The 54756-nt window shown below is 45.5% G+C and carries 67 protein-coding genes (2 of these 67 only partly in view); 35 read left to right on the forward strand and 32 right to left on the reverse strand.

From position 1 onward, the window contains the following. From QMF28_RS03320 to QMF28_RS03335, 4 genes are all read left to right on the forward strand, one after another. Positions 1-455, forward strand: the end of a protein-coding gene (locus QMF28_RS03320; protein ID WP_281743249.1) for a xanthine dehydrogenase family protein molybdopterin-binding subunit. It extends 1942 nt beyond the left edge of the window; only the last 455 of its 2397 coding nucleotides appear in the window; its start codon lies beyond the left edge, outside the window; it ends in the stop codon at positions 453-455. 120 nt (positions 456-575) lie between these two features. Then, entirely contained in the window at positions 576-1352 is a 777-nt protein-coding gene (locus QMF28_RS03325; protein WP_068321670.1) for a 3-hydroxybutyrate dehydrogenase, read from the forward strand. 185 nt (positions 1353-1537) lie between these two features. Beyond that, complete coding sequence (sodB, locus tag QMF28_RS03330; protein ID WP_068321667.1) at positions 1538-2119, forward strand: superoxide dismutase [Fe]; 582 nt, start codon at positions 1538-1540, stop codon at positions 2117-2119. Between the two features lie 23 nt (positions 2120-2142). After that, positions 2143-2736: a urate hydroxylase PuuD gene (locus tag QMF28_RS03335; RefSeq protein WP_281743250.1), complete on the forward strand. Its 594-nt coding sequence runs from the start codon at positions 2143-2145 to the stop codon at positions 2734-2736. 65 nt (positions 2737-2801) lie between these two features. On the opposite strand, the gene QMF28_RS03340 is transcribed toward QMF28_RS03335, so the two are convergent. Then, on the reverse strand, positions 2802-3971 hold the full coding sequence (locus QMF28_RS03340) for an NAD(P)/FAD-dependent oxidoreductase (RefSeq protein WP_281743251.1): 1170 nt from the start codon (positions 3969-3971) through the stop codon (positions 2802-2804). 56 nt (positions 3972-4027) lie between these two features. Beyond that, positions 4028-4195: a rubredoxin gene (locus tag QMF28_RS03345; RefSeq protein WP_068321654.1), complete on the reverse strand. Its 168-nt coding sequence runs from the start codon at positions 4193-4195 to the stop codon at positions 4028-4030. Between the two features lie 237 nt (positions 4196-4432). On the opposite strand from QMF28_RS03345, the gene QMF28_RS03350 reads away from it, so the two are divergent. Beyond that, the gene (locus QMF28_RS03350; protein WP_068321651.1) at positions 4433-5338 is read left to right on the forward strand and encodes a hydrogen peroxide-inducible genes activator; all 906 of its coding nucleotides are present in this window, start codon (positions 4433-4435) and stop codon (positions 5336-5338) included. Positions 5339-5421: 83 nt separating this feature from the next. After that, positions 5422-6522 carry an alkene reductase gene (locus QMF28_RS03355; protein WP_281743252.1) on the forward strand — a complete coding sequence of 367 codons (1101 nt, stop codon included), beginning with the start codon at positions 5422-5424 and terminating at the stop codon, positions 6520-6522. Between the two features lie 56 nt (positions 6523-6578). Here the strand turns inward: QMF28_RS03355 and QMF28_RS03360 are convergent, their stop codons facing one another. The 5 genes from QMF28_RS03360 to QMF28_RS03380 all read right to left on the reverse strand — a co-directional run bounded on the left by QMF28_RS03360 (position 6579) and on the right by QMF28_RS03380 (position 9574). Beyond that, positions 6579-6755, reverse strand: coding sequence for a hypothetical protein (locus QMF28_RS03360; RefSeq protein WP_161484699.1), 177 nt, complete (start codon positions 6753-6755; stop codon positions 6579-6581). Positions 6756-6778: 23 nt separating this feature from the next. Further along, entirely contained in the window at positions 6779-7345 is a 567-nt protein-coding gene (locus tag QMF28_RS03365; protein WP_281743253.1) for a cytochrome b, read from the reverse strand. A gap of 67 nt (positions 7346-7412) precedes the next feature. After that, positions 7413-7604 carry a hypothetical protein gene (locus tag QMF28_RS03370; RefSeq protein WP_068321643.1) on the reverse strand — a complete coding sequence of 64 codons (192 nt, stop codon included), beginning with the start codon at positions 7602-7604 and terminating at the stop codon, positions 7413-7415. 23 nt (positions 7605-7627) lie between these two features. Then, positions 7628-8428 carry a bestrophin-like domain gene (locus QMF28_RS03375; RefSeq protein ID WP_486644327.1) on the reverse strand — a complete coding sequence of 267 codons (801 nt, stop codon included), beginning with the start codon at positions 8426-8428 and terminating at the stop codon, positions 7628-7630. Then, entirely contained in the window at positions 8429-9574 is a 1146-nt protein-coding gene (locus QMF28_RS03380) for an alpha-hydroxy acid oxidase (RefSeq protein WP_216187633.1), read from the reverse strand. 148 nt (positions 9575-9722) lie between these two features. On the opposite strand from QMF28_RS03380, the gene QMF28_RS03385 reads away from it, so the two are divergent. Both QMF28_RS03385 and QMF28_RS03390 read left to right on the forward strand, forming a co-directional pair. Next, positions 9723-10625 (forward strand): DMT family transporter, encoded by a 903-nt coding sequence (locus tag QMF28_RS03385; protein ID WP_281743254.1) that lies wholly within the window; start codon positions 9723-9725, stop codon positions 10623-10625. 116 nt (positions 10626-10741) lie between these two features. Beyond that, entirely contained in the window at positions 10742-11890 is a 1149-nt protein-coding gene (locus tag QMF28_RS03390; RefSeq protein WP_281743255.1) for an aminotransferase class V-fold PLP-dependent enzyme, read from the forward strand. 91 nt (positions 11891-11981) lie between these two features. Here QMF28_RS03390 and QMF28_RS03395 read toward each other — a convergent pair whose 3' ends face one another. After that, positions 11982-12611 (reverse strand): FABP family protein, encoded by a 630-nt coding sequence (locus tag QMF28_RS03395; protein ID WP_281743257.1) that lies wholly within the window; start codon positions 12609-12611, stop codon positions 11982-11984. 81 nt (positions 12612-12692) lie between these two features. On the opposite strand from QMF28_RS03395, the gene QMF28_RS03400 reads away from it, so the two are divergent. Next, positions 12693-12971, forward strand: coding sequence for a protein tyrosine phosphatase (locus tag QMF28_RS03400; protein ID WP_281743258.1), 279 nt, complete (start codon positions 12693-12695; stop codon positions 12969-12971). Positions 12972-12982: 11 nt separating this feature from the next. On the opposite strand, the gene QMF28_RS03405 is transcribed toward QMF28_RS03400, so the two are convergent. Next, complete coding sequence (locus QMF28_RS03405) at positions 12983-13960, reverse strand: DMT family transporter (protein WP_281743259.1); 978 nt, start codon at positions 13958-13960, stop codon at positions 12983-12985. Between the two features lie 6 nt (positions 13961-13966). After that, a complete protein-coding gene (locus QMF28_RS03410; protein WP_281743260.1) occupies positions 13967-14851 on the reverse strand; it encodes an NAD(P)H-hydrate dehydratase in 885 nt (294 codons plus the stop codon). Positions 14852-14915: 64 nt separating this feature from the next. On the opposite strand from QMF28_RS03410, the gene QMF28_RS03415 reads away from it, so the two are divergent. Further along, positions 14916-16331 carry an MBL fold metallo-hydrolase RNA specificity domain-containing protein gene (locus QMF28_RS03415; protein WP_281743262.1) on the forward strand — a complete coding sequence of 472 codons (1416 nt, stop codon included), beginning with the start codon at positions 14916-14918 and terminating at the stop codon, positions 16329-16331. 12 nt (positions 16332-16343) lie between these two features. Here the strand turns inward: QMF28_RS03415 and QMF28_RS03420 are convergent, their stop codons facing one another. Further along, complete coding sequence (locus QMF28_RS03420; protein ID WP_281743263.1) at positions 16344-17081, reverse strand: ABC transporter substrate-binding protein; 738 nt, start codon at positions 17079-17081, stop codon at positions 16344-16346. 62 nt (positions 17082-17143) lie between these two features. Further along, positions 17144-17344: a hypothetical protein gene (locus QMF28_RS03425; RefSeq protein ID WP_068320974.1), complete on the reverse strand. Its 201-nt coding sequence runs from the start codon at positions 17342-17344 to the stop codon at positions 17144-17146. Between the two features lie 166 nt (positions 17345-17510). Here QMF28_RS03425 and QMF28_RS03430 point away from each other — a divergent pair, with 166 nt between their 5' ends. From QMF28_RS03430 to QMF28_RS03440, 3 genes are read left to right on the forward strand one after another with little or no spacing between them, the layout of a single operon-like run. Further along, entirely contained in the window at positions 17511-18368 is an 858-nt protein-coding gene (locus QMF28_RS03430) for an LOG family protein (RefSeq protein ID WP_281743264.1), read from the forward strand. Positions 18369-18391: 23 nt separating this feature from the next. Beyond that, complete coding sequence (locus QMF28_RS03435; protein ID WP_216214348.1) at positions 18392-18904, forward strand: hypothetical protein; 513 nt, start codon at positions 18392-18394, stop codon at positions 18902-18904. A 3-nt stretch (positions 18905-18907) separates the two neighbouring features. Continuing rightward, entirely contained in the window at positions 18908-20125 is a 1218-nt protein-coding gene (locus tag QMF28_RS03440; RefSeq protein ID WP_281743265.1) for a BaiN/RdsA family NAD(P)/FAD-dependent oxidoreductase, read from the forward strand. Between the two features lie 19 nt (positions 20126-20144). On the opposite strand, the gene QMF28_RS03445 is transcribed toward QMF28_RS03440, so the two are convergent. Continuing rightward, a complete protein-coding gene (locus tag QMF28_RS03445; protein ID WP_281743266.1) occupies positions 20145-20906 on the reverse strand; it encodes a TerC family protein in 762 nt (253 codons plus the stop codon). Positions 20907-20982: 76 nt separating this feature from the next. Between QMF28_RS03445 and QMF28_RS03450 the strand changes: the two genes are divergently transcribed. Beyond that, entirely contained in the window at positions 20983-21948 is a 966-nt protein-coding gene (locus QMF28_RS03450) for a Bug family tripartite tricarboxylate transporter substrate binding protein (protein WP_281743267.1), read from the forward strand. Here QMF28_RS03450 and QMF28_RS03455 read toward each other — a convergent pair whose 3' ends face one another. Further along, positions 21949-22338, reverse strand: coding sequence for a group II truncated hemoglobin (locus tag QMF28_RS03455; RefSeq protein ID WP_281743269.1), 390 nt, complete (start codon positions 22336-22338; stop codon positions 21949-21951). Positions 22339-22442: 104 nt separating this feature from the next. On the opposite strand from QMF28_RS03455, the gene QMF28_RS03460 reads away from it, so the two are divergent. Then, positions 22443-22958 carry a hypothetical protein gene (locus tag QMF28_RS03460; RefSeq protein WP_281743270.1) on the forward strand — a complete coding sequence of 172 codons (516 nt, stop codon included), beginning with the start codon at positions 22443-22445 and terminating at the stop codon, positions 22956-22958. 62 nt (positions 22959-23020) lie between these two features. On the opposite strand, the gene QMF28_RS03465 is transcribed toward QMF28_RS03460, so the two are convergent. The 4 genes from QMF28_RS03465 to QMF28_RS03480 form a co-directional block, all read right to left on the reverse strand. Continuing rightward, on the reverse strand, positions 23021-23242 hold the full coding sequence (locus QMF28_RS03465) for a TIGR02450 family Trp-rich protein (RefSeq protein WP_068320981.1): 222 nt from the start codon (positions 23240-23242) through the stop codon (positions 23021-23023). A gap of 23 nt (positions 23243-23265) precedes the next feature. Then, positions 23266-23451, reverse strand: a complete 186-nt coding sequence (locus QMF28_RS03470) for a hypothetical protein (protein ID WP_281743271.1) — start codon at positions 23449-23451, stop codon at positions 23266-23268. Between the two features lie 138 nt (positions 23452-23589). Continuing rightward, positions 23590-25179, reverse strand: a complete 1590-nt coding sequence (locus tag QMF28_RS03475; protein ID WP_281743273.1) for a rhodanese homology domain-containing protein — start codon at positions 25177-25179, stop codon at positions 23590-23592. A 30-nt stretch (positions 25180-25209) separates the two neighbouring features. After that, the gene (locus tag QMF28_RS03480) at positions 25210-26184 is read right to left on the reverse strand and encodes a Bug family tripartite tricarboxylate transporter substrate binding protein (RefSeq protein ID WP_281743274.1); all 975 of its coding nucleotides are present in this window, start codon (positions 26182-26184) and stop codon (positions 25210-25212) included. Positions 26185-26343: 159 nt separating this feature from the next. On the opposite strand from QMF28_RS03480, the gene QMF28_RS03485 reads away from it, so the two are divergent. Further along, the gene (locus QMF28_RS03485; protein WP_028819023.1) at positions 26344-26532 is read left to right on the forward strand and encodes a hypothetical protein; all 189 of its coding nucleotides are present in this window, start codon (positions 26344-26346) and stop codon (positions 26530-26532) included. Positions 26533-26620: 88 nt separating this feature from the next. Here the strand turns inward: QMF28_RS03485 and QMF28_RS03490 are convergent, their stop codons facing one another. Continuing rightward, positions 26621-26914, reverse strand: a complete 294-nt coding sequence (locus QMF28_RS03490) for a DUF1330 domain-containing protein (RefSeq protein WP_281743276.1) — start codon at positions 26912-26914, stop codon at positions 26621-26623. A 59-nt stretch (positions 26915-26973) separates the two neighbouring features. Here QMF28_RS03490 and QMF28_RS03495 point away from each other — a divergent pair, with 59 nt between their 5' ends. Both QMF28_RS03495 and mmsB read left to right on the forward strand, forming a co-directional pair. After that, positions 26974-27243 carry a cupin domain-containing protein gene (locus QMF28_RS03495; protein ID WP_281743277.1) on the forward strand — a complete coding sequence of 90 codons (270 nt, stop codon included), beginning with the start codon at positions 26974-26976 and terminating at the stop codon, positions 27241-27243. A 10-nt stretch (positions 27244-27253) separates the two neighbouring features. Then, positions 27254-28135, forward strand: coding sequence for a 3-hydroxyisobutyrate dehydrogenase (mmsB, locus tag QMF28_RS03500; RefSeq protein WP_281743608.1), 882 nt, complete (start codon positions 27254-27256; stop codon positions 28133-28135). On the opposite strand, the gene selD is transcribed toward mmsB, so the two are convergent. The 5 genes from selD to QMF28_RS03525 form a co-directional block, all read right to left on the reverse strand. Beyond that, on the reverse strand, positions 28125-29192 hold the full coding sequence (gene selD / locus QMF28_RS03505) for a selenide, water dikinase SelD (RefSeq protein WP_281743278.1): 1068 nt from the start codon (positions 29190-29192) through the stop codon (positions 28125-28127). The two genes, mmsB and selD, sit on opposite strands and share 11 nt — an antisense overlap. A 26-nt stretch (positions 29193-29218) precedes the next feature. Further along, positions 29219-30499: a DEAD/DEAH box helicase gene (locus tag QMF28_RS03510; RefSeq protein ID WP_068321007.1), complete on the reverse strand. Its 1281-nt coding sequence runs from the start codon at positions 30497-30499 to the stop codon at positions 29219-29221. A 142-nt stretch (positions 30500-30641) separates the two neighbouring features. Continuing rightward, positions 30642-31232 carry a cysteine dioxygenase family protein gene (locus QMF28_RS03515; protein ID WP_425594909.1) on the reverse strand — a complete coding sequence of 197 codons (591 nt, stop codon included), beginning with the start codon at positions 31230-31232 and terminating at the stop codon, positions 30642-30644. Between the two features lie 8 nt (positions 31233-31240). Next, a complete protein-coding gene (locus QMF28_RS03520; RefSeq protein ID WP_216214374.1) occupies positions 31241-31675 on the reverse strand; it encodes a YbgC/FadM family acyl-CoA thioesterase in 435 nt (144 codons plus the stop codon). Between the two features lie 6 nt (positions 31676-31681). Further along, entirely contained in the window at positions 31682-32119 is a 438-nt protein-coding gene (locus QMF28_RS03525; protein ID WP_281743281.1) for a GNAT family N-acetyltransferase, read from the reverse strand. A 160-nt stretch (positions 32120-32279) separates the two neighbouring features. Here QMF28_RS03525 and QMF28_RS03530 point away from each other — a divergent pair, with 160 nt between their 5' ends. After that, entirely contained in the window at positions 32280-32861 is a 582-nt protein-coding gene (locus QMF28_RS03530; RefSeq protein WP_281743282.1) for a hypothetical protein, read from the forward strand. Positions 32862-32928: 67 nt separating this feature from the next. Here QMF28_RS03530 and QMF28_RS03535 read toward each other — a convergent pair whose 3' ends face one another. Continuing rightward, the gene (locus QMF28_RS03535) at positions 32929-33744 is read right to left on the reverse strand and encodes an ABC transporter substrate-binding protein (RefSeq protein WP_281743612.1); all 816 of its coding nucleotides are present in this window, start codon (positions 33742-33744) and stop codon (positions 32929-32931) included. 85 nt (positions 33745-33829) lie between these two features. On the opposite strand from QMF28_RS03535, the gene QMF28_RS03540 reads away from it, so the two are divergent. The 5 genes from QMF28_RS03540 (at position 33830) to QMF28_RS03560 (ending at position 38430) form a co-directional block, all read left to right on the forward strand. Next, positions 33830-34852, forward strand: coding sequence for a substrate-binding domain-containing protein (locus QMF28_RS03540; protein WP_281743284.1), 1023 nt, complete (start codon positions 33830-33832; stop codon positions 34850-34852). Between the two features lie 39 nt (positions 34853-34891). Then, positions 34892-35647, forward strand: a complete 756-nt coding sequence (gene modA / locus QMF28_RS03545; RefSeq protein ID WP_281743286.1) for a molybdate ABC transporter substrate-binding protein — start codon at positions 34892-34894, stop codon at positions 35645-35647. A gap of 158 nt (positions 35648-35805) precedes the next feature. Then, positions 35806-36051, forward strand: coding sequence for a FeoA family protein (locus tag QMF28_RS03550; protein WP_068321020.1), 246 nt, complete (start codon positions 35806-35808; stop codon positions 36049-36051). After that, positions 36044-37957, forward strand: a complete 1914-nt coding sequence (gene feoB, locus QMF28_RS03555; protein WP_281743289.1) for a ferrous iron transport protein B — start codon at positions 36044-36046, stop codon at positions 37955-37957. The genes QMF28_RS03550 and feoB overlap by 8 nt, the downstream gene beginning before the upstream one ends. A gap of 77 nt (positions 37958-38034) precedes the next feature. Next, positions 38035-38430 (forward strand): c-type cytochrome, encoded by a 396-nt coding sequence (locus tag QMF28_RS03560; RefSeq protein WP_281743292.1) that lies wholly within the window; start codon positions 38035-38037, stop codon positions 38428-38430. Between the two features lie 46 nt (positions 38431-38476). Here the strand turns inward: QMF28_RS03560 and QMF28_RS03565 are convergent, their stop codons facing one another. Further along, positions 38477-39478, reverse strand: a complete 1002-nt coding sequence (locus QMF28_RS03565) for a Bug family tripartite tricarboxylate transporter substrate binding protein (protein ID WP_281743294.1) — start codon at positions 39476-39478, stop codon at positions 38477-38479. Between the two features lie 106 nt (positions 39479-39584). Between QMF28_RS03565 and QMF28_RS03570 the strand changes: the two genes are divergently transcribed. Genes QMF28_RS03570 through QMF28_RS03580 form a run of 3 tightly spaced genes read left to right on the forward strand, consistent with a single transcriptional unit; the run spans position 39585 to position 41667 of the window. Then, a complete protein-coding gene (locus QMF28_RS03570; protein ID WP_068321027.1) occupies positions 39585-39866 on the forward strand; it encodes a SemiSWEET transporter in 282 nt (93 codons plus the stop codon). Positions 39867-39901: 35 nt separating this feature from the next. Beyond that, positions 39902-40594, forward strand: coding sequence for a fumarylacetoacetate hydrolase family protein (locus QMF28_RS03575; protein ID WP_068321029.1), 693 nt, complete (start codon positions 39902-39904; stop codon positions 40592-40594). 20 nt (positions 40595-40614) lie between these two features. Further along, positions 40615-41667, forward strand: coding sequence for an alpha/beta fold hydrolase (locus tag QMF28_RS03580; RefSeq protein WP_281743298.1), 1053 nt, complete (start codon positions 40615-40617; stop codon positions 41665-41667). Positions 41668-41686: 19 nt separating this feature from the next. Here QMF28_RS03580 and QMF28_RS03585 read toward each other — a convergent pair whose 3' ends face one another. Further along, positions 41687-42466: an enoyl-CoA hydratase/isomerase family protein gene (locus tag QMF28_RS03585; RefSeq protein WP_281743300.1), complete on the reverse strand. Its 780-nt coding sequence runs from the start codon at positions 42464-42466 to the stop codon at positions 41687-41689. Positions 42467-42582: 116 nt separating this feature from the next. Here QMF28_RS03585 and QMF28_RS03590 point away from each other — a divergent pair, with 116 nt between their 5' ends. From QMF28_RS03590 to QMF28_RS03620, 7 genes are all read left to right on the forward strand, one after another. Further along, positions 42583-42735 (forward strand): DUF5993 family protein, encoded by a 153-nt coding sequence (locus QMF28_RS03590; RefSeq protein ID WP_281743614.1) that lies wholly within the window; start codon positions 42583-42585, stop codon positions 42733-42735. A 6-nt stretch (positions 42736-42741) separates the two neighbouring features. Next, entirely contained in the window at positions 42742-43305 is a 564-nt protein-coding gene (locus tag QMF28_RS03595; RefSeq protein WP_281743302.1) for a disulfide bond formation protein B, read from the forward strand. A gap of 36 nt (positions 43306-43341) precedes the next feature. Beyond that, positions 43342-44340 carry a Bug family tripartite tricarboxylate transporter substrate binding protein gene (locus QMF28_RS03600; RefSeq protein WP_281743303.1) on the forward strand — a complete coding sequence of 333 codons (999 nt, stop codon included), beginning with the start codon at positions 43342-43344 and terminating at the stop codon, positions 44338-44340. A gap of 145 nt (positions 44341-44485) precedes the next feature. Next, complete coding sequence (locus QMF28_RS03605; protein ID WP_281743304.1) at positions 44486-46303, forward strand: COG3014 family protein; 1818 nt, start codon at positions 44486-44488, stop codon at positions 46301-46303. Positions 46304-46314: 11 nt separating this feature from the next. Next, the gene (locus tag QMF28_RS03610) at positions 46315-46671 is read left to right on the forward strand and encodes a YcfL family putative periplasmic lipoprotein (RefSeq protein WP_281743306.1); all 357 of its coding nucleotides are present in this window, start codon (positions 46315-46317) and stop codon (positions 46669-46671) included. A gap of 34 nt (positions 46672-46705) precedes the next feature. After that, a complete protein-coding gene (gene lpoB, locus QMF28_RS03615; RefSeq protein WP_068321042.1) occupies positions 46706-47296 on the forward strand; it encodes a penicillin-binding protein activator LpoB in 591 nt (196 codons plus the stop codon). Positions 47297-47324: 28 nt separating this feature from the next. Beyond that, on the forward strand, positions 47325-48380 hold the full coding sequence (locus QMF28_RS03620; RefSeq protein ID WP_281743308.1) for a hypothetical protein: 1056 nt from the start codon (positions 47325-47327) through the stop codon (positions 48378-48380). A 33-nt stretch (positions 48381-48413) separates the two neighbouring features. Here QMF28_RS03620 and QMF28_RS03625 read toward each other — a convergent pair whose 3' ends face one another. From QMF28_RS03625 to trxA, 5 genes are all read right to left on the reverse strand, one after another. After that, complete coding sequence (locus QMF28_RS03625; RefSeq protein ID WP_281743310.1) at positions 48414-49805, reverse strand: MATE family efflux transporter; 1392 nt, start codon at positions 49803-49805, stop codon at positions 48414-48416. Positions 49806-49808: 3 nt separating this feature from the next. Beyond that, positions 49809-51527, reverse strand: coding sequence for an ArnT family glycosyltransferase (locus QMF28_RS03630; protein ID WP_281743311.1), 1719 nt, complete (start codon positions 51525-51527; stop codon positions 49809-49811). Positions 51528-51616: 89 nt separating this feature from the next. Continuing rightward, a complete protein-coding gene (locus QMF28_RS03635; protein ID WP_068321059.1) occupies positions 51617-51964 on the reverse strand; it encodes a type B 50S ribosomal protein L31 in 348 nt (115 codons plus the stop codon). Positions 51965-52120: 156 nt separating this feature from the next. Then, positions 52121-53383 (reverse strand): transcription termination factor Rho, encoded by a 1263-nt coding sequence (gene rho, locus QMF28_RS03640; RefSeq protein WP_068321061.1) that lies wholly within the window; start codon positions 53381-53383, stop codon positions 52121-52123. A 256-nt stretch (positions 53384-53639) separates the two neighbouring features. Beyond that, complete coding sequence (gene trxA, locus QMF28_RS03645; protein WP_068321063.1) at positions 53640-53966, reverse strand: thioredoxin TrxA; 327 nt, start codon at positions 53964-53966, stop codon at positions 53640-53642. 109 nt (positions 53967-54075) lie between these two features. On the opposite strand from trxA, the gene QMF28_RS03650 reads away from it, so the two are divergent. Beyond that, positions 54076-54756 carry the beginning of a PD-(D/E)XK nuclease family protein gene (locus QMF28_RS03650; protein ID WP_281743312.1) on the forward strand. It continues 2325 nt past the right edge of the window, so 681 of the gene's 3006 nt are visible here — the first part of the coding sequence; the start codon lies at positions 54076-54078; its stop codon lies off the right edge, out of view.

Genomic DNA, 54756 nt, shown 5'->3' on the forward strand with positions numbered 1-54756 from the left:
TTATCTTTACCAATGGCGTTCAGGCCTCTTATGTTGAAGTAGACCCTGAGACTGGATTTGTGAAGTTATTAAAGCACTGGGCCGTGGAAGATTGTGGTCGCGTAATTAATCCGATGTTGGTGAATGAGCAAGTGCGCGGTGCAATTGTTCAAGGCATTGGTGGCGTTCTGTTTGAAGAGTGTCTCTATGATGAAAGTGGTTTGTTGCGCAACGGCAGCATGGCTGACTACTTAGTACCAATGGCTAATGAGATGCCTGATATTGAAGTGGCTCACGTTGAGACTCCTACTCAATCCTCGAAATTAGGGGCTAAAGGAGCGGGCGAGGCGGGTACTGCTGGCGCACCAGGTGCGGTGCAAAATGCAATCAATGATGCTTTGGCGCCATTTAATGCAAACGTCTTTGATCAGCCTATCACTTCAGAAAAGATCTTGCGAGCCCTCAATAAGATCTGATTTTTAATGGGTTCAGGCCGCCCTAGTGCAATGTCTACTGGGGTGGTCCAGCTCATCCTGTAACATCAAGTTTTTGGGCAAATTGAATGGCCCTTTAGTTAACTTGATACGGTAAAACAAATGTCCACATTAAAAGGTAAAACTGCCCTAGTTACTGGCTCTACCAGCGGTATTGGCTTGGGAATGGCTATTGCATTAGCAAAGCAAGGCGTCAACATTATGGTTAATGGTTTTGGTGAGAAAGATGAAGCCATTGCCAAAATCAAGGCATGCGGAGTAGAGGTTGATTATCACGGCGCTGATATGAGCAAGCCCGCTGAAATTGAGGATCTCATCAAGCAGACAGAAAAGCGTTTTGGCTCGCTAGATATTTTGGTTAATAACGCCGGCATTCAATACACTGCAAATATCGAAGAGTTTCCGACTGATAAGTGGGATGCCATCATCGCTATTAATTTGAGCTCTGCATTTCATACGACGCATCATGCATTACCTGGAATGAAAAAGCGTAATTGGGGCCGCATTATTAATATTGCATCTGTACATGGTTTGGTGGCCTCCACTCAGAAGGCTGCTTACGTTGCCGCAAAGCACGGCATTATTGGTCTTACTAAGGTTACTGCCCTAGAAAATGCCCGCACTGGTATTACCTGCAATGCAATTTGTCCAGGCTGGGTTTTGACCCCGCTAGTGCAGAAACAAGTGGATGCGCGCGCAGAGCGTGAAGGTATTTCTAATGAAGCTGCGAAAACTGCTTTGGTATCTGAAAAGCAGCCATCTGGTGAGTTTGTTACTCCAGAGCAATTGGCTGCCTTGGCAGTGTTTCTGTGCGGGCCTGACGCTTCTGAGGTGCGTGGAGTGGCTTGGAATATGGATGGTGGTTGGACGGCTCAATAAGCTGTAGAGCCCCTAGTCTTATCGGATGCCGGCGAGCCAATTGCCGGCATTTCTTTTTTAACCGGGACTTAAGTTATCGGGGTTCACAGAATTTGTTTGCCCCTCAAACAAAAAAGCCAGAATAGTCTATAGTTATCCAAAAATAACCTATATTTTTGCTCTTAATGTAATTAAAAGGAATACAAATGGAACATACTTTACCTCAGTTGCCTTACGCACTTGATGCTTTAGCACCTTATATTTCTAAGGAAACTTTGGAGTTTCACTACGGTAAGCATCATCAGACGTATGTCACAAATTTGAATAACTTAATTAAAGGTACTGAGTTTGAGAACTCTACCCTTGAAGAGATTGTTAAAAAGTCATCGGGTGGTATTTTTAATAATGCAGCCCAAGTTTGGAATCACACCTTTTATTGGTTTGGCATGAAGCCAAATGGCGGTGGAGCTCCTACTGGTGCATTGGCCGATGCCATTAATGCTAAATGGGGATCGTTTGATAAATTCAAAGAAGAATTCACCAAATGCGCAGTAGGAACTTTCGGATCTGGTTGGGCCTGGTTGGTTAAGAAGGCGGATGGTAGTCTTGATTTAGTTTCTACTAGCAATGCGGCAACACCGCTTACTACAGATGCTAAAGCTCTGCTTACATGTGACGTTTGGGAGCATGCCTACTATATCGATACTCGCAATGCGCGTCCAAAGTATCTGGAAAACTTTTGGAATCTGGTGAATTGGGATTTTGCTAGCCAGAATTTCGCTAAGTAATATTTCAATCTCTGGAAAATATCATGACTTCTATCTTAACTTCGCTGGGACGTACTGTTCTTGCAGGCTTTATTCTTCTAGTGCTAATCATCTTTGCTTTGGGTGGAAACTTTAGCTCTGCCGAGCTCCCGTTTGTATTCCGCTGGTTGCATGTGATGTTTGGTGTGATGTGGATTGGTTTGCTCTGGTATTTCAACTTTGTGCAAATTCCTTCTATGCCAAAGATTCCAGATGAGCAAAAACCAGCGATTGGCAAAGTGATTGCTCCAACTGCATTGTTTTGGTTCCGTTACGCAGCTTTGTTTACTGTAGTAACTGGTTTGATCGTTGCGGGCTTGAGTGGCTACTTGCATCAAGCTTTCACATTGCAAGCACCGTTTCGCGCAATTGGTTTAGGTATGTGGATTGCTTTAGTCATGGCCTTTAACGTTTGGTTCATTATTTGGCCAAATCAGAAGCGTGCCCTTGGTATCGTTGCTGTCGAAGCTGATGTGAAAGCAAAGTCTGCTCGTGTTGCGATGCTGACATCCCGTTTAAACACAATCTTATCTATCCCGATGTTGTTCTTGATGGTTGCTCAATCACACAACACAACTTGGTTCGTGATTGTTTCTTAATCACCGCTAGCTACATAAAGAAAAGGCCCGCAATGCGGGCCTTTTTGTTTAGGTATCGGCGTTGCTTAGGCCAGCATGGCTGGTAGTTCTTTGGTGAGGGCGCCACGTTGTGCTGTGGCTGTACCCATTAGCGCAAAGCCCAACAACTTACCGTCAGCAGATTCAAAGCGGGCTTCTAGACCGCCTTCTACTGGGGTGGCAGTCCACTTACCTTCTGCACCCTTTGCTGGTGGGGAAACTATGGTGGGCAAAGCAGGGGTCTTCACCATCACAGGCATTGCAGGGTAGGTGAGTGCTGTGGCTTGACCCAATAAGGTCGGTGCCAATGCTCTTGCTGCTTGCATGATGGGCATCACGTATGGCAAAACCAAACCATCTACCTCGGCACAATCTCCTATGGCAAAGATATTTTTGATATTGGTTTCAAGTTCGCGATTGACCTGAATGCCAGTGCCAACATTTATGCCAGTTGCTTTAGCTAATTCAATTCTCGGTTTTAAACCTACGGCAGACAAAAATACATCGCAATTTATCGTGCTGCCATTTTTCAAGGTTACCTGTAGGCTGTCTCCTTTATGGTCAATGGCATTGACTGTTGTATCCAGATGCCAACGTACTCCGGCTGCACTTAACTTTCCTTGCAACTCAAGTGCAGCTGCTTCTGGCAACAGGCGGCCCAAGGCCTGTGGAGCTAAATCAATAACATCTACCTCATATCCACCCAGCACAAGATCATTGGCAAATTCACAACCAATCAGGCCTGCACCCAGAATGGCAACTTTCTTTTTGCCTTCGATAGCAGTGCGAAAACGGGCATAGTCCTCAAGATCATTAACAGTGATGACTTCGTTGGCAGCGCTACCCTGTAATGGCAAACGAATTTGATCGGCGCCTAATGCCATAACCAGTTTCCCATAAGGAAGATCACCCTTACTGGTTTTGATTGTTTGAGTGCCAGCGTTAATCTCGCTAACATTACATTCACTTAAGATCGTCATCTCCAATTGCGTTGTCATACCATCGGCCGCAGTAGAGACAAGCTGCATTGCTTCTTTCTTGCTGGCAAGTGCTGTAGAGAGCATTGGCTTTGAGTAAAAATAACCAGGCTCTCTTGTTATTAAGGTGATGGGCGCTGCTTTATCCAGTTTACGAATTTCTCGTGCAACAGTGTAGCCAGCCAATCCGCTGCCAATGATGACAATCGCGGAATCGGATTGAGGGGTAGTTTGATTCAAAGCTGGGCTCTCCAAAGTGACGAAAAATAAATAGGGTTAATTGTGACGAATGGGTGTTAGCTTACTTGAACCATCTCAAAGTCGGCTTTTGCAACACCGCAATCAGGACATTCCCAGTCTTCCGGTACATCGGCCCAGAGTGTTCCTGCTGGAATACCATCCTCAGGAATTCCTTTTGCTTCATCATAAATATAGCCGCATACGATACATTGGTAAGTTTTCATATTGATTCCCAGGTGAGTTGTTGATTTTAGATTTAATTCTTATTTATTTCTGAGTCACACTAAGAATGCGGCGGTACTTTTTGCAGGGCCAGTGAATGAAGCTTAAGGCTGCCTTCTATGCGAACCAGTGAAAATCCATTCAAGCGCTCTCGGTGCAGGATATGCCAAATTTATTAATCATCTGAATTAATCAATATAATATAAATAATCTAATAATTAGATAACAAGAGGATATATATGGCTTATTTACCTTCTTTAAGGCAATTGGGTTACTTCGTCGCCTTGGCTAAAGAGCTCAATTTCACCAGAGCTGCGCAAGCTTGCTTTGTCGGGCAGTCGACATTAAGCGCGGGATTGAAGGAGCTGGAAGAAGCGCTAGGTATCCATTTGGTGGAGCGTGATCGCCAAAATGTTTCGATCACCCCGATTGGGTTAGAGGTGCTCGAGCGTGCCAAACTGATTTTGGCTGCTTCTGAAGATTTGGTGGAGTATGCGGGTGCAACAGGTAAGCCAATGACCGCAACAATTCGTTTGGGGGTTATACCAACTATCGCTCCATTCCTATTGCCTGTGGTTTTGCCGGAAGTCCGCGCGCGATTTCCGGATCTCAAAATTACTCTTAGGGAAGATCTCACAGCAAATCTACTTTCAAGACTTGCAGAGCACAAGTTAGACTTTGCTTTGATTGCATTGCCATATGACGTCAGTGGACTACTTGTGCAAGAATTATTTGATGATCACTTTTGGTTGGTTGCTAAAGAGGGTGATCCTGCTCTAAAAGGTAAAGAGGTAACCTTGCCGGCCAAGATGGCTGAGCGACTCTTATTGTTAGAGGAGGGGCATTGCTTGCGAGAGCATAGTTTGCAAGCTTGCAGGAGAACCGACATCCGCAAAGCTGAAGGCTTGGAGGCAACGAGTTTGCTAACCCTATTGCAAATGGTCGAGTCAGGCCTTGGGATCGCCTTGCTTCCTGGCATGGCAGTCAAGAGCAGTTTATTGAATAACTCTCAATTAGTGGCGAAAGAGTTGGCATCACCTACGCCTAAGAGAGTGATTGCTTTGGTTGCGCGATCATCGACGGCACATACCCAAGAATTTAATGCGCTAGCTAATTGCATTCGCGAACAATTTGGTCGCACCTAATTAAGCTTGTTCATTGCTCAGCAGAAATTACCAATCCTTGTTACAGTCCATCATCTAATTTATTACTACAAAAAAGGCAGCAAATGACAGGCAAAGAAATCATGTTCACACCGGTTAGTCTCGGTTCAATTCAATTAAAAAACCGTCTAGTCATGGCGCCGCTTACTAGAATGCGTGCGGTTGCAGGTGATGTGCCAAACCCATTAGCAAAGACGTATTACGCACAGCGTGCCAGCGCTGGATTAATTATTACTGAGGCAACTCAAATTTCTCCATTGGGCAAAGGCTATCCTGCTACACCCGGAATTTATTCAGCAGAACAGACTGCAGCATGGAAAGAGATCGTTGAGGCTGTTCACGCGAAGGGCGGATCAATCGTTGCGCAGTTATGGCATGTCGGTCGTATCTCCCATTCTTCTTTACATCCAGAGCAGGGTGCACCTGAGGCGCCCTCAGCTATTGCTGCATCAGGTCAAACGTATGGTGCGGATTGGAAGCTGCATGACTATGAAGTACCAACCGCAATGAGTGTGGAAGATATCGCTCGTTTACTCAAAGAGTTTGAGGCAGCGGCTCAAAATGCTAAGACCGCAGGCTTTGATGGTATTGAAATTCATTCTGCTAATGGCTACCTGCTTGATCAGTTCTTGCAAGATAAAACCAATCAACGCACCGATGAATATGGTGGCTCTATTGAGAACCGCCTGCGTTTATTGGGTGAGGTCATCGAGGCAGTTTGCAAGGTATTCTCAAGCGATAAGGTGGGAGTGCGCCTTTCGCCTTACGGCACTTTTAACGATATGGGAGATAGTGATCCAGTTGCCTTGTTTACGGCTGCGATTGCAAAGCTCAACACTTATAACTTGTCCTATGTGCATATGATTGAGCCGCGCTCAACCAGCGCAGGAGGCGGCGACCAAGTGAATGAAGATGCGCCCATCACGTCTGAAATGTTCCGCGCCGCTTATAAAGGAAAATTTATCACCGCTGGTGGGTATGACCAAGCTATGGGTGAGAAGGTTCTAGAGGATGGCTTGGCCGATGCAGTGGCTTATGGCCGTATATATATTGCTAATCCAGATTTGGCAGAAAGATTCCAGAAAGGCGCGGCTTTAAATTCATATAACCGCGCTACATTTTATGGTGGTGGTGAAGCCGGCTACACTGATTACCCAACTCTTTAATACAAGCCCCAGACTTTGGGGTGCATCTCAGTAATCCCACCCCCACACAGGTGGGATTATTTTTTGTCTTCAGGATCTTTTAGAAGATCGTAGTGATTGGCTACAAGCAATAAGGCAATGGACGCGCAGCCCATCGCAAAGAATTGCCACTGGTGCAACATAGCGGTTCCAATGACGGTCATTAAGATTGTCCAGCCGACAGCCATCTTGGCTTTTTTAGAGAGTGGCTTCATTTAATAATTACTCCAGCTTTAGTTTAGGCATTCACTTTATTCAACATGCGACGAAGTGTATCGTCTTTGATGACGTAATGTTGCCATAGTCCAGCGATCGCATGTATGCCAATCAATATATATAGTGAATTTCCTAAAAATTCATGAATCCCTTCAACCACTTTTTTCATCTCAGGATTTGGGGTAACAAATTGAGGCCATACCAGTCCAAAGAAGTGAATTTCTTTGCCGCCATACTGAAAATACAGAATGCCGAAGATAGGGGATATCAAGAGAAGTGCATAGAGCAGCCAATGCATTGCCTTAGCCAGTGAAATAATTACTGGTTTTGGGTTTGTGGGTTGAGGTACGCCATAAATTAAACGGATCATCAAGCGAGCAGCCATTGCTAAAAAAATGAGCTGTCCAATAACGCCATGGACTGATTTACATAAATCGCGATACTCGCTCCCTTTAGGAAACTGGCCTTTAAGTTCAATGACAATAAAGGCAGCCACCACAAGGATGAAAACAAACCAATGAAAGAATATGGAGGCTGGATGGTATTTGGTGCGAGTCATGGGGTTGCCGTTATTAGGTTGATTCATCATAAATGATAATGAATCTCATTAACATTAGCAATACCAGGGGTAATTTACCCGAAAAAACCTTAAAAACTCAGTTATTGAGGCGTACTCTGGCGCTGAGTTCGTTGACTGTGCCGCGTTTATCTAGCTGGGAAAGTCTAAGGGCTTCTACTTCAAAGTCTAGCTGTCCAGGGTGAAAGTCCTCGTCATTCCGAAGATGAATGACGTAGGTCCAGACCAGCTCGCGGCCACGGTTTTTAAAAACATCCACTACACGTTTCATCTGGACCGCCTTTATGGTGAAGCTTATTTAATGCCGACTGATGGCTGGGCTTTTTCCATCTGCTGCGTTAGATTATTTTTAAGTGCTACTAAATTTCTGGCTTCAATTCGAATGACACCGCTTCTTGGACTATCAATGTCAGCAATCAAAAAGAATGACACTGAAACGACAAAGGGGAAGATCATGAAGAGGGCTGTATTCTTCTGAAAATTACGCGCACCAAATCCCACCAATAGATTTGCGCAAAGCGCTATGGCAGCCATTAGTGTCCAGGCGGTATAGGGTATGCGATTCCACCAAGCGGCCTGAACATAACCTTGGGCATTTAAGACATCGTTCATACCGGAGGTGACTAGTGCAATAGAGGGGGTATCTTGTGTGCGAGCAACAGGAAGAATTTCGTTCCAGAGAGCCATTTGCAGCTGATCTGTTTTGCTACGAATTTCCTGAATCTTTTCTGGACTCTGTTTGGAGTAAAACAGAATGCGTTGATCTATGTATTGGATCAATAGATCTTTAGTTGCGGCTGAAGCCTTTGGGGGAAGAAGATCTGCCCGCAAGTACTCAGTTCCAATGGCATTTGCTTCGCCCTCCTCAAAAATTTCCCGCTGGTCATGGCGATCGATAGCCATTGAGAAGGTAAATCCAATGATGAGCGCCAGCAAAGTTAATGTGGCCGTCTGAATGATGCCTAGATCTTCAGAAGTTTCGGTGTCTTTGGTGCGATAGCGACTAAGTGCTGCATGCCCAAACCATACGGCGAAAGCGAATGCTACAAGCGATACGCCAAAGACAGCAAGAGGGTAGTTGAGAAGGTGAAAAATTTAAAAGGTTCCTGGATACAAAATATCTTTAGTCACATTCTGAATATCGCGATGACCTGTAAATGCCATGGTGATGTCCAGTTCATTGTGAATGATCTCTAGGCACTTGGTAACGCCAGCCTCGCCCATTGCGCCCAAACCATACAAGAATGGGCGACCGATCATTGTCCCGCGTGCACCCAAGGCCCAAGCTTTCAGAACATCTTGACCAGAGCGTATGCCGCCGTCCATCCATACTTCAATATCTTTGCCAACGGCATCTACAATTCCAGGCAATGCCTTAATGCTAGAAATTGCGCCATCAAGTTGACGTCCGCCATGATTTGAAACAATTAATGCATCCGCTCCGGAGTTTGCTGCTAAGCGTGCATCATCTTCATCAAGGATGCCTTTGATGATAAGTTTTCCGCCCCAGAGTTTTTTAATCCACTCAACATCGCCCCAATTAAGGCCTGGATCAAACTGCTCCGCAGTCCAGGAAGAGAGTGAAGACATGTTGCCAACGCCGGTGGCATGACCAACAATGTTACGGAATGTTCTACGCGGCGTCATTGCCATTCCCATGCACCAGCGTGGCTTAGTCGCCATATTGATCATATTGGCAATGGTGAGTTTAGGTGGAGCTGAGAGACCATTCTTTAAGTCTTTGTGGCGTTGACCTAAGATTTGTAAATCTAAAGTAAGAACAAGAGCAGAGCATTTTGCTGCCTTAGCACGCTCAATGAGACGCTCAATAAAACCACGATCCTTCATAACATAGAGCTGAAACCAGAATGGCTTGGTAGTGCGCTCAGCCACATCCTCAATTGAACAGATACTCATCGTTGAAAGGCAAAATGGCACTCCGAACTTTTCAGCAGCCTTAGCCGCCAAAATTTCACCATCGGCATGCTGCATTCCAGTGAGGCCAGTAGGTGCGAGTGCAACCGGCATGGCAACTTCTTGACCAACCATGGTTGTCTTAGTCGTGCGGTTGGTCATATTGACCGCTACACGTTGGCGCAACTTAATTTTTTGGAAATCAGACTCATTGGCGCGATATGTGGACTCGGTCCATGATCCAGAGTCCGCATAGTCATAGAACATCTTGGGGGTGCGTTTTTTGTGGAGGACCCGCAAGTCTTCTATATTGGTAATAATTGCCACAATAAATCCTTCTATTTGATGCTATTTTGTTAGAGCAAAAGCTTAATTTAAGCTCTATCTTAGCAATACCGGAGGATTTGTTTCTACAATGTTAGGGTATCCCTTGTTTGGGGACGCTAAATAACCGTTCCCCCTCATAAACCTCCCTATGCCCCAGCTTAATTTCGCAACTATTACCTACTTATTATTGGCTACCGCCTTATGGGCAGGCAATGCCATTGCTGGCCGAGTATTGGTGGGGAGCATTTCTCCAATTACCCTAAGCGCAGTTCGTTGGGGGTTGGCCGCTTTGCTTCTGCTTCCATTGGGTTGGCGTGTCTTCATGCCTGGAAGTGCTCTATGGCAAAACAAAAAACGTTTTTTACTCTTAGGTTTGTTTGGGGTGGGGAGCTATAACGTACTTCTGTATCTGGCTCTGCAAACTTCTACGGCAATCAATGTCACCTTAATTGGCGCCAGCATGCCGATCTGGATGTTGTTTATTGGCGCAGTGTTTTATCAAGTAAAGCCGAGCGTCCTGCAAATGATTGGCGCGGTAGTGAGCTTACTTGGCGTCGGTATTGTATTAACGCGCGGTGATTTAGCAGCGCTGTTGTCTATGGAAATGGTGATCGGTGATCTTTTAATTATGCTGGCGACTATCTTGTGGGCTTTTTATAGCTGGATGCTTAGTCGCCCTGGATCGAGTTCTGAGCGCCAGTGGCCATGGGCTGAGTTTTTAATGGCACAAGTGACTGTTGGTCTTTTATGGACAGGATTTTTTGATGGTTTTGAAATTGCCGCCGGTCATGCTTACATCGAGTTAAATTGTTGGACGGCATCGTTAATTTTGTTTGTTGCTATTGGCCCATCTCTCATTGCTTATCGTTGCTGGGGTTTGGGCGTCAATGGAGCTGGACCTACGGTTGCTGCTTTTTTTGCGAATTTCATTCCCTTATTTACGGCGCTATTGTCGGCCGCCATGCTGGGTGAGCCACCGCAACTATTCCATGGCCTTGCCTTTGCTTTAATCGTTGCCGGAATCGCTATTTCTTCCAAAACTGGAAAGTAGCCGAAGGAAAACGGGCAAAAAAGGCCTTTTAAATGGGGTTTTGCCCCCAAGCCCCCAAAAAAAGACTTAAATCAGTATCATTTAGGGCTAATCATTGAAATCCCTAGGAAACTACTATGCCAGGCTTACTTCCCAACGTTGATCCAGACGGTTTATTGGAGTTCTCGGTTGTGTATACCGACCGCTCATTAAATCACATGTCTGAAGAATTTAAGCGCGTGATGGTTGATATTTCAAGCGTCCTGAAAGATGCTTATAACGCTAGTTCAGCAGTGATCGTTCCTGGCAGCGGCACTTTTGGTATGGAGGCGGTTGCTCGTCAGTTTGCTAATAATGAAAAATGTTTAGTTTTGCGCAATGGTTGGTTTAGCTACCGTTGGACACAAATCTTTGATTTGGCGAATATCACCAAGGATGTCACCGTGATTAAAGGTCGCCAGTTAGAAGATTCCGCGCAAGGCGTTTTTGCTCCAGCTCCTATTGAGGAAGTGGTGGCATATATCAAGAAAGAAAAGCCAGCGGTAGTGTTTGCGCCGCACGTAGAAACTTCAGCGGGCATCATTCTTCCAGATGATTACCTCAAAGCAGTAGGCGAGGCTGTGCGCTCGGTAAATGGCCTATTTGTATTGGACTGCATTGCCTCTGGTGCAATGTGGGTGGACATGAAAGCTTGTAATGTGGATGTGCTGATTACTGCACCCCAAAAAGGTTGGAGTAGCTCACCATGTTGCGCGCTGATCGCCCTAGGTGATCGTGCACGTGAGCGTATTGATGCTACACAAAGCAGCAGCTTTTCGATGGATTTGAAAAAGTGGCTGCAGATCATGGAGGCCTATGAAAAGGGTGGTCATGTTTATCACACCACTATGGCAACAGATGCTTTAAAGGTTTTGCGTAATGTGATGAAGGAAACTCAATCACTCGGTTTTGCGGCGCTTAAAGACAAACAAGTAGAGTTGGGTACAAAAGTACGCAACCTATTGGTTTCTAAAGGTTATGACTCCGTAGCAGCTAAAGGCTTCCAGGCTCCTGGCGTAGTGGTTAGCTATACCAAGGACCCGGACATCCAGTCTGGCAAGAAGTTTATTGCCCTCGGTTTACAGACTGCAGCAGGCGTTCCTTTGCAGTGTGATGAGCGTCCAGACTTCCGCACTTTCCGTATCGGATTATTTGGTTTGGAAAAACTGGCTCATGTTGATCGCACTGTTGGTCATCTTGAGGCAGCACTAGAAAAAATTACCGAGACTGAAGCGCAGCCTGCGTAAAGACTTCGGTAGTTAAGTAATATCAATAAAGGCCATCACATGATGGCCTTTATTACATATACCGAAATCAAATTCAGATTCATCTAACAAATCATCTGGCTAGAGGATTAGGCGTTGCCTCTCCAATCTTGTGTAGCGTATTGTTATCTACGTGGTGGAATAGCTCTTCCTGATCTTTGATTTTCATGACTGTGTCTTGCTCATAAGACCAAGTGCCATCATCATGAATCGAAACCTGAATACGAAACTCGACCGTTTTAAACGCATAATCTAGGAAGGGGTTCGATGAGATGCCCGCACATCGATCATCTTCTTTGGCGAGTAACTCAAATTGCTTGGCATTGGATGCTGCTTTACCAGTTGCCATCGTGATCATGCCTCGCGGTATCGAGAGGGTATGAATGATGTTGCCAGTCGCTGGCTCCCATAGCCAATAACCCACCTGATCATGATAGGTTTTTACTTGGTCGGGCTTGGTGATGTGAGTGTGATATCTCAAGCCATAAAATAATTGAGGGCCATTAGTTTGGGGATCAATAGGTTGTAGTTCAATGCGCTCTACATAGGCTTGCTTCTTCGGCCCCTCGGCTTTGGGCTTCACATCTAAGCCACGAATGCCTTCCCAGATGCCTGCCATGCCAGTCAAAGGTCCCAGCTGTTCTAGGGTATTTACTGAATAGCCTTGTGGTTCAGTAAAGATGTCGCTCGGAAAATCACTCATGTCCAGCCTTATAAAAATGAAGCATTAATCTCAATTTTTTGAGTATTATTAAATTATCCACAAACTTTCTCGGAGAATTACATGATTTCTCGTATTGCGCGCTTGAGCCTAGCTAGTCTGATTTCTGCTGCTATCGGTATTGCCCCAACCTCTGTGATGGCTGCCGATCCAGCGCCGGCGTCTGCCCCAGCTGCCGCACCTGTTGCTGCACCAGCTCCCGCACCGACTGCTGCCCCAAGCGAGAAATCTGCTGAAAAGAAAGCTAAGAAAAAAGCCAAGAAAGAAAAGAAGGCTGAGAAAAAGTCTAAAAAGAAATCTAAGAAGAAATCTAAACCAGCTGCCGACGCAGCAGCTCAGTAAATCCACTTCCCCTAATTGAGGGGTTCTGTACTATCTAAGTCATCAGATTTTTTTGGATCTGGTGACTTTTTTGTTGGTGCATCATTGCGCACTAACAGCCACATAGCTGCAATCACTAAAGTCATTCCGCTAATTTGCGTCCAAGTGATTGGCTCAGCCAGAATTAAATATCCCATAAAAATAGTAGATACAGGGCCGAGTATTCCCGCTTGCGCCACCAATGGTGATCCGATGCGATTGATGGCAATCATGATGAGTAGCATTGGAATGACTGTGCAGAGGCTCGCATTCAGTAGGCTATACCAATAAATCTGTGGGAGTTGCTCGAATATGGCAGTCGGATTATGAATGGTTGATTGCAATATGCTTAAGATGGCTGAGGCTGAGCTGGCATAGACAACAAGGCGAACGCTTCCAATACGCTTGACCATCTCTCCTGCGCCAATCATGTAAGCCGCGTAAGAGCAGGCACTACCAAACACTAAAAACATTCCTAGCCAGGCGCTTAGTCCTGAAGAGCTAGCATCCTGTATGAATACGACAAATACACCAATGTAACCAACGATCAGCGAATACCACTGCAGCTTGGAAATTGGTTTTTTTAATACAAAGTAAGAGATGAGTAGAACAATCGTTGGCGTCAGATAGAGGACGATGCGCTCCAAACCAACAGAGATGTATTGAAGGCCCAAGAAATCAATATAGCTTGATAGGAAGTAGCCCAAGAACCCTAAGAAAAATAACTTGCCACGATCAAGCCAGGTAATTGGGCTCATTTTCTTACGACGAGATTCCCACCAGAAGATCCCCCAAAACAATGGAAGAGCCATGAGCATGCGTAAAGCTAAAAGCGTTTCTGCATTTGCGCCATAACCAAAAGCGAGCTTTACCAAAATCGCCTTGCCTGAGAAAAGCATCGAGCCAATCCCGGCCATCAAGATGCCATAAAGGTAACGTCGGTGATGATGTGCTGCGCTTACTGAATGCATAAAGACTTATAACAGTTTATTTAGTAAGGACCGCATTTCTAAAATGGTCTCTGAGGGAGTGAGGCCAATAGGACCAACCCCTTTGGTCACCAAGCTATCTGCTGCGCCAGCGTGAAGTTCAACTGCAATCCCGGTTGCCTGCCATAAATTGATTTGATGCCGTACGCCCTGACCGGCGATAGCAGCAATACTTCCTGTCAGAACGTCGCCCATACCTCCGGTTCCCATGCCGGGATTGCCTGCCAGGCATTGCACTGGAGGATGTTCTGGAGAGGCAATTAGTGTATGTTGTCCTTTGAGTACGACGATCGATTGCGTTAATTCAACAAGTTGTTGGATGGATTTCATGCGATCTGACTGCACTTTTTCGGTTGTGGACTGTAAGAGTTTTGCCGCTTCCCCGGGGTGTGGTGTAAGAACGGTAGAGCCAGGAAATTGTTGATTACGAGTCTGAAGTTGCTTAAGTAACTCATGAGATTCACTGATGAGATTGAGAGCATCGGCATCAATTACTAATGGAATACTTGGGCACGCCAGTGCTGCATGCAAGCAGCATGCTGCCAACTCCGATTTTCCGAGACCTGGGCCAATAGCAATAACATCAGGTTTGGCAGTAGTAAGGCTTTGCTGAATATTCAATGCAGCAAGACGAATCATGAGTTCGGGTTGACTTGCATCTGCACGTGCTGATGCTGGGTCTAGCATTTCTAGAATAGTCCAGCCTGCGCCTAGATGTAGGCAGGCATTGCCCGCCAAAATCAGTGCACCGGCCATGCCGGGTGCGCCGCCAATTAAAACAACTTTACCGGCATTGCCTTTATGTTCAGCAGGCTCACGCTTGAGAAACTTAATCAGTTTCAGTGTATCGAGTGTGGCTGGTATAGGGTTCATTGGAATAGTATCGCTCTGATTGCAAAGCTCTTGAGCTAATTATAGGAAAGAGTATGCTGATAACATGAAGATTCAATTTCTTGGTGCGGCGGGTGAGGTAACGGGCTCACGCCATTCGGTTGAAGTTATGCTTTCTGGGAAGCCGAGGCGTTTCATAATTGACTACGGCATGTTCCAGGGTGGCCGCGAGGCAACCAATAAGAACCTTGAGCCTTTGCCATTCGCACCTAAAGACCTCGACTTTGTTGTACTCACACATGCGCATATTGACCATAGTGGTTTGCTACCTCGATTGTGCGCGCAAGGCTTTTCCGGGCCGATCTACTGCACTAACGCTACCTTTGAGTTGTTAAAAATTCTTTTGTTGGATAGCGCTCATTTACAGCGTGCCGATGTGGAGCGGGCGGAGAGAAAGAAAAAAGCGGGTAAGTGGCATGGGGAAATGCCGGTTGCACTATATTCAAGGGAAGAAGTTGAGATGACGCTGACCCAGTTTGAGCCTTTGGAGTATGGGCAGTCAATGGAAATAGTGCCAGGTGTACAACTGGAGTTCCGTAATGCTGGGCACATATTAGGTTCGGCTATAGCAGTCATGGATATCACTGAAGATGGGCGCGAGAAAAAACGTTGTGTGTTTTCAGGTGATATTGGTATGAAGGGTAAAGTCCTCATGCCTGATCCTGATTTAATTCGGAAGGCGGATGTTGTTGTGGTTGAGTCAACTTATGGAGATCGACTCCATCGTAGCCTCCAAGATACAGAAGATGAGTTGGTTGAGGTTATTGCCTCCACAATGACTGCGCATGGCAATGTAGTGATGCCAGCTTTTGCGGTCGGACGAACTCAAGAAATACTCTTTTTGTTAATTGACCTGGTGAGAAGAGGGCGCCTACCCCATTTAAGTATCTGGGTGGACTCGCCCATGGCTACTGCTGCAACTCATCTAACACAACATTTTTTTGCGCAATTAGATGGTCAGTCGCAAACGACCTTTGAGTGGTACAAAAATAATCCAGATGCAGTAGATCTTCGCTTTATTGCCGATGTAGAAGAATCCAAAGCGTTGAATAAGCTTAAGGGCGGTGCCATTATTATTTCTGCTAGTGGCATGTGTGATGCTGGCCGCATTGTTCATCACTTGGCTAGTAATTTGCCGCGCTCGCAAAACGCAATTGTGATTACTGGCTTTCAGGCATACGGCAGCCTTGGTAGGCGCTTAGTAGATAGGGTGCAGAAAGTACGCTTATTTGGTGAGGAGGTCCCGGTCAAGGCCTCAATTCATACAATCGGCGGTTTATCGGCTCATGCCGATCAGGCAGGGTTGCTAGATTGGTTGAGGGGATTTGAAATGGCGCCGAGCACTGTCTTCGTAGTGCATGGAGAGCCAGAGTCTTCTTCGGTACTGGCCGAATGCATTAGGGATGAGTTGCATTGGAGTAATGTCATCATCCCTGAGCGTTTACATACCTATCAGTGCTAGATAGGTATCAATTTAGTCAGCTACTTTAGCGCCTTGAATGTTGTGACGCTTCATGGCATCAGCAATGAAGCCAGATTGTTTTAGCTCGTTGATGACATTACTTAAATAGGCGGTCGTACCTTCATATTGATTGCGAGCTTTCGGAATGCCAATTGCCTGATTGATCACCATAAAGCGTCCGGGCAGCATGCGCAAACCCTCGTAGCGTTTTGCATCACTCTCCAGTTGCTGTTTTACCCCTGCCGCGACATTGCCCTGACCTGACATGAAGTCATCCACGACAGCTTGTGAGCTGGCAGCACGGAGTAGGGTGGCATTTTTGATCTCACGGGACAGGTAGAGGTCATAGGCACTGCCTTTACCAACCACGATTTCATTGCCGATAGCATCCACCTCTTCATTGTTATTGATGGTTGAATCGGCTTTGACCATGTATGCGCCTTCAATCTGAATGTAGGCCGGGGTATAGCTAATATCGGCACCACGCACCGGATCAATTGCTACAAATACCAAATCGATTTCTCCAGTCTTGACTGCATCCACAGTAGCGCCAGCAGTTTTAAAGGGCGTGAGTTGCACCGGTAGAGAAATTCTCTTGCCAATCTCATTAGCAATATCAATCGTTACGCCATAAAGACGTTTTGTATTGGGCTCCTCATTTGCAAGAATTGGGTTTCCCAGATTGATGCCAACACGCAAAGTTGCAGTTGGGGCAAAGGAAGAGAGGGTGGAAGAGTCGATGGTTTTCATGGCTATAAATGTAGATATAAAAAAACCGCGGCGGACCGCGGTTTTATATGCTGAGGAAAGAATTACTTCTTAGCGTCAGCTGCAGGAGCTGCTGGGGCTGCTGCAGGAGCGGCAGGCGCATCTTTCTTTGCATCTTCCATGTGCGCGGCTTCAGCACCATGCTTTTCACCGCCCATATCAATGTCGCCGTCGCCTTTGATTAGTAAATAGGCGGTGGCACCAATTAAGACTAGTACCATAATGATAATTGCACGGTTGCTCATTGCTTTTCCTTCGATTGGATTGAAATTAGCTCAATATTAACTCGGGATGGGCTCTGGGTAAATCCCAATAATCCCTAGAGGCCCCCCTATCCTTGGTTGAACTAGGTATTAACACTTATTTTGGACGCGAGTTAAGATGGTCCAAATTACCCCAAAAGGTTGCCATATGAGTCCAAAGCTGCCCATTCATAACTCACAAACGATCACTGAGTTTTTAAATCTTCATCAAAGTCAAATTTCAGAGGAGGACTCGCAAGACTCTTATAAATTCGCATTTGATGATGAAGCATTTCTGGCTCGAAGAGAGACTATGGGGATACGTTTCCAATTGGAGTTACTAAAGCCCGAAGTGCTTCTTAAAGAACAGGGCATTGATCATACGATTACCGTTTTTGGTTCAACGCGTTTTGTGTGTGAGGCAGAAGCAATAGCCCTCAAAGAAAAGGCCAAGACTTCAGACGAGATAGCAGCTGCTAATAAAACGTTATTACATAGTCAATATTACGAATCTGCTCGTCAGTTTGGCGCTCTAGTTGCTTCTTACAACTCAACACAGAAAAAAGACTCTAACAAGCTGCATATTTGTACAGGCGGCGGCCCTGGCATTATGGAGGCCGCTAACCGTGGTGCTTTTGAATCTGGCGACAAAACCATTGGTTTTAATATTAGCCTTCCTAGAGAGCAGCATCCAAATGAGTACATCAGTCCCGGATTAAGTTTTCGCTTTCATTACTTTGCGCTGCGCAAGATGCACTTCATGTTAAGGGCAAGGGCAATCGTCGCCTATCCAGGAGGCTTTGGTTCATTTGACGAGCTATTTGAAGTCTTGACCCTCATTCAAACTAAGAAGGTTGTCCCTATACCAGTCATATTGGTGGGCAAAAGCTATTGGAATGAAATGCTGAACTTTAAGGGGATGGTAGAGTTTGGCGTGATTGATCAAGTAGATATGGAGAGTATTCATTTTTGCGAAACGGCAGAAGAGGCTTGGCAGGTGATTCGAGACTGGTATCAGCTGGGCTAACAGGGCGCCTGTAAAATCCCCATATGAATCCTTCGCAAGCCAATCTCGCTACATCTCTTGATCTTCCCGGCTATCTTCTGGGCGGGGCTATGCTTTTATTAGTCATGGTGTTTCATGGCGTAATGTTGCTCCAGATTGCTAAGCGCTATGAGGTAAAAACATTTTTGTATTTGGCTGAGAAAAAATACTCTTCTGTAGCGCTGTGTTTTTATATCAGCGTATTCCTATTATTTCTAACGCACATTGCCGAAATACTCATCTGGGGTATTGCGTTATACGCATTCAAATTGCTGCCAGCATTAGGTCAAAGCATTTTATTTAGCGGTAGCACTTATACCGCGATGGGCTTTATGGAGGACATTCTTCCGGATGGCTGGAAAATGTTGGCAGTCATCATCGCTTTTTCTGGAATGTTTTCTTTTGCATGGACTGCATCGGTCATGATCTCGATGACTAAAAACTTCCGTCAGGCCTATACCAAGCTTCATATGAGAAAACTGAAGATCTCATCTGACATCATCGATCGTTTTGAGTGATCTATGAGTAAAACTTGGGATGCCATCGTTATTGGTGGTGGTGCTGCGGGTCTATTTTGTGCGGGCGTTGCAGGTCAATTAGGGAAGAGGGTGCTGGTATTGGATCACGCAGAAGTATTGGGTGAAAAAATCCGTATTAGTGGAGGCGGCCGTTGCAACTTCACTAATCTGCACAGCAGTCCAGCCAATTTCTTATCCCTCAATCAACATTTTGTTAAGAGTGCGCTTGCAAGGTATCCATCCTCGGAATTCATCAAGCTAGTTTCCGCTTATAAAATCGGCTATCACGAGAAACATCAAGGCCAGTTGTTCTGCGATGACTCTGCCAAGCAAATTATTGAGATGTTGTTTGCTGAGTGTGCCAAGGGCAAAGTCACTATTCGTCATCCCGTAACAGTTCAATCCATAGCACAGGATGGTGATCAGTGGGCTGTGCATACTAATATGGGTGTTGAAAAGACAAAGTCTGTGGTGATGGCTACAGGTGGTTTGCCTGTTCCTGCTATTGGAGCTACTGCCTATTCTTTGGATATTGCAAAACAGTTTGGGTTAAAAGTAGTCGACCCAAGACCTGCTCTAGTACCGCTTTCATTTACTGCGGATAATTTTGGGAATCTCAACGAATTGGCTGGTTTAAGTGTTCCCGTCAGAATAGCTTCAGGATCCAAAGGACATCGTTATGGTGCCTGTAGATTCAATGAGGACCTGCTTCTTACTCACAAAGGCTTATCAGGCCCAGCAGTTCTTCAGGCAAGCAGCTATTGGGAGGAGGGTGAGCCGATTCATATTGATTGGTTGGGGGCAATTGAACGTCCCGGTGGATTTAACTGTGACGAACTTTTTAATAATGAAGAGAATCGCTTAAAGCTTACTGAAACTATTCTGGCCTCTGTTTTGCCGCAGCGCTTAGCTAAAGTATTTGCCGATCAAAAAGGTTTAACGGCTCGTAAGTGGGCTGAAGTTTCTAAAAAAGATCGTCAAGCCCTCAAAGAACTCATCACAAACTGGTCGGTCAAGCCGGCGGGTACTCTGGGATGGAAAAAGGCTGAGGTAATGTTGGGTGGCGTAGACACTAAAGATTTGGATGGGCAGACCATGATGTCCCGTAATCACCCGAGATTATTCTTTATTGGTGAATGCGTTGATGTCACTGGCCATTTAGGCGGCCATAACTTCCAGTGGGCGTGGGCGAGTGGATACGCTTGCGCACAAGCCCTCTAAAAAGAAAAGTAATCGAAGATTACTTCAACCTTTTCTTCTTTTCACGCGAGCGGATATTTAAAAGCTCCACGGATAGTGAAAATGCCATGGCAACATAAACGTATCCCTTGGGTATATGAACGCCCATACCTTCTGCGATTAGAACTACGCCAACCACTGTTAGAAAAGATAGGGCTAAAACCTTTATGGATGGATGGCGATGAACAAAGTCCCCAATCGGCTTTGCTGCAACCAGCATGATCACTACAGAAAATAATACCGCTGCAATCATCACGCTAATTTGATCGACCATGCCTACTGCAGTAATGACGCTATCTAGAGAAAAGATAATGTCCAACAGGCCAATTTGTAATACTGATCCGATAAACAAGGAGAGTAGAGTCTTGGCCTTCTTTTTTTCGCCAGATTCGCTATGCCCATCACCATGATCGCCTGCCTCAACTTCAACATAAATTTCTTTTGAGGCTTTCCAGATTAAAAAGAAGCCACCTAGTAAGAGGATGAGATCTCTGCCGCTAATAGATTTGCCAGCGATATCAAAAAGTGGTGCAGTCAGGCCCATCACCCAAGAAAGACTCAGCAATAAGAGGATGCGAGTTACTAATGCAAAGATCAGACCAAATTGACGAACCTTTTCTCGAATTTCGATTGGGAGTCTATTTGCGATGACGCTAATAAAAATGATGTTATCAATGCCAAGAATGATTTCAAGGGCGGAGAGTGTTAAAAAAGCAATCCATGCGTTAGGATCACTAATGAGTTGCATGAAGCTTTCAATCATTTTTATTCTTTTCTAAGATGGTATTGAGGTAAAGTGTATCTAAATTAACTCATTGCAGTCTTTAATACCCAACCCTATGTGGATCTATAGGATATTTTTACTAGGCTTCTTGCTGTTTTTGGCAATTAATCCTGCTAAAGCCGTTTATCCCGATAAGCCCATCAAGATCATCATTGGCTTCCCAGCGGGTGGCCCATTAGATGCGCATATCCGTCTTTTAGTTGATAAGTTGCAAATATCCTTAGGTCAAACGGTGATTGTGGACTACAAGGCTGGGGCAGGCGGTACGGTGGGCGCACAGTTTGTTTTGCAATCTCCCGCTGATGGGTATACCGTTCTGCTAGCCAATACGGGAACAATGGTCATTAACCCTGCGATTTATACCAAGTCACCTTATGACACCTTAAAAGACTTTCAGCCTGTCGCAAGAACTGCGCAGCAGCCACTTGCATTGATTGTGAATAAGGATGTGCAAGCAAACACACTCAAGGAGTTTGTTGCTTATGCAAAAGCGAATCCTGGTAAGTTGAACTATGGATCGGCCGGCAACGGTGGTATCTCTCATTTGGTGCCAGAGATGCTTAAGAGCGAGACGGGAATATTCATGGTGCATATTCCATTTAAAGGAAGTGCTCCTGCCTTTACTGATTTGATTGCAGGGCATGTTCAATTTATGGCAGAGTCTGTACCACAGGCGGCCAATTACGCCAAACAGGGAAAGGTCAAGGCTTTGGCTGTTACTAGTGCCAAACGGAATTCCGCCTTGCCAAATACTCCGACTGTTATTGAAACTGGTGTGGCTAACTTAGATGTGGTGGGTTTTTATGGAATTTTGGCGCCAAAAGGCACTCCACCCGAAGCGATTAATAAATTAAGTCAAGCCTTTAAGGAGGCCTTGGAATCACCTGATGTTCAGAAAAAAATGATTGATCAAGGTGCTGATCCTGCTTACTTAAATGCCGACCAGTTTACTAAGTTTCTTGCAAATGAAATGCCGCGCTGGGCAAAAGCAGTCAAGCAGGCAGGTGCCAAAATTGATTAATCAGTTTGGTTGATTTCTCATCCAGTCGGCAGTATTGAAAAATGATTCTTCTAGTTGTTTTGTAATGTTGCCTTCAATGCCACACTCTTCCATGGCTTTATACATACAAGCCAGCCACTGATTGCGTTCTTTTACGCCGATCTTAAATGGCAGGTGACGGGCTCTAAGCATAGGGTGGCCGTACTTCGGCGAGTAAATATCAGGGCCGCCCATCCAACCGACGAGAAAAAACTTCAGCTTTTCTCGTGAGGTCGATAGATCCTGCGGGTGCATTGCTCGTAAATCATGAAAAACTGGCTCTAAAGCCATTAAATCGTAAAAGCGATCGACTAATTCATCGATTTTGTCTATCCCGCCAATATTGTCATAAACAGATTTTCTCTCACTCATTCCTTGATTTTAATGCCTGAAAGCGGGGGAATTGGCAGCCCACCCAATTCGGTATAGAGTTAAGCATAGGAATCTCATTAACCCTTGATCATAGGAGCGACAAAATGGATGCAAAAGATCTACAAAAGTGGCAACAAGAAAAAGCCAAGGAATTGTTTGATTATTCTCACAAGTTATTGGATGCTGCCAAACAATTAAGCGAGCATCACATTGCTGAAATGGAGTGGGGTATGAAAAATGCCCTTGATAGCGCTAAGTCAGCTGCGAAAAATGATTTGGCTAAGTTAAAAGACCTGCAAGAAGAAGCCGCAAAAGAAGCTGCTAAGCGAGCTACGGTTTATCAAAAGAAGGTGAAATCCGTTCTTAAAGATATCGGTGAGAGTGCTGCCGATGAAACTGAGAAGCATCTTGAGAAAGTTCGTAACTCATTAGTCAATTGGCTGGAAGAAGCTGAAAATAAAATACCAAGTCATGCCGATAAGCTATCTAAAGTTGTAAATGAAATGTCTACAACGGGGCAAAAGATGTTTAAAGAGGGTCGTCGTATTGTGAATCAAGTGGCTGATGCTGCTGAAAAGAATATTGATGACTTAGTCAAAAAATCAGGAGGCAAAAAGTAGACTGATTACCAATCATCTCTACTAGCGCACTGCAAAAACCGCCTCACTTCCGAGACGGTTTTTTATTGCCAGCCCTGCAACCATAGCTCGCTATTGGTGAGATCACGCCAAGCAATGAGTGTCGTTTTCTTAGAATAGACAGCCTCAATTTCAACGAATTCAATCTTCTCGCTTGGCGGCTCGGGAAGAATCACCTTGCTAACTAGGAAATGCTTCTGTTTGGCAATCGGCTTTACAGCCGTCCATTTAGTGAGAAGTAATTTTTTGGGGCTGAGACGGTTCATGAGTTAATTATGGGTGGTTACCGTTACAACGCTGCACATTGCAGCTCCTGATCTTTATTCACAAGCAGTCCAGTAGAGGGTGTAAATGTAATGTTGGATTGATTAATCTGAGCAGGACATTTTTGATCAAAGTAACTTTGATTTCCAAGACTTCCGCAGTAGTCAAATATATTCCCCTGAAGCTCCATTTGGGCTTTTCGAAGCACCATAGGGATCTTAGTCTCAGTAGCAGAATTGCAATTCCAGCTTGTATAAGCTTTGCGTTCGCAAGCGCAAAGCCCTAAAAAAATAGCAACACAGGCTAGCAGTCGAAAAGGCGAAAACGATTGAGGGATGGCCATCAAGAGTTATAGAACCCAGAAGTGGTGGGTTCCATCTTTACCAAGTTGCTCCACCAAACCAAACTCCCAGTCTAGATAGGCTTGCATAGCTGCCGGGTCAACGTTGGTACCTTCATAAGGGCGTTTATAGCGGTCAAGCGGGGGTGAGGCCAAATGACTTGGGCCTTTCTCAAGCTCTAACCCTGCCTTTACCCAGGCTGGATTTCCGCCTTCCAAAACAAGCACCTCTGCATCAGTGAGGGTTTGCAATTCTTGGGCAGCAAAAAGACTTAATTCACTCGGCGAACTTGTGATGACATAGCGATCTGCTTGAGGGATTTTTTTCATCGCCGCCGCAAGTTCAGAGCGCAGGGCATACCAACTTCCTGGGATATGTCCTTTAACGTAATTAGCATGTGTGCTGAAATCAATTGCAATGGTATTGCTGTCATTTTTGAGCCAATTGGAAACTGTGGCTGCATCGACAGTTTCCATGCTTGGAAGCTCCGGTAAAGGCGCCTGCCATGATCCTTTTTCTATGAGATTAGAGCTGTGGACATCATCGAGCACATAGACATCCCAGGCCATTTGCGCCAACCAAGAGGCTGGCATATTGGCGCGTACTCCACCACCGCTAGGGTCTACTAGGACTACACGGGCGCCACGTACTGGAGCAACCATCTCAGTCTCTTGTACAAGCTGTCCGCCTGGTACAGAGCGAAATCCTGGAAGGTGGCTCGCCTCATATTCTTCTGGAGTGCGCGTATCGAAGAAATAAGTGGTTCGATCAGATTGCGTTTTCCAAGTCTGGACATCAGCAAGGCTGGCGCGCTTGACTCCTGCTCTATCGGCAACACTGCGAGCACGAATCGCTGCTTCATTTTTGGTGTCATCGCTCACCTCATGAAATCTTCTGCTCTGGCCTTTATCAAGATCTTGACCTGCTAGCGTCCACCCAATCGTGCCATTGCGAAGGGCATTCACTTCATTGGGGATGCCAGCGTTAATGAGTGATTGGGTGCCGATGATGCTGCGGGTTCTACCAGCGCAGTTCACAATTACCTTGGTTTTGGGGTTGGGGGCCAATTCAGGAAGGCGTAGAACAAGTTCAGCGCCCGGCACGCTAATCCCGGTTGGAATACTCATGGTGTTGTATTCATCAAAGCGACGAACGTCTACAACCACAACATCCTCTTTGCTATCAATTAAATGCTTCACCTCTTGAGCTGATAAAGAGGGGGTATGGCGCTTGGATTCCACAAATTCACCAAAAGACTTACTAGGTACATTCACATCCTTAAATACTTCTCCACCTGCTGCCTTCCAACCCTTGACGCCTCCTTCAAATACGGAAACATCAGTAAATCCTAAATTCACTAAGCGCTGTGCTGCAAGCTGAGCAAATCCTTCACCATCATCCAGAGTGACAATGGGCACACTCTTTTTTGGGAGCTTGGCGTATGCATCAATCTCAATCCTTGATAGGGGTAGGTTTGCAGCAAAAAGAGGATGCTCTTGTGCGTGAGGATCTTCTTCACGCACATCTATGAATGCAATCTCTTCTTTGTTGAGAAGCTTGTTGCGAACAAAGGAATGGTTTTTGGTCTGAATGGTCATGCTGTCTCTTGATAAATTTGTATTATTTTTTTAGTCTAATTTAGCGCCAGACTTTTTAACTACATCACCCCAACGCGTAATTTCTTGATTGATATAGGCAGCAAGCTCAGGGCGTGTCATCTTGGGAACGGTAGCTCCCATGTTTGCCCAGCGCTCTTTAATTTCAGGAGAGGCAAGTGCTATCTGCACTTCGGCACTCATCTTTTCAACGATTTCTTTAGGCGTACCTTTGATAGCCCACATGGCGTACCAACTAGACACAATGAAATTGGAGATCCCCAATTCTTGAGCAGTGGGTACATTTGGAAATGCATCTACTCGCTTGGAGGTTGCCACTGCTACTGCAATGAGTTGTCCATTCTTGATGAAAGGTGCAGCGCCAGCAAGTGTGTCAAACATCATGTCAACCTGACCCGCAACGAGGTCTTGAAGGGCGGGCCCTGTGCCGCGGTAAGGAATATGCGTAATGAACAACTTGTTCTGCATCTTAAAAAGCTCACCCGTTAAATGTTGTGAGGTACCGTTGCCTGTAGATGCATAGTTATATTTGCCCGGATATTTACGAATCTCTTCCATGATGGATTTCAGATCGTTCTTCGGAAACTTAGTAGGGTTCACAACAATGACATGGGGAACACTGCCAATAATCGCGATTGGCTCAAAGTCCTTGGTGATGTCATAAGAGAGGCTGGTATACATGCTTGGCGCAATTGAATGATGCACTGCACCAAGAAGCCAGGTGTAGCCATCGGGCGCCATTTTTGCTGCAGCTGCAGCACCGACAGTGCCGCCAGCACCCCCACGGTTATCAACCACGATAGAGTCATTCAGTTGGGTCGATAGTTGCTTAGCAAGCGGGCGTCCAAAGGCGTCTACAGCCCCTCCAGGAGGGAAGGGGTTAATAAACGTGATTGGCTTACTGGGATTGGGCCAGGAGGTGGTTTGTGCATTGGCTGAGAGCCCAATGAGAGCGCCAAAAACCAATAGAAAGACATTTCTGATCATTTTGTTTGTCCCCGAGTTATTTTTATTAATCAGCCTATTTTGGCTGAAGCCACCAATATAAGAGTTATCCCTGATTTAGGGGGTGATTTTCCGTGGTTTTTATAGGGATATACTGGCTTGGCTGTCAGTAAGAATATTCATTTGTTAATAGGAGACGAGATGTCACAACACGATACATTGTTGGCTGCTTTCGAAACATATAAAGCTGAAAACGAAAAATTTATTGAAAAAGGTATTAAGGCATCTGCTGCACGCGCACGCAAAGCCTTGCAAGAAATCGCCGGTGCTTGTAAAGAGCGTCGTAAAGAAATCACTGCTGCTAAAGAGGCAATGGAAGCTAAGAAGTAATTCTTGCCCCATATTGATTGATCAGCCTAGCTTGCGAGCTAGGCTTTTTATTTCTAGTGCCTGAGCTTTTAGAGTGGATCGACCAGACTTATATTGCAATACTGAATAAGGTCAACTTCATTGCTTTGTTGCGATTGGGTACAAGTTCTTGGTACTCAGGGCTGTTGGCCCAAGTCTTGGCATCTTTTGCGCTAGGAAATTCCAATTCTACGAATGTGCTGAATGGTGCACAACCAAGTTCATTCCAAAAAACGTCGGCAACGGCGCCCCGATTTTTGATTGAGCCTTTGTATAGCTCTACAGTCTGGCCTACTTGGGATCGATATTGCTCAAAAGCGCCTTCATCCTGCAATTCAATCAACCCAATTACTTTTACCATCATGACTCCCTCATGAAAAATTGCTTAATGCCAGGTGAGTATATCCACGCTATAGTTAAGGCATGAATTCAGAGCAATTTTTGCAGTTACTACGTCGGGATGGCTTTCCTGAGCCGGTAGAGGTTCAGCAAGTTCCCAATGGTCAGATTGGCGTCCATGAGCATCCATTTGAAGTGAGGGCTCTTGTTGTCGAAGGCGATATCACCATTGTGATTGATGGTCTAAGTAAGAATTACAAGGCTGGAGAAATGTTTCATCTGGAATTAAAGCAGCCTCATGCAGAATCATATGGATCTGAGGGTGTGAAATACTTAGCCTCAAGAAAACAATAAAACTAGGAGCATTATGAAAATCGGATTTATTGGACTTGGCAATATGGGCTTACCAATGGCTCTTAACTTATTAAAAGCGGGTCATCAGGTATCGGGCTTTGATTTGGCAAAGGGTCAATTAGATGCATTTGCTACTGCGGGGGGCATTGTTGCGGCTAATGCTAACGACACGGCAAAAGATGCTGATGTATTGATTAGCATGCTGCCTGCTTCACGTCATGTTGAAGGTTTATATCTTGGTGATACGGGCTTATTGGCAAACGCCAATCCTAAAACTTTACTGATTGATTGCTCAACTATTTCACCCAAGGTAGCACAAGCAGTTGCTGCTGCAGCTAAGGCAAAAGGTTTTGACATGATTGATGCGCCCGTCTCTGGTGGTACCGCTGGTGCGCAAGCTGGCACCTTAACATTTATGGTTGGGGGTGATGCTGGGGCGGTAGAGTGCGCCCGGCCAGTGCTTGAGAAGATGGGCAAGAATATTTTTCATGCAGGTGCTAATGGGGCGGGGCAGACTGTTAAGGTTTGCAACAATATGCTCTTGGGTATTCAGATGCTTGGCACGAGTGAAGCGCTGCGCTTAGGCATTGCGAATGGCCTTGATCCTAAGGTGCTGTCTGACATCATGACAAAAAGTTCGGGACGCAATTGGGCGCTGGAACTTTATAACCCTTGTCCGGGCGTGATGGAGAACGTGCCATCCTCAAAGGGGTACGCAGGCGGTTTTGGAGTTGACCTTATGCTCAAGGATTTAGGCTTGGCAGTTGAGAATGCCGAGAACCTAGATGCTAGCGTTCCGCTTGGAAAGTTAGCGCAGCAACTTTATGAAACTCATAGCAATGCAGGAAATGGTCAGCTTGATTTCTCAAGCGTATTTAATCTCAAGAAATAACCAGCGGCTTCTCTTGACGCTTGCTCATTTGACCAATGACGCGGGCGCCCAAGAAGTGATGTCGATTAAAAATATCCAACACCTCTGTGACGCTATCGGGACTACAAGACACAAGTAGTCCGCCGCTCGTTTGTGGATCTGTTAACAAAGCACGTTGAGCTGGAGTGAAGTCTGTTGGGATGCCAACTTCATTACCGTAGCTAAGCCAATTTCTATCTGAGGCACCAGTAATCACGCCATCATCGGCCAGTGTCTGTACGTTAGAGAGTAGAGGCACTTGGCTCCAGTCAATATGTGCTGTGCAGTTAGAACCGCGTGCTAACTCTAGAGTGTGACCAGCTAAGCCAAATCCAGTGACATCAGTTAAAGCATGAACACCATCTAGCTTAGCCAGATCAGGTCCTGCAGCATTGAGCTTGGTGGTGTTGGAGATCATCTCTCGATATCCATCTGGCCCTAATAGATCTTTTTTCAAGGCAGCCGATAGGATTCCTACGCCTAGAGGTTTTCCTAGAATAAGTACATCGCCCGGTTTTGCGCTGGCGTTACTCTTTACACGCTTAGGATCAACAATGCCAATTGCCACTAATCCATAAATAGGTTCAACAGAATCAATTGTGTGTCCACCGGCAATAGGAATGCCAGCGCTGCGACAAGCTTCGGCGCCACCTTCCAAGATGCAAGCAATAGTTTTGTTTGATAAAACCTTAATTGGCATGCCAACTAAGGCAAGTGCAAACAAAGGTGTGCCACCCATCGCATAGATATCGCTAATCGCATTAGTGGCAGCAATTTTTCCGAAATCAAATGGATCATCCACGATCGGCATGAAAAAATCGGTTGTCGCAACGATTGCTTGCGACTCATTGATTTGATAAACCGCAGCATCATCAGATGTTTCAATGCCGATGAGCAACTCTTTTGGAAAGGGCAGCTGCGGAACATTCTTTAGAATCTCCGAAAGCACTCCAGGGGCAATCTTGCAACCACAGCCCCCGCCATGCGAGAGAGAGGTGAGACGTGGTTCGTTCGGTAAAGTTTCTGCGTTTTGGCTCATGCTAAATATTCTAAACGTAGGTGAAATTAACGGTTAAAGCTTCTTTTAGGTGGGCTGCCGCGCTTTGCTGGAGTCTTTTTGGATGGGGCGCCACCAGAGCCAGCAGGTCTTGGTTTTCTAGATTGCTGATGCTGTTGACTGCGCAGCTGAATGGGTTGTGCCACTGCATTTGGATCTGGCTCAAAACCTGCAATCACTTCCTGCGGTAGTTTTTGCTTAATCAGTTTTTCAATATCCCTCAGCATCTGGTGTTCATCAACGCATACTAAAGATACTGCTACGCCGTTTGACCCTGCACGGCCTGTACGTCCAATGCGGTGTACGTAATCTTCAGAGACGTTCGGTAGGTCGTAATTAACAACATGAGGAAGTTGGTCAATATCAATTCCGCGCGCTGCAATATCGGTAGCAACTAAGGCGGTTAACTTACCTGCCTTGAAATCAGCCAATGCTTTAGTACGGGCGGATTGGCTCTTGTTGCCATGAATAGCCATGCTAGTGATGCCATCTTTTTCTAGCTGCGTCACTAATTTGTTAGCGCCATGCTTGGTGCGAGTAAAGACCAGCACTTGCTGCCAGTCGTTGCTCTTAATGAGATGAGCTAATAGTGGATGCTTCTTGGTTCTATCTACTGGATGTATGAGTTGGGCGATTGCCTCGTTGGTGCTATTGCTGCGAGCTACCTCAATTAACTCCGGTGCATTTAGTAACCCGTCTGCTAGTGCTTTAATCTCGGTGGAGAAGGTTGCTGAGAAGAGCAGATTCTGACGCTGCTTTGGTAGCGCGGCTAAGATCTTTTTAATGTCGCGCAAGAAGCCCATGTCGAGCATTCGATCGGCTTCATCGAGAACTAAAATCTCAATATCTTTAAGAGACACGCAATTTTGTGACATTAAATCCAATAGGCGTCCTGGTGTCGCAACCAAAATATCGAGACCGCCAGCAATTGCTTTAATTTGTGGATTGGCGCCAACACCGCCAAAAATAACTGTGGACTTTAAGCCAGTGTATTTGCCATAGGTCACGACAGACTCTTGGACTTGGGCGGCTAATTCACGAGTAGGTGTCAGAATCAAAACGCGTAATAAGCGCTTGCCTGAACTTGCCTTGCTTGAAGTCAAGCGCTGCAAAATTGGAAGAGTAAAGCCGGCGGTTTTGCCTGTACCAGTTTGTGCTGCAGCTAATAGATCACCACCTTTCAAAACGGCAGGAATCGATTTAGCTTGAATCGGTGTGGGGCTGGTATAGCCTTCTTCGGCAATAGCGCGAAGAATGGGTTCTGATAAACCAAGATCTGTAAATAACATAGGGACCAATAAAGTATTGACCCGTATTCAACGTACTTAAAAATCGACTATCCCGGTCAATGGGGTGAGCTGCCACGCTAGTGCGTTTGCAGTAAGAACCTCTATTTTAAGTCATCGACCCCAAAGCTCGAGAATTATCTGATTAAGCTGGATTCCAGAGGTTTGGTATGACGGAATTGGCGTAGCCAGAGACAAAAGATTTTTCTGCTCCGGTGACAGGGTCAAATACGGAGCGATGAATACGTCCAATATTGCCGCCATACACATGAATGCTGATAGAAGTCTGGTCACTCATATTGTTTTCCACTACATGAATATCATGGGTTGCAGGTGAGACGGTATCTACATGTCCTGGTGGGCTAACACAGGATTCGCCAGGTTTGAATTCACCATTTGCTTGTCGATAGTAAGGCGTGCCTTTTTCTTGACCGCGCAGTTGACCAACCATTCCCCAGACGGTGTGATTGTGAATGGGCGTTTTTTGTCCTGGACCCCACACAAAGCTCACCACCGAGAATCGATCTAATGGATCAGCATATAAGAGGTATTGTTGGTAATACTGGGGGTGAGGCTTGGTAAATTCCTCGGGAAGCCAATCATCTACGGCAATGAGATTCTCTAGTAATTTTTTCCCTTTAGTAAAAATCACAGCTTCACTTGGCTTTTGCTCAAGCAGCAGGCTAAGTTCTTTTACGAAGGTCAGCAGTTTGCCGTCAGACATGGTTTGATCCATTTCATGCATTACTCATCTTGGAATACGCAATCAGGCCAAGCCTTAGGCTTGAGGGTATTGGTATCAACGCAGACAATATGCAATACAGCACTTGCGATCACCTGAAACTCTTCGCTATCGGGAAGCTTTCTTTGTGCTGTCTGCTTAACGGTCACTTGTGTGCGGCCACGATGCTCAATCACTTGGTCTATGTAAAGTAAATCATCCAGACGTCCTGGCTTATAGAAGTTCATGGTGAGCTCACGTAAGGGCATGACCATGGTGAATTCATTTGCAAGCTTGGTAGGGCTTAAGCCGCGTTGGGAAAGCCACTCTGCACGACTACGTTCAAAAATCTCCAAATAACGACCGTGATAAACAAAGCCAGCAGCATCAGTATCGGAATAGCAAACTCGATGAACGTAAGTAAAAGTTGAAGGGGCTGAAGTGGTGTTAGTAGTCATTGCATATTAATCTGGGTTTGCTAATGTGAGCATCATATTACGATGTGGAATGCCGGCCTCTTCATAGACGTCCCCTTGAGCTTGAAAACCCAGTTTTCCATAGAAAGGGATCGCGCTGACTTGGGAATGTAAGATGATCTCCCGCACCCCCTGAGAGGCTGCTTGATCTACTAGCTTTTGCAGGATTTGCTTCCCTATGCCTTTTCCTCTGAATTTGGCTAAGACAGCCATGCGTCCAATTTGAGCCTGCTTAGCGCTTAAATTCACAAGTCTTCCTGTGCCAATACAGTGCGCGTCTTGATAGGCTAGGACATGGGCTGCTGACGAATCAAGCTCATCCAATTCAAGCTCGGCTGGTACGCCTTGCTCTAGGATAAAAACTTCCTGGCGCACCAAAAAGGCGTCTACTTCAGCTTCTTTCCACGATTTCAGTAGTATTTCCAAGATCTTGGGCGCCCTTATTTTGATTTCTCGCCCAATTTACCAAAGAAGTGGGGGTGGTAGATAGTTCGGCGTCGCACTAAAAACGGCTCAATCCATGGTTACAATGAATTGTGGCTCTGTATTGAGCCCCTCTGAAACCTTTTACTCATTAGGAGTTATCTTGAAGAAATCTTTATTGACTGGTTTATTCGCAGCAGCAGGTCTTACCCTTGCAAGCTCTGTGTTTGCACAACTCCCTGCAAAAATGATGCCCTTGGCAGCTGACGTTGTAGTTTTGAGCGCTACTGTTGATTCAGTAGATGCTAAGAAGCGCATCGTTGTATTGAAAGATGCTAACGGTAATTTGGCTCAGATGAATGTTTCTAAATCTATCAATGATTTGGATAAAGTTAAAAAAGGCGACGTATTCTTGGTTGAGCATGCTCAAGCGGTTGCTGTTGGCTTGACAGCTGTTGGTAAAGATCAAAAACCTGGCGTATCTGGTGTGCGTTCAGTAGTAGTAGCAGGCAAAGGTTCTGCTAAGCCATTTGAAGAGACTACAGAAACTGTATATGCAACTGTAAAGATTTCAACAATTGACCAAAAGACACGTATCGTGACTTTCACAATGCCTAGCGGCGAGAAGCAAAAAGTTAAAGTAGATCAAGCTGTTCTCGGTCTTGAGAAATTTAAAGCTGGTGATGACGTGATGGTTGAGTTTGTTGACGACACAGCCATTGGCTTTGTAACACCAAAGAAATAAAGACTTCACGTTATTGAATTAACTGGGCGTTACGCCAGTAAGAAAAAGCCCGCTAACGCGGGCTTTTTTATTGCTTTGCGTTAGGGAAGAAGAGTTGCTCGCCATCAATCTTGTAGCTAGCAATCACGTCTTGACCATTCTTGGAAATGAGCCAATTAATGAACTCCTGACCTTGTACTTTTTTCACATGAGGAAACTTAGCTGGGTTTACTAGCATCACTCCGTATTGGTTAAATAGCTTTGGATCACCTTGAACCAAGATTGCGAGATCGCCGCGATTCTTAAAGCTGAGCCAAGTGCCACGGTCAGCCAAGATGTAGCCATTCATTGCGGATGCAGTATTCAGGGCAGGGCCCATGCCTGAGCCGGTTTCTTTATACCAAGATGGGCCAGGGGAGACGGAGATGCCGGCGCCTTTCCAGTAACGCAATTCAGCTGCATGAGTGCCACTCTTATCTGCGCGTGATACAAATGGTGCTTGTGCAGCAGCAATTTTTTGAAGTGCTACTTGAATGTCTTTGCCGCCAGCAATTTTCGCTGGATCTGACTTAGGTCCAATGAGAACAAAGTCGTTGTACATCACTTCATATCGTTTTGTTGAGAAACCTTCCTCAACAAATTTTTCTTCAGCAACTTTATCGTGAACAAACACGACATCTGCATCGCCACGTCGACCAATATCTAGCGCCTGACCAGTGCCTACGGCTACTACTTTGACTTCGATGCCAGTTTTCATCTTAAAGATGGGCAGCATGTAATTGAATAGACCTGATTGCTCAGTAGAGGTGGTAGATGAAACCACAATGCTTTTCTCCTGGGCATAAACCTGTGCCGCAGGAATAGATAAAGCTACGAGGGTAGAAAGGAATAGTCTCCGAAACATTTTTTTCATATTTGCACTCGAAAGGGTTGATAAAAAAGATATCATCGCATACATTAATACTTAATGAATATGCAAAAAATTACATATGCAAATTGAAGTTCGCCCCACGTTGATTGTGAATACCAAGGTTGATGGAGGGGCTTCTGTCGATCTGATTTGGCTCGCCCAGCTGCTAAAAGACATCGGTCAAGGGAACTCCCTGGTTGTGGCTAGTAAAAAATCAGGCACTTCCTATAGAGGAGCGTGGGGCAAGCTCAATCAAGTGGAAGCTGAATTGGGTATGCCACTGATTATTCGGACCAAAGGCCATGGTTCCGAGTTGACTGAATTCGGAACTTTTTTAATTCAGTTTATTGAAGATATGCAGGCTGAGCACTTAAAGCATGATGCCCAGTATCACGATAGATTATTAAAAGAAATTAAGAAAATACAAAAGTCAGAAAGCGTGCGCTGGAAATTTTTCTCCAGTAGTGATTCAGTCATACAAAAAGCAGCTGGAGAAATTCAGGGGCTTGAACTCAAAATTGCAGGTTCAGGCGAATCTCTAGAGAGGCTTCTCAGTAACGAAGCGCATATTGCTGGCTATCATGTCTCTGATCAAGATAACTCAAAAGCAATTTATCAGCGCTTATCAAAAAACAATATTGAAATCTATCCTGTGATGAAGCGTATTCAAGGCTTGATAGTGAAAAAGGGAAATCCACTGCGTATTCGTACGATTGAAGATCTGATTGGCAAAAAAGTTCGCTTCATTAATCGCCAAATCGGCTCCGGGACGCGTTTACTGTTGGATAACCTATTGATGGAGGAGGAAATCGATCCCTCAGACATTAACGGCTATCTCCATGAGGAATTTACCCATTCAGCTGTAGCCAATGCGATCCTTGCAGGTAAGGCCGATGTGGGCTTAGGGGTGAAGAATATTGCCCTAGAAAACGGTCTTGGATTTGTACCTCTCAAGGATGAGATTTTCTTTGTGGCTATGCACAAGGAGATGGCTGCTCAGTCAGCATCTTCTAAGTTGATACGCAAGATTCGAAGTGCCTCCGGTGAAACACCGGGGTATAAAGCGGTCAGCCTCAATAGGCAAATTCAGGATTGGCTATAGTTTTCTAAAGACCAATGAATCCACTAGAATGGATTCGACATGACCAAGCGGATCTTTATCTTCCTCGCTGTATCTTTTGCCCTTACCGGTAGTGTATTCGCACAGGTTGCCACTATTGCTGTTGCGGCCAACATGAAAGATGCTTTTGCGGAGATTGCCACTGAATTTAAATCTACTGGTAAGTCTGAGATGAGAGTGGTTTATGGCTCATCCGGTAATTTCGCTGCGCAAATTATGAATGGAGCACCTTTCAGCTTATTTATTGCGGCTGATGAGCAGTTTCCACTTGAGATCTTCAAAAATGGCAAGACAGTGGATGATGGTTCGATTTACGCCATTGGTAAGCTAGTCATCATCACCAAAACATCGTCTGGCATTTATTTGTCGGATAGTAAGTCAGACATTGCCAAGGCAATCAGTAAGGCCAATAAGGTAGCGATTGCTAAGCCTGAACTTGCACCCTACGGCAGAGCAGCTGTTCAGTATTTAAAAGCAGAAGGTCTGTGGGATCTTGTAAAAGACAAGCTTGTTTATGCCGACAATATTGGATCCGCCACTACGTATGTAGCTAGTGGCGCTGCTGATCTTGGCTTTACTGCATTTTCATTAGCAAAGTCGCCGGAGCTTGTAAGACAAACGAGTTATGTTGCGGTAGATACAAAAATGTATGAGCCCATCAAGCAACGTATGGTGCTGATAAAAGGCGCACCTCAAGAGGCGCAAGATCTTTACCGCTTTATGCAGGGACCTAAAGCAAAAGCCATCTTGCAAAAATATGGTTACAGCACACCTTAGCCATTGAAGGGCGTATTAATCCCCCTCCATTTGTTCTGGATCAAGCCTTAGGCGCCTCAAAAGAGGCATTATTGCCAGATAGTCAGCCCTTTAAACGAATGATATTCATTCTCATTTGTCGCTATAATGGGCTTTAAACAAGCTAAAAAGCATATTTAATGAATTTAGACCAAGTCGACTTAGGCAGTCTTTATCGCGTTACTGAGGTGGACGTGCCTAAAGGTGCGCCCCAAATTAAAGGGCAGTTGGAAGATATTGGCTTTTTACCTGGGGAGCAAGTCACTGTATTGCGTAAAGGTTTGCTTGGTAAGGGTCCGTATATGGTTCGCGTAGGCGCTTCAACTTTTGCCTTACGCCAATCGGAAGCACGCATGATTTTGGTCGAATCTTTGCAGCATGTCTGAATCCAAAGTCCACTTTTTTCCTAGTGAGCCACTCGTAGCGCTTTTGGGCAATCCCAATTGTGGCAAAACAGCGCTATTTAATTTATTGACTGGTAGTCGCCAAAAGGTGGCTAATTATTCTGGCGTTACTGTTGAGCGTAAAGAAGGACGTCTGACACTAGACTCAGAAAAAAATATTCGTGTTCTCGATTTGCCGGGTGCATATAGCCTTTATCCAAGATCACTTGATGAGCGGGTAACTTGCAATGTATTACTTGGTAGGGCGGAGGGTGAGAAGCGTCCTGATTTGGTGATCTGCGTATTAAGCGCAATTAATTTACGTCGTAACTTACGCTTGGTGTTAGCTGCAAAGCGCCTTGGCTTGCCTTGTGTCGTAGTGCTCAACATGCTCGATATCGCCAAGCGTCAAGGCTTGCAAATAGATACTGCTGCGCTATCAAATGAGCTGGGCCTGCCTGTGCTTACCAGTATTGGCATTCAATCTAATGGTGCTGATGAGATTAAACAGTTTCTGTCCAATCTAGACTGGCGCAACTTAGATAGTTTGCGCACTGGAACAAGTGACGCTACTTTGGAGAATGTAGCTTCTCATATTGCGCATACCGAATCAGACAATGTTCAAGTACAAAAAATTCTGCAAAACTTGAAGTTAGATCGCATTATTCCTGATCAGTTAACTGATCGCCTGGATGCGGTATTGCTTCATCCAGTTCTTGGTCCTATTATTTTGGTGGTCTTGCTCTTTTGCATTTTCCAGGCGGTCTTTAGTTGGGCGACTGTACCGATGGATCTCATTAAGGATGCAGTCGAATACCTTGGTGGCCATATTGCTGAATTACTGCCCAATGGGTGGTTGCGCAGTTTATTGATCAACGGAATTTTGGCTGGCTTAGGTGGTGTGGTGATCTTCTTGCCGCAGATTCTGATTTTGTTCTTCTTTATTCTGTTGCTTGAAGAATCCGGCTATCTTCCAAGAGCAGCGTATCTCTTGGATAGGGTGATGGGGTCAGTTGGTCTTTCCGGTAGATCTTTTATTCCGCTGCTTTCTAGCTTTGCTTGTGCAATTCCTGGGATTATGGCCACTAGAAGTATTTCGAATGCGCGTGATCGTATGGTGACTATTTTGATTGCGCCGATGATGACGTGTTCTGCACGTTTACCGGTATATGCCTTACTAATCTCGGCGTTCATTCCAGAGCAAAAGCTCTGGGCCGGCATTGATTTGCAAGGCTTAGTTTTGTTCTTGCTCTACCTTGCTGGAATCTTGGGCGCGATGGCAGTTGCCTGGATTCTGAAGCGCTTTACGAGTGAGCAATTTAAGATGAACGCACTGATGATGGAGTTACCTGGCTATCACATGCCACGCTTAAGTAACTTGGCGATCAGCTTATGGCAACGCGCAGAAATATTCTTACGTCGAGTCGGCGGCATTATTTTGGTAATGACAATTGGTTTGTGGGTGCTGTCTAGTTTCCCATTGCCTCCAGAAGGTGCAACAGGGTCACCTATTCAATACAGCTTTGCTGGGATGTTAGGCCAAGCCTTAGCTTATGTGTTCTCGCCAATTGGGTTTAACTGGCAAATCAGTATTGCCCTGGTTCCTGGTATGGCAGCGCGTGAGGTTGTGGTGAGCTCTTTGGCAACGGTATACGCATTGTCTAGCTCAAGTGCGGACGCTGCAGATGCTTTGATTCCCTTGATTTCTAGCGGTTGGTCCCTTGCTACTGCACTTTCTTTATTGGCTTGGTTTGTATTTGCCCCTCAATGCCTATCTACTATTGCAGCAGTCAAGCGAGAGACGGGAGGTTGGAAGATTCCCGTCATTATGTTGAGCTATCTTTTTGGATTGGCCTATATTGCTGCATTTATCACCTATCAGATTGCTAGCGCCCTCGGCCTAGCCTGATTGTTTTATTGGGTGTAGGCAGATCTCTGCAATTTGAGATACATTCTTAGTCATCTATTTACTAAGAGGGTGCCCTGATGCGCTTAAAGTCCTTTATCTTTATCTTGCCTTGTTTATTTGGCGCTACGTTTTTACAAATTGCTAACGCGCAATCTGGCGAGAGCACTTATAAACAAGTCTGCGCTAATTGCCACGGTACGGGCGTTTTGAATGCCCCTAAATTTGGTGACAAGGCTAAGTGGGCGCCTTTAATTGCAGAAGGGCAAGCAACTCTGACTGCTCATGCTTACTTTGGTGTGAGGGGAATGCCACCTAAAGGCGGCAATCCTAATCTCAGCATTCAAGGCTTTGCGGACGCTTTGGTTTATATGGTGAATAACTCAGGCGGTAATTGGAAATCACCTGACGCTAAAACAATTGCCGCTATCAATAAAGAAGTTGAAGCGCGTAAAGCCGGTACAAAAAAGCATTAATTAATCACCAACACTCTTAGTAGAGTGTTGGTGGATTCGAACAGCATCAGTCGGCTTTGATGTTGGCATCTTTCACTACTTTTGCCCACATTGCTAATTCTCTGTGAATGCGTTTCGCAGAGTCGGCGGGTGATAAGTAATTCACATACACTCCAGCAGCTAACATGCGCTCTTGAACTTCAGGGCGCTGTAGGATCACTTTAATGTCTTCGCTGAGCTTATCAATAATCGGCTTAGGGGTTCCCGCTGGTGCCAAAATTCCAAACATACTGACTACATCGAAATTAGGTAAGCCAGTAGCTTCGGTGATTGTTGGCACATCTGGTAATTGGCTAATCCGTTTAGAGGTTGTTACCGCTAAGGCTCTTAGTTGGCCAGACTGAATAAATTGCAAGGCTGCTGGTACGGTCTCAGACATTGTCAGCACTTGTCCGCCAACTAGGTCGGTCATCGCAGGGCCACTACCCTTGTAAGGTACATGTAATAGATCTAAGCCAAGCTGATTGCGAAACATTTCCATTGCAAGGCGTTGTGGGGCGCCAGCACCAGATGAAGCGAAGGTAAGTTTGCCTGGGTTCGCTTTTGCATAGGCAATGAACTCTTTCATATTCTTAACTGGTACCGAAGGGTTCACTACAAATACGAGCGGCACCACACCCACCACATCCACTGGTGTGAAATCCTTTTCCAGGTTGTATTTGATTTTGTCTTTATCCAAATTGGCATTGATGGAGTGCGATGTGAGGGCCCCCATCAGTAGGGTGTAGCCATCCGCAGGTGACTTGGCCACCATATCAGCTCCAATATTGCCGCTATCGCCTGCGCGATTGTCTGGAATTACTTGCTGGTTAAGTGACTTTGACAATTCTTGCGCCATGATGCGACCAATGACGTCGGTTGCTCCACCTGGTGGATAGGGGATGACCAGCTTAATAGGCTTTTCAGGATAGTTTTTGATTGCCGCGCTATTGCTTTGAGCAAGGAGTGGGCTGCTGATCAGGCTGCTGCACAGGAGTAGGCCTAGGCCCTTAATAATTTGTTGTCTCATTTTGTATTTTTAATGTTAGGTTGAGTTACGATTTTCCATTATGAACACAAATCAAATTCATGCGCTGCGTCAATGATTTGCAAATTTCCCTAATTACAATGCCTAAATGACCCTAGAGCCCCATCAAATTGAGATTATTGGTTATTGCGCTGCATTCTTGACCACGATTGCCTTTCTGCCTCAGGCGATTCGCTCTTGGCGTACTAAGGATCTTTCGGGTATTTCGCTAGGGATGTATTCCTTGTTTACAGTTGGCGTGGGCTTGTGGCTCATCTATGGTCTCATTATTGAGAAGTGGCCCCTGATCATGGCAAATGCATTGACCTTTGCCTTGGCTCTCAGTATCTTGTTATTGAAATTGCGCCATACTTCTACTCATCAGAAATAAAACACTCATTTAGCAAAATTCATAGAAAGGTTTTTATGTGCTCAGCATTTGTGATTGATCCCCCAGCAGTAGTTTCCTTGCCAGTTACGGGTGATACTCGTCGCTTTGCAGTCAATCGCATTTATTGTGTTGGCCGTAACTATGCCGATCACGCTCGTGAGATGGGTCATGATCCCGATCGTGAGCCGCCATTCTTTTTTATGAAGCCCGCCAATTCAATTGTGACTGATGGCAAAGATATGGCTTATCCCGCGCTATCAAATGATGTTCATCACGAAATTGAAATGGTTGTAGCGATTGGCAAGGGTGGTGCGAATATCTCCGCTGATAAAGCACTTGAGCATGTATATGGTTATGGCGTTGGTTTGGATATGACTAGGCGCGATCTTCAAGGCGAGGCAAAGAAGATGGGTCGCCCATGGGATACCGGCAAAGCGTTCGATCAATCTGCGCCTTGTGGTGAGATTACTCCAGCTAGCCAGTGTGGGCATCCAGCTAAAGGTTTAGTCAAACTATTAGTGAATGGCGAAGTTCGTCAAGAAGGCGATCTCAACCAACTGATCTGGAACGTACCCGATACGATTGCTTATCTTTCCACTCTATTTACTTTGGAGCCAGGAGACCTCATTTTCTCAGGCACGCCAGCAGGTGTTGGTCCTGTTAAAAAAGGTGACGTGCTCGAAGGTAGCGTTGCAGGCCTGCCTAATTTAAAGACAAAAGTTATCTAAATACAAAAAGGGTTTGCTTGATGAATTATTTGCTTAAGAAAATAGGTTTCGTATTTTTGGCGGGCGCACTGTCTCTACTTCTTATTTCTTGCGCCCATAATGAGCAAGCCAGCAAACCTACTCCTACAGCTAGTCTCTATGCTGATGCAGCCCCTTTAGATTTGCGCTTAAGTAAGTGGCCATATCCCTATCCCTTGAAAGAATTCAAGACTTCCTTGCAAGGGCAACCAGCCAGCATGATGTATATGGACGTTGCTGGTTTGGGCAAGCAAAAGGGCGTGGTAGTTTTGTTCCATGGCAAGAACTTTTCTAGCGACTATTGGGCACCGACAATTGCTGGGCTATCTAAAGCGGGTTACCGGGTAATTGCGCCAGATCAGATTGGCTTTGGAAAGTCCTCCAAGCCTGATGTGGCTTACCACTTCGATGATTTAGCTGCCAATACTCAGGCTCTATTAAAGTCTCTCAATATCCAGCGAGTTTCAGTAATCGCTAACTCAATGGGTGGAATGGTTGGCGTTCGTTTCGCACGTCTATATCCTCAAACAGTGCAAAAGTTGGTCCTAGAGAATCCGCTGGGTCTTGAGGATTACAGCAAAGATATTCCTCCGCAGAAGAATGAAGATCTTCTGAAGTTAGAAATGGCGCAAACAGAAACTAGCTACCGTCGTTTTCTGCAAACCTATTTTCCAGTTTGGCAGCCTAGTTACGAAAAATTTGTAGAGGTTTATGTACGAGTACAAAAAGGCCCAGACTATCCAGCTTATGCAAAGACTTCTGTGCTGACCTATCAGATGATTGCAGAAAAACCGGTGGTGAATGACTTGCCGCAACTAAAGATGCCGGTGTTATTGGTTATTGGCCAAAAGGATCGCACCGTATTTGGACGTCGCTTTGCACCGCCAGAAGCAGTTAAGTCTTTGGGTAATTTTCCTGAGTTAGGAAAAAAAGCGCAGGCAGCTATTCCAAATGCAAAACTAGTGCCAATTGAGAATGTCGGTCATGTACCTCATGTTGAGGTTCCAGATCAGTTTGTAAAAATCGTAGTGGAGTTTTTAAACTCTAAGGGCTAGTACAACAGCTCTATAGGCCTTACTTACCAATCCACTGGGGTGGGCGACCCTCTAAGAAGGCGTTTACTCCCTCTCTGAAGTCTTTGCTGTTGTAGGTTTCACGCATAAGGTCTGTGCAATCAGGTAGATTGCTTTGGAGTAGACGCGCCAATGCCAGCTTGCTTGCCTTTTGCGTGATCGGCGCAAGCGATGCCAGTTTTTGTGCCAGCGCAGTTGTTGCCGCATCTATTTCTGATGCATCTATTGTTTGATACAGAAAACCTGACTCCAATAATTCTGGCGCCTTAATCAGTTCTGCAGTCAGTAACATTTTCTTCACGGTAGGTACGCCAAGGTGTGTGGCGAGCCAGGATAGATTGCTTGGTGATAAGCAGTTACCCAAGGTCTTGGCTACTGGTATACCAAAGCGTGCTTCGGGTGTAGAAATTCGAAAGTCACAAGCGGTTGCCATTAAAAGTCCGCTACCCACTGCCAAACCTTCAATCATGGCAATCGTTGGCATAGGTAGTTGTTGTAAAGAGGCAAAGATGTGATCGACAGCTACCTCATAAGCCTCATTCTCTTTGAGATCAACAAACTGTTGAATATCGCTTCCCGAAACAAATGCTTTGTCTCCTGCCCCCCGAAAAATGACTACTCGAATATCGGTGTTTTTTGCCAGTGAGTCGCAAATCTGTTTTAGCTCTTCATACATGGGCCAAGTAAGCGCATTACGGGCTGCGGGATTATTAAAGGTAACTCGCGCAATTTTTCCGTCGATTTGTAAATCCAAGCAGGGTGGGGTGGAGTTGACAGTCATAGGCTTATTCTAATCAAAGGCAAGTGTCTTAAATCGAGAAAAGACCATTTCCCAAGCCTTGTAATAGAGTTTTTATCCATATGTAGACCCTCCTGCGCTAGAATTCCTTTATGTATATGTTCCTGCCTTTCCTGACAGCTTTTATCGGACTCGTATTGGTCTGGTTTGAGAAACGCCTTGCAGGCTTAATACTTTTGGCAATTACTATTGGAACCCTGTTGGTTTGGTTCCGTTTTCATGCAAATAGCCATCTCAACATTAGTCTGTAATTCATTATGAGCAGACATTCTTTTCCTTCATTAGCCGCGTTGGGTAATCAACTTGCGCTGCTTGCTGTTGTTGGCATGCTGGCCTTTGCATTTGTAGATCAAATCTATTTTGGTGAGTTGCCTTGCCCACTATGCTTAATGCAACGTATTGGATTTGTGATTATTGGTTTTGCATTGGTCTTAAATATTCGTTGTGGTGCGCATTCTTCTCATTACGGCTGGGGCATTATTGGTGGCCTAGTGGGGATGATGGTTTCATTGCGCCAAGTATTCTTACATATTTTGCCGGGCGATCAAGGCTTCGGTAAAACCTTTTTAGAATTGCATTTCTATACTTGGGCTTATGTTGGCTACACCGGTTTATTGCTAGGTTTGGCAGTGTTGTTAATGTTGCCTAATCGAGATGTGCGTTCACGCTCCTGGTTTGCAAATACTTTAGTTATCCTTTTCATTTTGTTGGTATTCGGAAATCTTATTTCCACCTTGCTGGAATGCGGTATCGGCCCTTGCGCTGATGACCCCGTGAAGTACGAGGGCTGGCTGTGGCTACGCTCTCGCTTTGGTTTTTAACTTAGACCCCTCGGTCTAGTTCTGCGGTCATCAAATATGCAATTCCATAAGTCTTTTAAGCATGTCCTGCTTTTCTGTCTAGCGTTGCTAGTGACTGTCAGCGCTCATGGACAATCTAAATCGGCAGTAAAGCCTACTTGGCCTAAGCAGCCAATTCGGATTATTGTCACCTTTACTCCAGGCGGCGCACCAGATATCTTGGCCCGCGTACTCGCTGAAAATTGGCAGCAAAGCTTAGGGGTTCCAGTATTGGTAGAGAACAAGCCAGGGTATGGCGGCAATATTGGTGCTGACCTAGTTGCGAAGAGTGAGCCCGATGGATATACCTTGCTCATCGGTACTGTTGGTATTCATGCGATTAATGGCGCTCTTTATGAAAAGCTTTCTTATGATCCCGTAAAAGATTTCACACCGATTAGTTTTTTAGCTAGCACACCCAATGTACTTGTTGTGAATAAAAAATTAGGTGTGAATAATCTTCATGAGTTAATTGAATTGGCAAAAGCAAAGCCAGATCAATTGACTTTTGGTTCATCAGGAGTCGGCACTTCACTACATATGTCAGGTGAGTTATTTAAAGAAATGGCTGGCGTTCAAATTCGTCACATTCCTTATAAGGGCCGCGCCCAATCATTGCCAGATTTATTGAGCGGCCGTATCTCCATGCTATTTGATAACCTTTCATCCTCTTTGGCTCTGATTAAGGCCGGGGAAGTGCAGGCTCTAGGAGTAACCACGCTCAAGCGCTCTCATGCTGCCCCAGAAATTCCTACTCTGGCTGAGCAGGGATTGACCGGGTTTGAAGCGGTTTCCTGGTTTTCTTTGATGGCGCCAGCGAATTTGCCTCCACATATTCAAAAGCAACTCAATCAAATGGTGCGTCATACCTTGAGTAATTCCGAGGTTAAATCCCGTCTTTTAGCTGGTGGCCTAGACCCAGCGCCTGGCAGTTCCAAGGACCTTTCCAAGCTAATTGCTTCGGAAGCCGCTAAATGGGGTAGGGTAGTGCAGCAATCTGGCGCAAAATTAGAGTAATAAGCTATTTTTATGTCAGCTTCAAGCTGTTTTCAGGCGTTAAAAGAATGACAGTTAAATAAAGGCACTATTGTTTTTCTACCCTATTCACCAACCCATCAATTTGCTTAAATTTTCAGCATTAGACTTTTCTAAATTCGGTATCGTGCTGACAGTCACTTTCTTGGTTGGCTGCGCAACGCAGACTCAGCAATTGAAGATGAATGAATCTAAGGAGCCATTCAAAAACGGAGACTTGCAGAACACTGCGGCTGTCATTCAAGGTGCATTCAAGGATAAAAATACCCTCTACTATATGGAGATGGGAGAAGTGCAGCGCTTACAGGGTCCTTCTCAGATCCCAAGCAGTACACAAAACCTATTGGCTGCCGACCAATTGGTCAGTCGTTGGGAGTTAACGACTAGCGACAAACTGAGGCGCTCTTTTTCAGGGGCTAGCTCCTATGTTTTGTCTGAAGGTTTTAGTAGTGAGTACGACCCCAAGCCTTATGAAGTGACTTTGTTAAGTCAGACCTTAGCTTTAAATCATCTCTCACAAGGTCGTTGGGATGACGCCATGGTAGAGGCGAAAAAGATGGCTCAGCGCGAGAAGGTGATTGAAGAGCTTATTCAAAGCAAGGTCAGTGCAGTATCTAAAGTAGAGCGTGAGCAGCAAGCCAATCCAAATACTCAGGCCGCTACCAGTCGCATTGAAAACATCAGCGGCTATCCAATTAATTTATTGGATGATGAAGAAACGCGTAGCCTCAAGAACTCTTATCAAAATCCAGCAGCGTATTACTTGTCAGGCTTTATTCATGAGTCACAAGGTGAGGCTAGCTTGGCTGCTCCAGGATATCGCCTTGCAATCGAGTTGCGCCCACAAGTTAATTTCTTTAAAACCAGTATTGCTAAGTTAGATTCCAATATTGCTAATCGCAGTAAAAAATCTTTTGCTGATACCTTGATCGTGATTGATACGGGGTATATGCCTAAAATTATTCCTTATCAAATTAGCCAAACATTTAATATCGGCGGCAATTCAAAGCTCATCACTTTAACTTTCCCTGTGATTGAAAAATCTACTGAGCGTTTTAGACCCTCATTGATTCAACTGGGTGACAGAGTGGCCAATCCTGAATTGGTTGCGAATATTGATGCCATGGCTCGTAAGAACTTACGCGATGAGATGCCTGCTTATGTCTTAAGAGCTTCTTCAAGGGCATTGGTATCACTGACTGCGCAATATGCGGCAGATCGCGCCGCTCAACAAGCCGCCAATCAGCGCAATCAGAATAACCAAAACAATGGCACCACCGCTCTTATAGGGGCTATTGCCGGAATGATTACGGGATATGGTTTGCAAGCCATCAATGTGACAGATGTGCGCCACTGGTCAACATTGCCGGCACAAACATATATGGCCAGAATGGGATTGCCAATTGGCCCCACCGTTCTTAAATACACTTTGCCATCTGGTGTAACAGCGTCACAAACAGTCAATTTGGTTGGTGGGTATAACGTGGTCTACATTCGGATGTTCAGAAATAAAGCTACAGTGCTCACCTCAAATGATCCCGCAGCTCTGCCACCCAAACCAACTGATCCTGCTGCCGTCATAAACACTGCTACTCCACTTCCAGTTACAACCTCAGTTGTTGCTACCACCGCTCCTATGCCTGCATTAATAGAATCTAAGCCACCCGAAGGTACCTTTGCTGGATTCAAAAAGTTGCTGGGTGGCTTTCAGGACCCAAAACCTGAGGAGGCTGCACTAGAGTTGCCGGCGCCTACCGTAAGTAAAGCAACTGTTTCTTCGCCTGCTGTAGCTCAGCCGTCGACGCCAACTCCAGCACCCGCATCAAACCCGAATCCCGCCTCAGCTCCCGCTCCTTCTGAGACCCCCGCAAGCAGTAATATAGAAGGGGTGAGGCCGTATGAGCCACCCAATCTGCTAAACAGCTTTCAGCAGCTTTTTAATTAGGAAAGACCTCGATGAATAAGTACCTTGCCATTCTTCTGACTGCACTTGCACTAGCGGCTTGTAGCTCAACACCATCCATGAAGGATATGACAGTACGAATGGGTGACACGGATAGCATTCAAATTACCGATATGCGAAGTCTGGTGCGCAATGGCGTATTAACTGCACAAGTGACGATTTTGAATGAGAGTAAATCCAATCTCGTTTCTTATCGCTTCAAATGGCTTGGTAAAAACGGTATGGCAGTGACGGATGAAGAAGCATGGAAACCTGTGACAGTTGGCAAAGGTCAGGCGACCGTTATTATGGGTATAGCCCCAACGCCAGATGCTACTGACTTTCGTTTTGAGTTAAACCAATACAAATAAAACACCTTATTGAAGATATTAGGACTGATTGAAAATGACTATGAATACTAAAACCATCCATTTATCCGCCATTGTTTTATCTGTAGCTGCTCTAGCTGCTTGCTCAGGACCACAAGTGCGTTACGGCGATGCCAAAGCTGTTGAGACAGTCAATGCAAATTATGGATCTACTGATCTGCAGATGATTGCCGAGGCAATGACAAGATCATTGCTACAGTCCAAAGCAATCTCTGGAAGCAAGGATGCTCCAATTGTGACCTTGGCAGACGTGAAGAATAAGACTTCTGAATACATTGATACGCGCGTGATTACCGATAAGATCCGCACGCAATTGATGAAGAGTGGTCAAGTACGTTTTGCCGTTAGTGTCTCTGAAATGCAAAATCAAACAGAAGAGCTAAAGCGCCAGAATCAGTCAGGCCTTTATAAGAACAGCACAATTGCCAAAACTGGCAATATGCAAGGCGCTCAATACCGTATTGAGGGATCGATTGCTTCTATTGTGAAGAATACGAAGGATGTAAAAGATGTTTATTACGTCTTTAATCTGAATCTCATTAATAACGAATCTGGTCTGCTTGAATGGGCTGATGAAAAAGAGATTCGTAAGACTGCAACGCGCTAATGCATCACACAATACAGTAGAGGATTGAATGTTATTAAAAAAAAGTACCTTATTGGCTTGTGCAAGTGTTGGCCTAGTCTTCTTGGCTGGCTGCGCTACTAAGCCGCCTGCTCCAAGTGCGGAATCGGCGATCGTTGGTCAAAGGCCCGCTGATCCACCCAAGAATCCAGTTATTAATGCCGAGGCTCTCAAAGCTGATTCGAAATCTATTGCTGTGACGGATATCTACATCAAAAGAGAAGGCAAGAACTTAACCTTTATTGAAGAGACTAGAACAACTACCGGTAACAGCATCTCCTCAACTATTGTGCCAAAGACAATTGAAGTAGATGCCGATAAAGCAAATGCCTCTGCTATTACAGGCGGTGCAAATTCATCTGCATTTCCAGTGAAGTTCACAGACTTATCCGATCCAAAGGCTACAAGCCCTGGCGCAGGCGCGCCTCCAGCCCCAGTGGTCGATGCTGCGACACCAGGCTCAAGCTCATCGAGTGCAAGCACCCAAAGCATGAAGAAGTCTGGCTATCAAAGCAATAGCGAGTATGGCGAATTGCGTTACTTGGCTAACCCCATTCGTGGTTTGTTAATTAAGTCTGGCTATAAGGTAGTGCAAGCTAAGGCTACGGTAGCTGCGCCTAATCAAGGTGACGAGTTCTTTGATATCGTCAAACGTATTAAGGCAGGTGATTTTGGTGATGCGGACTATGTGCTGTATGGCGTATTAGCTGAAATTTCCAGCACAGACAATGTGGCAGATATCCCAGGTACAAAATCTACCTCGCAACAAGTAACACTTGAGGTGACAGTGGACTTCAATATTGTTGACACCAAGACCTCCCAAATCGTTGCCTCATTTGTCGCTTCAGGAGAAGGCAAGGACGTTCAGATTGATGGCAGAGATACTGGTCACAAACCAAGTAACGCGAAGCTAATGAAGTTAGCCTCTTTGGATTTGGCGGAAGATGTCCGCAAGCATTTGGCTGATCAAAACTTTATTACCAATAACCCTGGATCTGCTGGGCAGCAGCGTAATCTAAAGAGACGTTTAGATGATGATGCTTCTACTTTAAAGGTTTATAAGTAACAGAGCAGAAACGTAAAAGGCGTAAGCCTTTTATTAAACCTCTACCGGCGGATGCGTTTTTTCATAGCGCTCCGCCGTTCTTCTAAACAGGTAGAGTAAAAAGCATGCAGCCAAAGCTAAGCTTAGGCTATTCCCCGCCCAGAAGCCATTAGCACCTTGCAAGAACTCAGGCGTATTGCCTAAGACATTAAAGCCCATGAGGTAGCCACCACCAAGGCCGACGCCCCAAAGTGAGCCTGCGTAGATGACCATAGGCCAAAAAGCAATTCGGTAAGCTCGCAAAATAAATGCCGCAGTAATTTGTAGCGCATCAAAGACTTGATAAAACGCAATAAACAGGAAGAGGGGGATAGAGAATGCTTTCACTTCTGCCGGTGGATCATATAAATCAAGTAGTTGAACTCTTAAGATCCAAACAGCAATACCAATGCTGATGCATAGTGCAGTTGTGAAGAAGACGGAAGACCAGCCGATCTCTTCAGCGCGCTCAGGTTTGTTGGCGCCAATGGATTGAGATACTAGCGTCATCGTTGCAATCGAGAGGGAAAGTGGCACCATATAAATAACGGTCCCCATATTCGCCACAATTTGATGACCAGCCAATGCGGTAGTTCCAAGGCGAGCGATAAATAGAGACATGAAGGTGAATGAAGTCACCTCAATTAAGTAGCTAAAGCCAATGGGCGCACCGAGTTTCAGTAAAGTCCAGATACGGTGCCAGTTAGGCAAGCTAAAGCGCGTAAAGATCTTAAATGGCTTATAAAAGCGGTCAAACAATACAAAGCCTAAAGTCATGAGTAGCCATGACCAATTGATGATTACCGTGGCAACTGCGCAACCGGGACCACCCATGCCCTCAATGCCTAAGCCGCCATAAATAAAGAGCAGATTGAGGGGTAATTTAAGGGTTAGACCGATGATTTGCACTACTGTAATCACGGTAGGGCGAGACACGGCATTGTGAAGCGCCATCAGGACGCGCATTCCCATGCTGGCAGGTAAGCCGATTGCCAAGATATTGAGGTAAAGCTTTGCCTTACCTTCAATCGCAGCATTCATCTGAGAGATGGCAAGCAAATGATCTGCATTGAGCAAAATGAAGCAGCCTAAAACACTCAACCCTAAAGCAAGCCAAGTTGCTTGACGAACTTCTTCGCCGATTTCTGAAAACCGTTTAGCGCCGAATAGTTGACCTGCAATTGGTGCAAGTGCAGAAATCACACCCGTTAAGCCAACATAAATACTAATGAAGATGGCCGAAGCCATTGCGAGTGCTGCTAAGTCATCAGCTGAGTAGCGCGCTGTCATTGCCGTATCTAGAACGCCAAAAGCAATAACTGCTAGTTGCCCAATAAGTAATGGTCCAGCCAGTTTTAGTAAGGAGGGGATATCCTCGCGCAGGCGCGATAACTTAAAATGCAGCACGATTTATTCTGGGATAACTTCGTAAAGACGCAAGCGCTCGTCGCGGTCAGCGGCACGACGATCTTCCCATAGTAGGGTGAGCTTCTTATTGTTCAATTGAGCGTAGGCTTTTGCCTCAGATTGGCTGTGGGTAAGCATCCAAGGGCAATTCGGATCATCGCGCAGGTTTAGTTTGGAGAAGTATTCAAAAGAGGCTAGCTGAGCAAAACCGAGATTGCTGGTATCAACGCAGCCGCCCCCTGAAGGAACCATTTGCACTAAACGCGCAGAAACATGACGATAGGTTTTAGCATAGTTAATGGTGGGTAGCCAGAGAGTCATTAATAAGACCCACATGAGTGTTGTGCCTGATGCTGAGATAATGAGGCAGCGCCAAATTTCTTTTGGAGCGCGAGAAGTTCTCCAGCGAACAACTGCAAGCCATACGCCTGTAATAACGAGCGCCACAATGAATGCCAGAACATTAAATTGACTCTCAAATCCCGGTAGTAGGCGTGCAATATTTGCCGCAGTAGATTCTGGATACCCAGTGACTTTTGCCAACCAAATAATCCAGATGGCTAGAGCGATGAGCGTAAAGCTAAACATCGCAAACCAATCAATAAAGCTAATCACGCTACGCTTCAGAACGGGTAGGCTAAATGCAGCAATGATAGAAAGACTCGGAATTAAGATCATCAAGTCATGCTCATTCGCCTCTAGGCGGAATAGAACATAAATCAAGCAACCAATAAATAAACTCAATGGGATGGCGAGGTGTGGAGCGCGCCAGGCACCGGCTTCTTTAGTTCGACCCCAGTGAGCAAGTGAAACGATTGCAAGTGGCCAGACAGGCCAAGCGTAAGCCCAGAAGTTCACGCTTAAGAATCCTAGAGATTCGATAGATGGAGTAGCGCGCATTTCTGGCATGTTGCGCCAACCTTCTTCAGCAATATGTCGCCACTGTGGTGAAAGATCACTTAAGTACCAAACCAAAGGCCAAATTGCAAAACCAATTAAACCTAAGACAGTGCTAGTAAGTGTCCAGCGAAAGCGCAACTTTGCATTGCTAGCAATGACCGCAATAATAGTTGAGCTAACAATGATTAAGCTCAAGGTAAGGTTACTTGATAGTGCGACGATGGCAATACCAAGACCAGTCCATAAACCACCTTGCCATGGTTTATCTAGGCCACGCACAGTCCCATAAAGAACAATACTGATACCCATCAGTTGCGCCATCATTGGCGTTGTCTCGTGGGCGCGCTGAGCTAGACCTACGCAAGCTAAGAAGATGAGTAGAGCGCCATCGGCCAAGGTCATGCCGTAGCTCTTCAAATCTGGCTGACCGCCAACAGCTAGCGCCATTGGTTGCACTTCACGACGACGACCTAATAAATAGGTTGCATACCAAATAGCTAATGCAGCAGCAAAGAAGCAGATTGCGGAATACAAACGAGCAGCATTAGCAGCGCCAATGAGCGGACCAAACCATTTGATGAGGGTTGCCCCAATCCAGTAGGGCAGTGGTGTACCGAGTGAGATGTCGCGACCAGCTAAATGCGGAACTATCCAGTCGATAGAGTCACCGCGAAAGAGTGTCCACATGCCACCAAAGCCAATGGCATCTTCGTTTTTCCAGGGATCCCGAAAGAAGAGGCCAGCAAAACCATAAACCAAAGTCAGCGCAAAAATAATAATGCGCGGAATAGATTTAGTGGCAGCGGCGGTAAGTTTGACCATGTGTGCAGTTCAAAATAAAAAAGGCAGCAAACGCTGCCTTAATTATCTCGCAGAGCAGGTATTTCACATACCCTGCGAATAGAAGTGTATTAAGCCTTCTTCTTAGCTGGCTTTTCAGCAGCTTTAGCTTCTGCAGCAGCAGCTTTTTTCTCAGCTGTTTTAGCAGCGCCATCACCGGATGCCTTAGCAACTGCCTTGGTGCCGAATTTCTGACGGAATTTCTCAACACGACCAGCGGTATCCATAATTTTCTGGGTACCAGTGTAGAAAGGGTGTGATTCAGATGAAGTCTCGATCTTGGCCAATGGATATTCATTGCCATCTTCCCACTTAATGGTCTCTTTAGTAGCCATTGTGGAGCGAGTCTTGAAGCTGAAGTTGTTAGAAACGTCTACAAAGACGATTTCACGATATTCGGGGTGAATGCCAGGTTTCATTATGAGTCCTATGAGCGGGTAGCCGTTTGAGCCAAATTGACTTAAATACTTTCCCAGGTTTTAAAAGCAGTAAAGGCGAAATTATGCCATGAAATCAACAACAAAGCGCATTTTGGAGGTCCAAAAAGGGCTAAAACAGCCCCCTGGACCCCTAAATTAGCCTCCGCGACGCATTAAGTCGAAGAATTCGCCATTATTTTTGGTGGATTTGAGCTTATCGACGATGAAGTTCATCGCTTCGATATCGTCCATATCGGCCAGTAATTTACGCAATACCCAGATCTTCTGGAGGTTTTCAGCTTTAACCAGCAACTCTTCACGGCGGGTGCCAGATTTATTGAGGTTAATAGATGGATAAACACGACGCTCAGCCAAACGACGCTCAAGATGAACTTCCATATTGCCGGTACCTTTGAACTCTTCATAGATGAGGTCATCCATACGGCTACCAGTTTCAATCAGGGCAGTGGCGATGATGGTTAATGAACCACCTTCTTCAATATTACGTGCGGCACCGAAGAAGCGCTTAGGACGTTGCAATGCATTTGCGTCCACACCACCAGAAAGTACTTTGCCTGATGAAGGAACTACCGTGTTGTATGCGCGAGCAAGACGAGTAATCGAGTCAAGCAAGATGATCACATCTTTACCCATCTCTACTAAACGTTTTGCTTTTTCAATCACCATCTCGGCAACTTGAACGTGACGCACGGCTGGCTCATCAAAAGTAGAGGCAACTACTTCACCGCGAACGGAGCGCTGCATTTCAGTAACTTCTTCAGGGCGCTCGTCAACGAGTAATACGATGAGAATAGCATCGGGATTGTTTGCAGAGATTGCGTGTGCAATGTGTTGCATCATTACAGTCTTACCGGATTTAGGCGACGCTACGATCAAGCCACGTTGACCGTAACCAATAGGGGAGATCATGTCGATAATGCGGCCAGTTAGATTCTCTTCAGCCTTGATATCACGCTCTAGGCTGATCACGCGGTTTGGATGTAAAGGCGTTAAGTTCTCGAACATGATGCGGTTCTTGAGAGCCTCTGGAGCCAAACCGTTGATCTTGTCGACCTTTACCAATGCAAAGTAACGCTCACCATCTTTAGGTGTACGTACTTCACCTTCAACGCTATCACCAGTGTGCAAGTTAAAGCGGCGGATCTGCGCAGGTGAGATATAGATGTCATCTGGAGAAGCCATATAAGAGGCTTCAGGTGAGCGCAAGAAACCAAAGCCATCAGGCAATACTTCCAAAGTGCCGTCGCCGAATACTGTTTCACCAGCCTTTGCACGTTTTTTCAGAATGGCAAACATCAATTCTTGTTTGCGCATCCGTTGTGTGTTTTCAATCTCCAAGCTAGCTGCCATTTCTAGCAGAGCGGATACGTGGAGGACTTTGAGTTCAGTTAATTGCATGTGGTTCTCGGGTGTTGGTAAAGATAAAAATGAATTAGGGAAATTTGTTTTGAGGTATCGCTGCGCTGATCAAGATCACGCAGATGTGGAAAAACAGAATTTTGGAATTTGCTAAAAGAAGGGGGAGGTAAATTGCTGGAAATCGGAGCACTGATTAGTGCGTTTGAGTAATACTACACTAAAAAAGGGGTCTGACAACTACGGTAAATCGGTAAAAACCACAGGCTCAGCGGGTGAACCTGTGGTCTGAGACTATTTACAGATGACTATCAATAAATGCAGTCAACTGAGATTTGGCCAAAGCGCCTACTTTTTGAGCAGCCACAGTGCCATTTTTGAAAAGGATCAGGGTAGGAATGCCGCGAATATTGAACTGGGCAGGTACGCCTTGGTTCTCATCCACGTTCATTTTTGCGATCTGTAGCTTATCGCCGTATTCGCCAGCGAGCTCTTCCAGGATCGGACCAATCATTTTGCAAGGACCACACCACTCAGCCCAGAAGTCGAGCAGAACAGGTTTATCGGACTTGAGGACGTCTTGTTCGAAAGAGGCGTCAGTTACATATTTAATGCCGGCACTCATGAAAATTCCTTATTTAGACTTATTTAGCGAGTTATTTAATTATGTCGTTACAACGCTTATATTAGCAATAAGCGGAACGTTCTGCTCAAAATAGATAAATACACACTTCATGTCTCAGTCTTTCCCAACCATTTCTGACCAAAAGCAGCCGCAAGCTTGGGCAATCACGCCTAATAGCCAAGCGCTTGCCCAATTGGCAAAAGGCATCTGGGATTGTGCAGTGCAAACCAATCAGCGCCCCTTAGTGGTGCTCAGCACCGCAGGGCCTCTAGTTGGGGTGAGGGCAGCTTTAGAGCAAAACAGACCCAAAGACTTACCGAGCAGTATTGCCTTCTTGCCCCAAGTCATTAGTTTTACGGATTGGCTAGAAGCAGCACCAGGCGCATGGAAATTTCCAAAGAAGCAAACAGATTTAGAGAGATGGTTATCGGTGTTTGTCAATTTGCGCAAACACAAAACCTTACAAGCATGGTTTAAAGCAGAAAGCGAAGCAGGGGCATGGGGATTGGCGCAGGCAGTCATCGATGCGTGCGACACATTATCTGAGGCAGTTATTCCGCAATTGCAAGGCGAGTTAAATGAATTGCTACAAACGCATGCCTTAGATACAGAGACTTGGCTTAAAAAAGTAGAGCTTGTTTTAGATCAGGCGATTGCTAAAGCTTATGTAGGACTCTCGCGCAATGTTGTAGATGAAGAGTCTGCAGTGCTGCTCACTTTCTGGCGTTATTTAAGCAGCGTTGGCGACCCAGTGATACGCAAACATTTGGCAATGGCTGCACATATGCAA

This window comes from Polynucleobacter yangtzensis (genome assembly GCF_027924165.1).
GTDB classification, from domain to species: domain Bacteria; phylum Pseudomonadota; class Gammaproteobacteria; order Burkholderiales; family Burkholderiaceae; genus Polynucleobacter; species Polynucleobacter yangtzensis.

Bases quoted from the DNA above. Each gene is read 5' to 3' on its own strand.
- QMF28_RS03325 (WP_068321670.1), top strand. From the start codon at position 576: ATGTCCACATTAAAAGGTAAAACTGCCCTAGTTACTGGCTCTACCAGC.
- sodB (WP_068321667.1), top strand. From the start codon at position 1,538: ATGGAACATACTTTACCTCAGTTGCCTTACGCACTTGATGCTTTAGCA.
- QMF28_RS03335 (WP_281743250.1), top strand. From the start codon at position 2,143: ATGACTTCTATCTTAACTTCGCTGGGACGTACTGTTCTTGCAGGCTTT.
- QMF28_RS03345 (WP_068321654.1), bottom strand. From the start codon at position 4,195: ATGAAAACTTACCAATGTATCGTATGCGGCTATATTTATGATGAAGCA.
- QMF28_RS03350 (WP_068321651.1), top strand. From the start codon at position 4,433: ATGGCTTATTTACCTTCTTTAAGGCAATTGGGTTACTTCGTCGCCTTG.
- QMF28_RS03355 (WP_281743252.1), top strand. From the start codon at position 5,422: ATGACAGGCAAAGAAATCATGTTCACACCGGTTAGTCTCGGTTCAATT.
- QMF28_RS03360 (WP_161484699.1), bottom strand. From the start codon at position 6,755: ATGAAGCCACTCTCTAAAAAAGCCAAGATGGCTGTCGGCTGGACAATC.
- QMF28_RS03365 (WP_281743253.1), bottom strand. From the start codon at position 7,345: ATGATGAATCAACCTAATAACGGCAACCCCATGACTCGCACCAAATAC.
- QMF28_RS03370 (WP_068321643.1), bottom strand. From the start codon at position 7,604: ATGAAACGTGTAGTGGATGTTTTTAAAAACCGTGGCCGCGAGCTGGTC.
- QMF28_RS03385 (WP_281743254.1), top strand. From the start codon at position 9,723: ATGCCCCAGCTTAATTTCGCAACTATTACCTACTTATTATTGGCTACC.
- QMF28_RS03390 (WP_281743255.1), top strand. From the start codon at position 10,742: ATGCCAGGCTTACTTCCCAACGTTGATCCAGACGGTTTATTGGAGTTC.
- QMF28_RS03395 (WP_281743257.1), bottom strand. From the start codon at position 12,611: ATGAGTGATTTTCCGAGCGACATCTTTACTGAACCACAAGGCTATTCA.
- QMF28_RS03400 (WP_281743258.1), top strand. From the start codon at position 12,693: ATGATTTCTCGTATTGCGCGCTTGAGCCTAGCTAGTCTGATTTCTGCT.
- QMF28_RS03405 (WP_281743259.1), bottom strand. From the start codon at position 13,960: ATGCATTCAGTAAGCGCAGCACATCATCACCGACGTTACCTTTATGGC.
- QMF28_RS03410 (WP_281743260.1), bottom strand. From the start codon at position 14,851: ATGAACCCTATACCAGCCACACTCGATACACTGAAACTGATTAAGTTT.
- QMF28_RS03415 (WP_281743262.1), top strand. From the start codon at position 14,916: ATGAAGATTCAATTTCTTGGTGCGGCGGGTGAGGTAACGGGCTCACGC.
- QMF28_RS03420 (WP_281743263.1), bottom strand. From the start codon at position 17,081: ATGAAAACCATCGACTCTTCCACCCTCTCTTCCTTTGCCCCAACTGCA.
- QMF28_RS03425 (WP_068320974.1), bottom strand. From the start codon at position 17,344: ATGAGCAACCGTGCAATTATCATTATGGTACTAGTCTTAATTGGTGCC.
- QMF28_RS03430 (WP_281743264.1), top strand. From the start codon at position 17,511: ATGAGTCCAAAGCTGCCCATTCATAACTCACAAACGATCACTGAGTTT.
- QMF28_RS03435 (WP_216214348.1), top strand. From the start codon at position 18,392: ATGAATCCTTCGCAAGCCAATCTCGCTACATCTCTTGATCTTCCCGGC.
- QMF28_RS03440 (WP_281743265.1), top strand. From the start codon at position 18,908: ATGAGTAAAACTTGGGATGCCATCGTTATTGGTGGTGGTGCTGCGGGT.
- QMF28_RS03445 (WP_281743266.1), bottom strand. From the start codon at position 20,906: ATGATTGAAAGCTTCATGCAACTCATTAGTGATCCTAACGCATGGATT.
- QMF28_RS03450 (WP_281743267.1), top strand. From the start codon at position 20,983: ATGTGGATCTATAGGATATTTTTACTAGGCTTCTTGCTGTTTTTGGCA.
- QMF28_RS03455 (WP_281743269.1), bottom strand. From the start codon at position 22,338: ATGAGTGAGAGAAAATCTGTTTATGACAATATTGGCGGGATAGACAAA.
- QMF28_RS03460 (WP_281743270.1), top strand. From the start codon at position 22,443: ATGGATGCAAAAGATCTACAAAAGTGGCAACAAGAAAAAGCCAAGGAA.
- QMF28_RS03465 (WP_068320981.1), bottom strand. From the start codon at position 23,242: ATGAACCGTCTCAGCCCCAAAAAATTACTTCTCACTAAATGGACGGCT.
- QMF28_RS03470 (WP_281743271.1), bottom strand. From the start codon at position 23,451: ATGGTGCTTCGAAAAGCCCAAATGGAGCTTCAGGGGAATATATTTGAC.
- QMF28_RS03475 (WP_281743273.1), bottom strand. From the start codon at position 25,179: ATGACCATTCAGACCAAAAACCATTCCTTTGTTCGCAACAAGCTTCTC.
- QMF28_RS03480 (WP_281743274.1), bottom strand. From the start codon at position 26,184: ATGATCAGAAATGTCTTTCTATTGGTTTTTGGCGCTCTCATTGGGCTC.
- QMF28_RS03485 (WP_028819023.1), top strand. From the start codon at position 26,344: ATGTCACAACACGATACATTGTTGGCTGCTTTCGAAACATATAAAGCT.
- QMF28_RS03490 (WP_281743276.1), bottom strand. From the start codon at position 26,914: ATGATGGTAAAAGTAATTGGGTTGATTGAATTGCAGGATGAAGGCGCT.
- QMF28_RS03495 (WP_281743277.1), top strand. From the start codon at position 26,974: ATGAATTCAGAGCAATTTTTGCAGTTACTACGTCGGGATGGCTTTCCT.
- selD (WP_281743278.1), bottom strand. From the start codon at position 29,192: ATGAGCCAAAACGCAGAAACTTTACCGAACGAACCACGTCTCACCTCT.
- QMF28_RS03510 (WP_068321007.1), bottom strand. From the start codon at position 30,499: ATGTTATTTACAGATCTTGGTTTATCAGAACCCATTCTTCGCGCTATT.
- QMF28_RS03515 (WP_425594909.1), bottom strand. From the start codon at position 31,232: ATGGATCAAACCATGTCTGACGGCAAACTGCTGACCTTCGTAAAAGAA.
- QMF28_RS03520 (WP_216214374.1), bottom strand. From the start codon at position 31,675: ATGACTACTAACACCACTTCAGCCCCTTCAACTTTTACTTACGTTCAT.
- QMF28_RS03535 (WP_281743612.1), bottom strand. From the start codon at position 33,744: ATGTTTCGGAGACTATTCCTTTCTACCCTCGTAGCTTTATCTATTCCT.
- QMF28_RS03540 (WP_281743284.1), top strand. From the start codon at position 33,830: ATGCAAATTGAAGTTCGCCCCACGTTGATTGTGAATACCAAGGTTGAT.
- modA (WP_281743286.1), top strand. From the start codon at position 34,892: ATGACCAAGCGGATCTTTATCTTCCTCGCTGTATCTTTTGCCCTTACC.
- QMF28_RS03550 (WP_068321020.1), top strand. From the start codon at position 35,806: ATGAATTTAGACCAAGTCGACTTAGGCAGTCTTTATCGCGTTACTGAG.
- feoB (WP_281743289.1), top strand. From the start codon at position 36,044: ATGTCTGAATCCAAAGTCCACTTTTTTCCTAGTGAGCCACTCGTAGCG.
- QMF28_RS03560 (WP_281743292.1), top strand. From the start codon at position 38,035: ATGCGCTTAAAGTCCTTTATCTTTATCTTGCCTTGTTTATTTGGCGCT.
- QMF28_RS03565 (WP_281743294.1), bottom strand. From the start codon at position 39,478: ATGAGACAACAAATTATTAAGGGCCTAGGCCTACTCCTGTGCAGCAGC.
- QMF28_RS03570 (WP_068321027.1), top strand. From the start codon at position 39,585: ATGACCCTAGAGCCCCATCAAATTGAGATTATTGGTTATTGCGCTGCA.
- QMF28_RS03575 (WP_068321029.1), top strand. From the start codon at position 39,902: ATGTGCTCAGCATTTGTGATTGATCCCCCAGCAGTAGTTTCCTTGCCA.
- QMF28_RS03580 (WP_281743298.1), top strand. From the start codon at position 40,615: ATGAATTATTTGCTTAAGAAAATAGGTTTCGTATTTTTGGCGGGCGCA.
- QMF28_RS03585 (WP_281743300.1), bottom strand. From the start codon at position 42,466: ATGACTGTCAACTCCACCCCACCCTGCTTGGATTTACAAATCGACGGA.
- QMF28_RS03590 (WP_281743614.1), top strand. From the start codon at position 42,583: ATGTTCCTGCCTTTCCTGACAGCTTTTATCGGACTCGTATTGGTCTGG.
- QMF28_RS03595 (WP_281743302.1), top strand. From the start codon at position 42,742: ATGAGCAGACATTCTTTTCCTTCATTAGCCGCGTTGGGTAATCAACTT.
- QMF28_RS03600 (WP_281743303.1), top strand. From the start codon at position 43,342: ATGCAATTCCATAAGTCTTTTAAGCATGTCCTGCTTTTCTGTCTAGCG.
- QMF28_RS03610 (WP_281743306.1), top strand. From the start codon at position 46,315: ATGAATAAGTACCTTGCCATTCTTCTGACTGCACTTGCACTAGCGGCT.
- lpoB (WP_068321042.1), top strand. From the start codon at position 46,706: ATGACTATGAATACTAAAACCATCCATTTATCCGCCATTGTTTTATCT.
- QMF28_RS03620 (WP_281743308.1), top strand. From the start codon at position 47,325: ATGTTATTAAAAAAAAGTACCTTATTGGCTTGTGCAAGTGTTGGCCTA.
- QMF28_RS03630 (WP_281743311.1), bottom strand. From the start codon at position 51,527: ATGGTCAAACTTACCGCCGCTGCCACTAAATCTATTCCGCGCATTATT.
- QMF28_RS03635 (WP_068321059.1), bottom strand. From the start codon at position 51,964: ATGAAACCTGGCATTCACCCCGAATATCGTGAAATCGTCTTTGTAGAC.
- rho (WP_068321061.1), bottom strand. From the start codon at position 53,383: ATGCAATTAACTGAACTCAAAGTCCTCCACGTATCCGCTCTGCTAGAA.
- trxA (WP_068321063.1), bottom strand. From the start codon at position 53,966: ATGAGTGCCGGCATTAAATATGTAACTGACGCCTCTTTCGAACAAGAC.